At 72.0% G+C, this 57,046-nt stretch carries 51 protein-coding genes and 1 riboswitch (2 of these 52 only partly in view); of the genes, 25 read left to right on the forward strand and 26 right to left on the reverse strand.

The genetic code is table 11. The features are described from left to right. A protein-coding gene (locus RM446_RS18880; RefSeq protein ID WP_311546679.1) for a GNAT family N-acetyltransferase crosses the window boundary here: on the reverse strand, positions 1-109 show its 5' end (the start). It extends 269 nt beyond the left edge of the window; only the first 109 of its 378 coding nucleotides appear in the window; the start codon lies at positions 107-109; the stop codon falls past the left edge of the window. Between the two features lie 232 nt (positions 110-341). Here RM446_RS18880 and RM446_RS18885 point away from each other — a divergent pair, with 232 nt between their 5' ends. Both RM446_RS18885 and RM446_RS18890 read left to right on the forward strand, forming a co-directional pair. After that, positions 342-833 (forward strand): hypothetical protein, encoded by a 492-nt coding sequence (locus RM446_RS18885; protein ID WP_311546680.1) that lies wholly within the window; start codon positions 342-344, stop codon positions 831-833. Positions 834-1,104: 271 nt separating this feature from the next. After that, positions 1,105-2,751, forward strand: a complete 1,647-nt coding sequence (locus tag RM446_RS18890) for a DNA repair helicase XPB (protein WP_311546681.1) — start codon at positions 1,105-1,107, stop codon at positions 2,749-2,751. Between the two features lie 113 nt (positions 2,752-2,864). On the opposite strand, the gene RM446_RS18895 is transcribed toward RM446_RS18890, so the two are convergent. Further along, a complete protein-coding gene (locus RM446_RS18895) occupies positions 2,865-3,101 on the reverse strand; it encodes a hypothetical protein (protein ID WP_311546682.1) in 237 nt (78 codons plus the stop codon). Positions 3,102-3,335: 234 nt separating this feature from the next. Between RM446_RS18895 and RM446_RS18900 the strand changes: the two genes are divergently transcribed. After that, complete coding sequence (locus tag RM446_RS18900) at positions 3,336-4,322, forward strand: R2-like ligand-binding oxidase (protein ID WP_311546683.1); 987 nt, start codon at positions 3,336-3,338, stop codon at positions 4,320-4,322. A 138-nt stretch (positions 4,323-4,460) separates the two neighbouring features. Here RM446_RS18900 and RM446_RS18905 read toward each other — a convergent pair whose 3' ends face one another. Then, complete coding sequence (locus RM446_RS18905) at positions 4,461-5,948, reverse strand: FG-GAP and VCBS repeat-containing protein (RefSeq protein ID WP_311546684.1); 1,488 nt, start codon at positions 5,946-5,948, stop codon at positions 4,461-4,463. Between the two features lie 113 nt (positions 5,949-6,061). On the opposite strand from RM446_RS18905, the gene RM446_RS18910 reads away from it, so the two are divergent. Further along, positions 6,062-6,490 carry an NUDIX hydrolase gene (locus tag RM446_RS18910; protein WP_311546685.1) on the forward strand — a complete coding sequence of 143 codons (429 nt, stop codon included), beginning with the start codon at positions 6,062-6,064 and terminating at the stop codon, positions 6,488-6,490. 162 nt (positions 6,491-6,652) lie between these two features. On the opposite strand, the gene RM446_RS18915 is transcribed toward RM446_RS18910, so the two are convergent. Then, positions 6,653-7,141, reverse strand: a complete 489-nt coding sequence (locus tag RM446_RS18915) for a DoxX family protein (RefSeq protein ID WP_311546686.1) — start codon at positions 7,139-7,141, stop codon at positions 6,653-6,655. A 93-nt stretch (positions 7,142-7,234) separates the two neighbouring features. Between RM446_RS18915 and RM446_RS18920 the strand changes: the two genes are divergently transcribed. After that, positions 7,235-8,167: a LysR family transcriptional regulator gene (locus RM446_RS18920; protein ID WP_311546687.1), complete on the forward strand. Its 933-nt coding sequence runs from the start codon at positions 7,235-7,237 to the stop codon at positions 8,165-8,167. Positions 8,168-8,411: 244 nt separating this feature from the next. Here the strand turns inward: RM446_RS18920 and RM446_RS18925 are convergent, their stop codons facing one another. After that, positions 8,412-9,263: a helix-turn-helix domain-containing protein gene (locus RM446_RS18925; protein WP_311546688.1), complete on the reverse strand. Its 852-nt coding sequence runs from the start codon at positions 9,261-9,263 to the stop codon at positions 8,412-8,414. A gap of 161 nt (positions 9,264-9,424) precedes the next feature. On the opposite strand from RM446_RS18925, the gene RM446_RS18930 reads away from it, so the two are divergent. Then, positions 9,425-9,850: a PPOX class F420-dependent oxidoreductase gene (locus tag RM446_RS18930; RefSeq protein WP_311546689.1), complete on the forward strand. Its 426-nt coding sequence runs from the start codon at positions 9,425-9,427 to the stop codon at positions 9,848-9,850. 327 nt (positions 9,851-10,177) lie between these two features. Here the strand turns inward: RM446_RS18930 and RM446_RS18935 are convergent, their stop codons facing one another. From RM446_RS18935 to thrC, 4 genes are all read right to left on the reverse strand, one after another. Then, a complete protein-coding gene (locus RM446_RS18935) occupies positions 10,178-10,942 on the reverse strand; it encodes a maleylpyruvate isomerase family mycothiol-dependent enzyme (protein WP_311546690.1) in 765 nt (254 codons plus the stop codon). A gap of 269 nt (positions 10,943-11,211) precedes the next feature. Further along, entirely contained in the window at positions 11,212-12,849 is a 1,638-nt protein-coding gene (gene groL / locus RM446_RS18940) for a chaperonin GroEL (protein WP_311546691.1), read from the reverse strand. A 352-nt stretch (positions 12,850-13,201) separates the two neighbouring features. After that, positions 13,202-13,480: a MoaD/ThiS family protein gene (locus tag RM446_RS18945; protein ID WP_311546692.1), complete on the reverse strand. Its 279-nt coding sequence runs from the start codon at positions 13,478-13,480 to the stop codon at positions 13,202-13,204. 60 nt (positions 13,481-13,540) lie between these two features. Beyond that, entirely contained in the window at positions 13,541-14,806 is a 1,266-nt protein-coding gene (gene thrC / locus RM446_RS18950; protein WP_311546693.1) for a threonine synthase, read from the reverse strand. A gap of 12 nt (positions 14,807-14,818) precedes the next feature. Further along, a riboswitch (SAM riboswitch) is annotated at positions 14,819-14,961 on the reverse strand. Positions 14,962-15,301: 340 nt separating this feature from the next. On the opposite strand from thrC, the gene RM446_RS18955 reads away from it, so the two are divergent. Beyond that, entirely contained in the window at positions 15,302-16,741 is a 1,440-nt protein-coding gene (locus tag RM446_RS18955; RefSeq protein WP_311546740.1) for an alpha,alpha-trehalose-phosphate synthase (UDP-forming), read from the forward strand. 148 nt (positions 16,742-16,889) lie between these two features. On the opposite strand, the gene RM446_RS18960 is transcribed toward RM446_RS18955, so the two are convergent. Further along, positions 16,890-17,543: a GrpB family protein gene (locus RM446_RS18960; protein ID WP_311546694.1), complete on the reverse strand. Its 654-nt coding sequence runs from the start codon at positions 17,541-17,543 to the stop codon at positions 16,890-16,892. A gap of 181 nt (positions 17,544-17,724) precedes the next feature. Beyond that, positions 17,725-19,029 (reverse strand): S8 family serine peptidase, encoded by a 1,305-nt coding sequence (locus tag RM446_RS18965; protein WP_311546695.1) that lies wholly within the window; start codon positions 19,027-19,029, stop codon positions 17,725-17,727. 244 nt (positions 19,030-19,273) lie between these two features. On the opposite strand from RM446_RS18965, the gene RM446_RS18970 reads away from it, so the two are divergent. Continuing rightward, positions 19,274-19,609 carry a DUF3263 domain-containing protein gene (locus RM446_RS18970; protein WP_311546696.1) on the forward strand — a complete coding sequence of 112 codons (336 nt, stop codon included), beginning with the start codon at positions 19,274-19,276 and terminating at the stop codon, positions 19,607-19,609. Positions 19,610-19,759: 150 nt separating this feature from the next. Continuing rightward, positions 19,760-20,584 carry a trehalose-phosphatase gene (gene otsB, locus RM446_RS18975; RefSeq protein ID WP_311546697.1) on the forward strand — a complete coding sequence of 275 codons (825 nt, stop codon included), beginning with the start codon at positions 19,760-19,762 and terminating at the stop codon, positions 20,582-20,584. A 113-nt stretch (positions 20,585-20,697) separates the two neighbouring features. Here otsB and RM446_RS18980 read toward each other — a convergent pair whose 3' ends face one another. From RM446_RS18980 to RM446_RS19005, 6 genes are all read right to left on the reverse strand, one after another. Then, positions 20,698-21,153, reverse strand: a complete 456-nt coding sequence (locus RM446_RS18980) for a nuclear transport factor 2 family protein (RefSeq protein WP_311546698.1) — start codon at positions 21,151-21,153, stop codon at positions 20,698-20,700. 173 nt (positions 21,154-21,326) lie between these two features. Next, positions 21,327-22,772, reverse strand: coding sequence for a DUF6177 family protein (locus RM446_RS18985; protein ID WP_311546699.1), 1,446 nt, complete (start codon positions 22,770-22,772; stop codon positions 21,327-21,329). Positions 22,773-22,893: 121 nt separating this feature from the next. After that, a complete protein-coding gene (locus tag RM446_RS18990; protein WP_311546701.1) occupies positions 22,894-23,406 on the reverse strand; it encodes a hypothetical protein in 513 nt (170 codons plus the stop codon). Then, positions 23,403-26,066: a hypothetical protein gene (locus tag RM446_RS18995; RefSeq protein WP_311546702.1), complete on the reverse strand. Its 2,664-nt coding sequence runs from the start codon at positions 26,064-26,066 to the stop codon at positions 23,403-23,405. The genes RM446_RS18990 and RM446_RS18995 overlap by 4 nt, the downstream gene beginning before the upstream one ends. 92 nt (positions 26,067-26,158) lie before the next feature. Continuing rightward, a complete protein-coding gene (locus RM446_RS19000) occupies positions 26,159-26,530 on the reverse strand; it encodes a DUF6507 family protein (RefSeq protein WP_311546703.1) in 372 nt (123 codons plus the stop codon). 361 nt (positions 26,531-26,891) lie between these two features. Then, complete coding sequence (locus tag RM446_RS19005; protein WP_311546704.1) at positions 26,892-27,830, reverse strand: GlxA family transcriptional regulator; 939 nt, start codon at positions 27,828-27,830, stop codon at positions 26,892-26,894. Between the two features lie 208 nt (positions 27,831-28,038). Here RM446_RS19005 and RM446_RS19010 point away from each other — a divergent pair, with 208 nt between their 5' ends. From RM446_RS19010 to RM446_RS19025, 4 genes are all read left to right on the forward strand, one after another. Continuing rightward, positions 28,039-28,776: a DJ-1/PfpI family protein gene (locus tag RM446_RS19010; RefSeq protein WP_311546705.1), complete on the forward strand. Its 738-nt coding sequence runs from the start codon at positions 28,039-28,041 to the stop codon at positions 28,774-28,776. 158 nt (positions 28,777-28,934) lie between these two features. Next, positions 28,935-29,261: a hypothetical protein gene (locus tag RM446_RS19015; protein ID WP_311546706.1), complete on the forward strand. Its 327-nt coding sequence runs from the start codon at positions 28,935-28,937 to the stop codon at positions 29,259-29,261. Positions 29,262-29,266: 5 nt separating this feature from the next. Further along, positions 29,267-29,734 (forward strand): DUF2269 family protein, encoded by a 468-nt coding sequence (locus tag RM446_RS19020; protein WP_311546707.1) that lies wholly within the window; start codon positions 29,267-29,269, stop codon positions 29,732-29,734. Then, positions 29,731-29,994 carry a hypothetical protein gene (locus tag RM446_RS19025; RefSeq protein ID WP_311546708.1) on the forward strand — a complete coding sequence of 88 codons (264 nt, stop codon included), beginning with the start codon at positions 29,731-29,733 and terminating at the stop codon, positions 29,992-29,994. The genes RM446_RS19020 and RM446_RS19025 overlap by 4 nt, the downstream gene beginning before the upstream one ends. 47 nt (positions 29,995-30,041) lie before the next feature. On the opposite strand, the gene RM446_RS19030 is transcribed toward RM446_RS19025, so the two are convergent. Both RM446_RS19030 and RM446_RS19035 read right to left on the reverse strand, forming a co-directional pair. Then, entirely contained in the window at positions 30,042-31,067 is a 1,026-nt protein-coding gene (locus RM446_RS19030) for a serine hydrolase domain-containing protein (protein WP_311546709.1), read from the reverse strand. Between the two features lie 360 nt (positions 31,068-31,427). After that, complete coding sequence (locus tag RM446_RS19035) at positions 31,428-32,339, reverse strand: hypothetical protein (protein ID WP_311546710.1); 912 nt, start codon at positions 32,337-32,339, stop codon at positions 31,428-31,430. Positions 32,340-32,506: 167 nt separating this feature from the next. On the opposite strand from RM446_RS19035, the gene eccCa reads away from it, so the two are divergent. The 4 genes from eccCa to RM446_RS19055 all read left to right on the forward strand — a co-directional run bounded on the left by eccCa (position 32,507) and on the right by RM446_RS19055 (position 39,121). Further along, positions 32,507-36,526: a type VII secretion protein EccCa gene (gene eccCa, locus RM446_RS19040; RefSeq protein ID WP_311546711.1), complete on the forward strand. Its 4,020-nt coding sequence runs from the start codon at positions 32,507-32,509 to the stop codon at positions 36,524-36,526. After that, complete coding sequence (locus tag RM446_RS19045; protein WP_311546712.1) at positions 36,523-36,939, forward strand: hypothetical protein; 417 nt, start codon at positions 36,523-36,525, stop codon at positions 36,937-36,939. The genes eccCa and RM446_RS19045 overlap by 4 nt, the downstream gene beginning before the upstream one ends. Before the next feature lie 2 nt (positions 36,940-36,941). After that, the gene (locus tag RM446_RS19050; RefSeq protein WP_311546713.1) at positions 36,942-37,967 is read left to right on the forward strand and encodes a DUF6177 family protein; all 1,026 of its coding nucleotides are present in this window, start codon (positions 36,942-36,944) and stop codon (positions 37,965-37,967) included. Positions 37,968-38,041: 74 nt separating this feature from the next. Continuing rightward, positions 38,042-39,121: an ADP-ribosylglycohydrolase family protein gene (locus RM446_RS19055; RefSeq protein ID WP_311546714.1), complete on the forward strand. Its 1,080-nt coding sequence runs from the start codon at positions 38,042-38,044 to the stop codon at positions 39,119-39,121. A gap of 35 nt (positions 39,122-39,156) precedes the next feature. On the opposite strand, the gene RM446_RS19060 is transcribed toward RM446_RS19055, so the two are convergent. From RM446_RS19060 to RM446_RS19070, 3 genes are all read right to left on the reverse strand, one after another. Continuing rightward, positions 39,157-39,351, reverse strand: a complete 195-nt coding sequence (locus tag RM446_RS19060; protein ID WP_311546715.1) for a hypothetical protein — start codon at positions 39,349-39,351, stop codon at positions 39,157-39,159. 173 nt (positions 39,352-39,524) lie between these two features. Continuing rightward, positions 39,525-39,917, reverse strand: a complete 393-nt coding sequence (locus RM446_RS19065; protein ID WP_311546716.1) for a hypothetical protein — start codon at positions 39,915-39,917, stop codon at positions 39,525-39,527. Between the two features lie 27 nt (positions 39,918-39,944). Beyond that, a complete protein-coding gene (locus RM446_RS19070; protein WP_311546717.1) occupies positions 39,945-41,981 on the reverse strand; it encodes an ADP-ribosyltransferase in 2,037 nt (678 codons plus the stop codon). 482 nt (positions 41,982-42,463) lie between these two features. On the opposite strand from RM446_RS19070, the gene RM446_RS19075 reads away from it, so the two are divergent. Continuing rightward, positions 42,464-44,725, forward strand: a complete 2,262-nt coding sequence (locus RM446_RS19075; RefSeq protein ID WP_311546718.1) for a terpene synthase family protein — start codon at positions 42,464-42,466, stop codon at positions 44,723-44,725. 55 nt (positions 44,726-44,780) lie between these two features. On the opposite strand, the gene RM446_RS19080 is transcribed toward RM446_RS19075, so the two are convergent. Continuing rightward, positions 44,781-45,122 (reverse strand): DUF6507 family protein, encoded by a 342-nt coding sequence (locus tag RM446_RS19080; RefSeq protein ID WP_311546719.1) that lies wholly within the window; start codon positions 45,120-45,122, stop codon positions 44,781-44,783. Positions 45,123-45,144: 22 nt separating this feature from the next. After that, on the reverse strand, positions 45,145-45,651 hold the full coding sequence (locus RM446_RS19085) for a hypothetical protein (protein ID WP_311546720.1): 507 nt from the start codon (positions 45,649-45,651) through the stop codon (positions 45,145-45,147). A gap of 187 nt (positions 45,652-45,838) precedes the next feature. Between RM446_RS19085 and RM446_RS19090 the strand changes: the two genes are divergently transcribed. From RM446_RS19090 to RM446_RS19115, 6 genes are all read left to right on the forward strand, one after another. Then, a complete protein-coding gene (locus RM446_RS19090; protein ID WP_311546721.1) occupies positions 45,839-46,174 on the forward strand; it encodes a hypothetical protein in 336 nt (111 codons plus the stop codon). A gap of 33 nt (positions 46,175-46,207) precedes the next feature. Further along, positions 46,208-46,504 carry a pore-forming ESAT-6 family protein gene (locus tag RM446_RS19095; RefSeq protein ID WP_398695492.1) on the forward strand — a complete coding sequence of 99 codons (297 nt, stop codon included), beginning with the start codon at positions 46,208-46,210 and terminating at the stop codon, positions 46,502-46,504. A gap of 342 nt (positions 46,505-46,846) precedes the next feature. Further along, positions 46,847-47,944, forward strand: coding sequence for a TNT domain-containing protein (locus RM446_RS19100; protein ID WP_311546723.1), 1,098 nt, complete (start codon positions 46,847-46,849; stop codon positions 47,942-47,944). Positions 47,945-48,048: 104 nt separating this feature from the next. Continuing rightward, entirely contained in the window at positions 48,049-49,356 is a 1,308-nt protein-coding gene (gene eccD, locus RM446_RS19105; protein WP_311546724.1) for a type VII secretion integral membrane protein EccD, read from the forward strand. A gap of 43 nt (positions 49,357-49,399) precedes the next feature. Then, a complete protein-coding gene (locus RM446_RS19110) occupies positions 49,400-50,308 on the forward strand; it encodes a MinD/ParA family ATP-binding protein (RefSeq protein WP_311546725.1) in 909 nt (302 codons plus the stop codon). A 3,718-nt stretch (positions 50,309-54,026) separates the two neighbouring features. Then, positions 54,027-54,854 (forward strand): SAM-dependent methyltransferase, encoded by an 828-nt coding sequence (locus RM446_RS19115; protein WP_311546727.1) that lies wholly within the window; start codon positions 54,027-54,029, stop codon positions 54,852-54,854. Between the two features lie 647 nt (positions 54,855-55,501). On the opposite strand, the gene RM446_RS19120 is transcribed toward RM446_RS19115, so the two are convergent. Together RM446_RS19120 and RM446_RS19125 are read right to left on the reverse strand one after the other, a co-directional pair. Beyond that, positions 55,502-56,101 (reverse strand): hypothetical protein, encoded by a 600-nt coding sequence (locus tag RM446_RS19120; protein ID WP_311546728.1) that lies wholly within the window; start codon positions 56,099-56,101, stop codon positions 55,502-55,504. Positions 56,102-56,190: 89 nt separating this feature from the next. Next, a complete protein-coding gene (locus RM446_RS19125) occupies positions 56,191-56,652 on the reverse strand; it encodes an ATP-binding protein (RefSeq protein WP_311546729.1) in 462 nt (153 codons plus the stop codon). A gap of 156 nt (positions 56,653-56,808) precedes the next feature. Here RM446_RS19125 and RM446_RS19130 point away from each other — a divergent pair, with 156 nt between their 5' ends. After that, positions 56,809-57,046: the 5' portion of a putative quinol monooxygenase gene (locus RM446_RS19130; protein WP_311546730.1), read on the forward strand. The gene runs 71 nt beyond the window's last position; the window shows 238 of its 309 coding nt (coding positions 1-238); it begins with the start codon at positions 56,809-56,811; its stop codon lies beyond the right edge, outside the window.

A 57,046-nucleotide genomic window follows, 5' to 3' on the forward strand; every position in this document is an offset into this window, starting at 1 on the left:
CCGCCACGGCGTGGCACGCGGCCCACGAGCCGGGCAGCGCCGCGACCGCCTGTTCCCGGGTCACCGGTGACAGGTCCGCCTCGGTCCGCAGCCGCCGGTAGTCCTCCACCGAAGGGACTCCAGATCGGAGTCGGTAGTCCGTATGCACGAGGCAGCAGCTTAGTCGTCCGGCGCCCGGCGCACCGCCCCGAGGGGGCAGGCGCACGGCGGCCTTGGCGCATGCGGGGCCCGGCGCATTACGCTTGGAGGGCAGACCGGGCCCGCCCCACCGCACCGCGGTAGCCCGGCCGGCCCGGCGGGCGCGGGCCCAACGCCGGGGCGACCACGAAAGGCGGCAGCCGATGACCGACTTCTGGACCCGGCCCAGCTCCCACGGGGACCTCGGGCGGCAGGCGTCGGGCGGACACCCGCCGACGCACGGCGCGGCCTCCTACGCCGACCCCCTCGCACGCGACCCGTTCACCCCCGCGCCGACCGCCGCCTACGCGCGACAGCACAACGTAGCGGGCGCGATGGGCGGCATGCCCGCTCCGCAGCCGCGCTTCGCACCGCCCTCGGAGCCTCCCGCCCGCGTCGGCAGCGCCGTGGCCGCGCTGGTGTGCGCGATGCTCACGCTGCTCTGCCCGGTGCTGTTCCTCGCGCTGGGGTTCCCGGTGCTGGCCCTGCTGGTCAACGTGCCCGCGATCGCGTTCGGCATCGCTGCGCTCGCCCGGTTGAACGACCCGATGGAGGTCGAGCGCTACATCCGCTATACGTGGGCGTGCATCCTCGTCTACCTGGGGCTGATGGCGGTGATCCTGATCGCGGCGATCATGGTGGTCCTCTCCCTGTAGCCGGCGCCACCGCGCGGTCGTCCGGCGCCGCGGGCACGCCGCCCGACGGCTCGGCGCGACCGCTCCCTCTGGCCGCGCGCCTCACCTGCCTCCGCCCGCCCCTGCCCGCCCTGGTCAGCGGCATTCCACCGTTCCCATACCGCCGCCGCCGGGCTGCGCATAAGGTTGTGTCGGCGGTGCCAGCGGGCATATCGCCGACCGCCTCGGCGTTGCACGCCGTGGCCCGCCTCCCGGAGGCGGCCGCCGCCGAGACCCCTGCTGCGAGGTACGTGTGTCCTGCCTGATCGTCCAGTCCGACAAGACCCTGCTGCTGGAAGTCGACCACGAGCTGGCCGACGAGTGCCGACGCGCCATCGCACCCTTCGCCGAGCTGGAGCGGGCGCCCGAGCACGTGCACACCTACCGCGTGACCCCGCTGGCGCTGTGGAACGCACGCGCCGCCGGCCACGACGCCGAGCAGGTCGTCGACGCTTTCATCAACTACTCGCGCTTCCCGGTCCCGCACTCACTGCTGGTCGACATCGCCGAGACGATGGACCGCTACGGACGCCTGCGCCTGCAGACCCACGCCGTCCACGGGCTGGTGCTGCACGCGCTGGACCGTGCCGTGCTGGAGGAGGTCGTCCGCGCCAAGAAGATCAAGGGCATGCTCGGCGAGCGGGTCGACGAGGACACCGTCGCGGTGCATCCCAGTGAGCGCGGCAACCTCAAGCAGGCACTGCTCAAGCTCGGCTGGCCCGCCGAGGACCATGCGGGCTACGTCGACGGCGAGGCCCACGCCGTGGACCTCGCCGAGGACGGCTGGGAGCTGCGCGGCTACCAGCGCGAGGCCGCAGAGGGCTTCTACGCCGGCGGATCGGGAGTCGTGGTGCTGCCGTGCGGCGCCGGCAAGACCATCGTGGGGGCGGCGGCGATGTCCCTCGCCAAGTCCACGACGCTCATCCTGGTCACCAACACCGTCTCGGTCCACCAGTGGCGCACCGAGCTGCTGCGCCGCACCACGCTCACTGAGGACGAGATCGGCGAGTACACCGGCACCCGCAAGGACATCCGCCCCGTCACCATCGCGACGTACCAGGTCATGGCGGCGCGCAAGAAGGGCGTCCACAGCCACCTGGAGCTGTTCGAGGCGCGCGACTGGGGCCTGATCGTCTACGACGAGGTGCACCTGCTGCCGGCCCCCATCTTCCGGATGACCGCCGACCTGCAGGCCCGGCGGCGGCTGGGGCTCACCGCGACCCTGGTGCGCGAGGACGGCCGCGAAGGCGACGTCTTCTCCCTCATCGGACCCAAGCGCTACGACGCGCCCTGGAAGGAGATGGAGAACCAGGGCTGGATCGCCCCCGCAGACTGCGTCGAGGTGCGGGTGAACCTCTCCGAGTCCGAGCGGCTGGCCTATGCCACCGCCGAACCCGAGGACCGGTACCGCTTCTGCTCCTCGTCGGCCGCCAAGACCGAGGTGGTGCGCGAGCTGGTGCGCAGGCACCACGACGAGCAGACGCTGGTCATCGGCTCCTACATCGACCAACTCGACGAACTGGGCGAGTCGCTGGAGGCGCCGGTGATCAAGGGCGAGACCCGGATCAAGGAGCGGGAGCGGCTGTTCGAGGCGTTTCGCTCGGGCGAACTGCGCACGCTCGTGGTGTCCAAGGTCGCCAACTTCTCCATCGACCTGCCCGAGGCCGGTGTGGCCATCCAGGTATCGGGGTCGTTCGGGTCCCGCCAGGAGGAGGCCCAGCGGCTCGGCCGCCTGCTGCGCCCCAAGTCCGACTCCCGCAGCGCCCGCTTCTACGCGGTGACCGCCCGCGACACGGTCGACCAGGACTTCGCCGCCCACCGGCAGCGCTTCCTCGCCGAGCAGGGCTACGCCTACCGCATCGCCGACGCCGACGACGTCCTGGCCGGCGACGAGATCTGAAGGACCGTCCCGCCCCCGCCGATCTTGTAGCTATCGTGAGGGAAAACGATTTCCAGTGACGATAGCTACAAGATCGACGGCGCTGAGCGGGTCGCCGGCCGCGTGGCCGCGACCTAAAGCGGCGGCAGCGCGCCCAGGACGATGGTGAACCCCGCCAGGCACCAGGCGATCAGCGAGTAGCCGAGCGTCTGCGTGCGCAGGGTAGGATTCCTGCGCACCGCGGGCGTGGCGAACGCGGCGACCATGAGCACCAGCGCGAGCATCGCCGGAATCAGCGACGCGACCGCGAACAGGCCCTCCTGCTCGGCGCAGGACGCGTAGCCGGAGCTCTCCGGATCGCCGCAGAACACGTTCTCTCCCGTTCTCCCGGTATGAGCAGGCACTGCACGGTTGGAATGCGCGGCGCCCGTTGCGGACCGAAGGCGTGCCGCTGGAGTGCCCCGGGACCGCAGAGGACGAACGGGGCGCTGCCGCGGGGCGCACGTCCGACCGTATCGCGGTCCGCGGCGGCTCGGTGCCACGCCTTTACACGCGCGTGACCCGCGTCCAATGATGGGGGCGACCCGACTCGGAGGTGCCCCCCAATGATCGATCCTGCCGACACCGCTCCCACGCTTCCCCCCGAACAGCGCCAGGGCTTCCACTCACTGCGCGCCAAGGGCCTCAACTGGGACTCCTTCCCGCTGCGGCTGTTCGCCAAGGGCAACGCCAAGTTCTGGAACCCCGCCGACATCGACATGCGCCGCGACGCACAGGACTGGGCGGAGCTGTCCGAAGGGGTGCGCGTGCGGATCATGCGGTTGTGCGCGCTCTTCGTCGCCGGCGAAGAGGCGGTCACCGAGGACATCCAGCCGTTCATCCGCGCGATGGCCGCCGAAGGCCGCCTCGGCGACGAGATGTACCTGACGCAGTTCGCCTTTGAAGAGGCCAAGCACGTCCAGGTGTTCCGGATGTGGATGGACGCGGTCGGCATCACCGAGGACCTGCACTCCTTCGTCGAGAGCAATGCCGGCTACCGCGCGCTGTTCTACTCCGAGCTGCCCGCCGCCCTGAACGCACTGGCCGACGACCCCAGCCCGGCCAACCAGGTGCGCGCCTCGGTCACCTACAACCACATCATCGAGGGCTCTCTGGCCCTGACCGGCTACCACTCCTGGAACCACATCTGCACGGCCCGCGGGATCTTCCCCGGCATGCGCGAGATCATCAAGCGCATCGGCGACGACGAGCGGCGGCACATGGCCTGGGGAACCTTCACCTGCCGCCGCCACGTCGCCGCCGACGCCCGCACCTGGGACGTGGTGACCGAGCGCCTCAACGAACTGCTCCCGCACGTCACCGCGGTCGTCGAGCGCAGCAACGAGCCCGAGCCCGACGAAGAGGAGAAGCGCTACATGCTCTCCGACAAGGAGCTGATGGACTACGCGGCCGACCGAGCGCTGCGCCGCCTCGGCGCCATCGAGACCGCCCGCGGCATGCCGGTGGAGCGCATCGACGTCGACGCCTCGCCGGAGGAGCTCGAAGAGCGCTTCGGCGACGAGGACCGCGCCCAGATGGACAAGCTCAGGTAGGGGCGAACGGCCCGGCACGGCGGGCGCCCGGGGCCGGCGGCACCGTCCGCTGCCCCGAACCCCGCCGATCTTGTAGCTATCGTGAAGGAAAACGATTTCCAGTGACGATAGCTACAAGATCAACGGCGCTGAGCTTCACTACGATCGCGCGAACGCCCCGCCCAGCTTCGGCTCGCTCTCGGAGACGCCGAGCACGTCCGGACCGTAGGCGCCGGTGGCGGCCGCACCGTCCCGGGTGTAGCGCAGCGCCCACACGGCGCCCTGCTCCTCGTTCTCCCCGGGAGCTCCGACGGCGAGGTCCATCCGGTCGTCGCCGTCGAAGTCCGCCAGGCGCATCGCCCATCCGAAGCCGTCGCCGTCCTCCCCGTCGCCGGGCACGCCCGCGCTGTCCTGGTCGACCATCGACGACCCCGCCGTCGTCAGCCCGTCCGGGCCTCCCTTGAGGACGACCACGCCGCCCGGTTCGCCCATCGGTTCGCCGCCCAGGGGCTCGACACCGGTCGTCGCGAGCACGTCGGCGCAGCCGTCGCCGTCCACGTCGCCCGCGGCGAGCCTGAACCCGAACCCGGCGCTGTCGTTGCTCTCCCCCGGGATCGAGCCGCTGTCCCGGGTGAACGCGGTCCCCTTGCCGGCGAGGCCGTCCGGGCCGCCGTAGATCACCCTGAGCGTGCCGGGGTCGCCTGCCAGGTCCTCGACGACGCCCCCGGGAACCTCACGCATGACGAGGTCCCCGTAGCCGTCGCCGTTCATGTCGCCGATCGCGCCGGTACTCGCCGAAGCCAGGTTCTGGTCGGCCTTTTGCAGACCGGCGGGGGTCGAGAGCAGCACCCCAGTGGGTTCGCCCATCTCCTCGAACGAGCTCATGACGACCAGATCGGTCCCGCCGTCGCCGTCGACGTCCCCCGGAACCAGCTCCTGCAGGTCCAGACTGCCCAGTGCCAGGGGCTGCTTCCCGGCGACGCCGCCCTCCCGGATGAACGGGCCCCTCAGCACAGCGGACTCCCCGCCCGCCCGATAGGCGAGCAGGTCGCGTTCGCCGTCCGCGTCGAAGTCTCCGCTCACGACCTCCTCGACTCCGGCGGGAAGCGCGGAGCCATCCAGCGCCGTCCCGCCGCCGAGCCCGGACTCGCCGCCCCACAGCATCGTCAGATCGGGGTCCTCGGGCTCGGCGTAGTCCTCCCAAGCACTCATCACCGCGACGTCGGCGTAGCCGTCGCCGTCGAAGTCGCCGACGGCGGCTGCGTCGCCGAACCGGTCGTGCGCGTCGGGCGTCCCCGGCACGCCCTCGGAGCCCTGGTCGATCACCTGCCGCGTGCCGGGATCGGGGCCGTCGGCCGATCCGTAGACGACGACCACCTTTCCTGCGCCCTCGGCGCCGCCGGCGTCGGCATCGCCGACCAGGACGGCGAGGTCGGCGTAGCCGTCGCCGTTGAAGTCGTCGCGGTACTCGGCGTCCCGCGGCCGCTCGCCCGAGGGTTCGGGCCGCCCGCTCGGTGCGCCTCCCCCGGCTTCCGGAACCGGCCCGCATCCCGCCGCCGCGACCGCGAGCGCCGCTGCGAGGAGCGACCGGACACCGGCCAGGGTGCATCGACGCACGGATTCCCCCGAGTCAGGCGATTCGGACATGCCGGAAGAGGCTACACCTCACAGGGCGCGCACCGGGCGGCCAAAGCCCGCTACGGCGCCGCTTCCCTGCGAGACGACGGCGACGACCGGACATCGCGTCTAGAGTCGGACCCATGCCACCACCCGAGACAGGCGCCGTCCCGGCTCCCGTGATCGACGCGCTCGCCTGGGTGCACGTCAGCCGCAGGCGGCTGCTGTGCGTCCGCACGCGCGGCCGCAGCCTCTACTACCTTCCGGGCGGAAAGCGCGAGCCCGGCGAGAGCGACGAGGACGCCGTCGCGCGCGAGACGCGCGAGGAGGTGGGCGTGGCGCTGCGTCCCGCAACTCTGGCACCGTTCGCCGTGGTGGAGGAGGCCGCCGACGGCTATCCGGAGGGCACGAAGGTGCGCCTGTCCTGCTACACCGCCGAGCACGCGGGCGAACCCGCGCCCGCGGCCGAGATCGCCGACCTCGCCTGGCTCGCACACGCCGATCGGGACCGCTGTGCGCCGGCGGTGCGCCGCGTCCTCGACGAGCTGGACGGGCGCGGCGAGATCGACTGAGGATTCGAGGGCGGCGGACCGTGCCGCCGCCGCGGTCGAACGCCTGCGCCCTTCCGCCCGCGGGCGCAGGCGCCCGCGGGCGGAGGACCGAGGAAGGGCGCCGCGCCCGGCCGCTCCGCCCGACACGACGGCGGAGCCGGTGCCCGGGCGGAGCGGATGCGGCTACCCGGCCGCTTCGGCCCGGTCTTCGGCGGTGCGGTCAGCGCGCGGCCCTCGCCCGCCGCCGCCGAAGGCAGCCGCCAGCACGGAGTCGACGCTGAACCTCCCCGGCCCGTGGGCAAGGATCATCAGGCTGACGGCGGCGAGCACCATCACGTACTCGAAGCCGCCGCCGTCCATCATGAGCCCGTTGCCGCTGTGCACGAACACCCAGGCGCCGATCATGATCACGGTCAGCGCGGCCGCTCCCGCGCGGGTGGCGAAGCCGAGGACGAGCAGCGCGCCGCCGATCAGCTCGCCGTAGGCCAGGAAGGCCCCGCTCAGCTCGGGAAGAGGGATCCCCAGCTCGCGGTTGCTCTCCACGATCGTGCCGACACCCTGACCGGCGACCTTGTCCCAGCCGTGGGCGACGAAGACGGCGCCGACGCAGAGCCGCACCAGCAGGACCACCGCGTCGGTCAGCACCGCGTCCGAGCGGACCAGGAATTTCATCGGTTCTCCTTTGTCAGGGGGATCGTTCCATTCGACCAGGACGATCCGCTCCGCGGGAAATACCGATTGTGGAGGATAGGCTACCCTAAAGGTATGCAGGAGTTCGATCTACGGGAATTGCGCTACTTCCTCGCGGCGGCCGAGGAGCTGAATCTCTCCCGCGCCGCCGAGCGCCTCGGTATCTCCCAGCCGCCCCTTTCTCGCGCAATCCGGCAGATGGAGCGCCGCCTCGGCGCGCCGCTGTTCCACCGCCGCCACAACACGATCCGGCTGACACCCGCGGGCGACACTCTGTTCAGCGAGGCGCGCAAGGTGCTGGACGCCGCCGCCGCGGCCTCGCGGCGAACCCGGCGGGCGGGCCGGACCACCCCGGCGCTGACCGTCACCGCGGCGCCCGGCCGCAGCACCGGGCTGCTGCGGAGCATCGTCGCCTCCTACGCACGCCTGCCGGACGCCGCGCGCACCGACATCGCCGTCACCGGCTACCGCGCCCAGGAGGCGACCCTGCGCAGGGGCGAAGCCGACCTCGCCCTTCTCGGCACTCCCTTCGGCACCGAGGGCCTGTGCGTTCGGCCGCTGTGCTCGGAGGAGCGGGTGGCCGCGGTACCCGCCGACCACAGGTTGGCCGGGCGCGCCGCGCTGCAGTGCGCCGACCTGGCCGGTGAACCGTTTCCGCGCTGGCCCGGGGACACCGAGGCGAGCCGGCGGTACTGGTCGGGCCAGGACCGGGCCGCCGCCGTGGGAGCCGACGGGGCCCAAGGCCCGCTTGTCCACGACATCTCCCAGGTCATCGAGGTCGTCGGACTGGGTCAGGCACTCGCTCTGGTGCCGCGCCACGTCGCCGCTGCCAACCCCCGCCCCGACGTCGTGTACGTCCCGGTGGCCGACGCCAGCGCCTACCGCACCGTGCTCGCCTGGCCCGAAGGGGCGACGGGGCCCGCTGTCGAGCTGTTCGTGCGCACGGCGGCGGACCTGTTCGCGACCGACCCGCCGCCCGACACCGGCCCGCTGCCCGAATCTGTTTAGAAAGGCGGTATTCACGGCGCTTACCTGGAAACACCCGGATGCGCTTCGTCGGAGTTCGATCCGACCGTTTCCCGAAAGTTGCGGAAACCGTGGATGCCGAATACCGGTGTGCGGCCGAACCGCGTTCTGCTATCGACTACTGAACCGGTTAATAAGCTGACCTGGGATTTCACCGCACAGGCCGGAACCGTGAGTCGGTAAATCCGTGATTTCACCGGTGACGGCCCGCGGCGCGCTCGGCTTTCTAACCCGACACCGCGCGCAGGGCTCCGGGACGGCGGCCGGTGAGGCGGCTCAGGGCGGCGGAGGCGGCCTCGTCGGCGGGCAGGTAGGCGATCAGGCGCAGGACGTCGGTATCGTTAAGGTCCAGCGTCTCGTAGGACAGGCGCAGCTCGCCCGCCTCCGGGTGGGCGATCCGGCGCACCCCCGCGCGTACCGGCAGCGACGTGGGTGAGGACCAGCGCCGGGCGAACGCCGCCCCTCCGGTGACCGACAACTCCTCCGCGACGTGCGCCACGTGCGGGTCGGCCGGCATCGTGGCGAGCCGGAGGTCGGCGACCAGCTCGTCGGCGACCCGCTCCCACTCGGGGAACGCGTCGGCCGCGCGCGGATCGGTGAACACGTAGCGGACGAGGTTCGGCTGATCGCCGTCGAGAAGGCCGAGGGGGCGGGCGACCCGATCGAAACCGCGGGTGGTGGCGAGCACGTCGCCGACGCGGTCGACCAGCAGCGCGGGGTCGGGGTCGAACCTGTCGAGCAGCGCGCGCACGGTGGGCCGCACTGACGGTGCGGACGGCCGCTGGCCCGCGCACTGCGCGCCGCCGCCCTCCTTGGCCAGGCGGTGCAGGTGCAGCCGCTCCGCCGCAGACAGCCGTAGCGCGTCGGCAAGGGCGCCGAGCACCTGCCCGGAAGGGTGGCGGTCACGCCCCTGCTCCAACCGCGTGACGTACTCGACGCTCACATCCGCGAGGGTCGCCACCTCGGATCGGCGCAGCCCGGGGGTGCGGCGCCTCCCGCCGTCCGCAAGCCCGACCTCGCCGGGCGTGACGGCTTCGCGGCGGGCCCGCAGAAACTCCCCCAGATCGTTGTCGCCCATGGCCCGAGTCTAGGGCCGCCCCCTCGCGGCAGCATGTCCCTGCCGCTACCAGTCCCGCGGCGGCCTTCCTGCCCGCCCGTGGCGCGCCCACAGTGGTGTCGACCCGTGTCCGGTCCGGACGCGGTGCCACACCACCTCAGACCACGGGAGCACAGCCGACGATGAGCGCATTCACCGAGACGGAGATCGCCTACCTGATCGAGCAGCCCCTGGGCCGCCTGGCCACAGTGGGCCCCGACGGCCTACCGCAGGTCAAACCGGTCGGCGTCTTCTACGACCCCGAGAACGACGGACTCGTCGTCGGCGGGATCGACATGGCGCCGAGCAAGAAGTTCCGCGACGCGACCGCCAACCCCGAGGTCGCCGTCGTCGTCGACGACCTGGCCTCGGTCGACCCGTGGAGCCCGCGCGGCATCGAGGTCCGCGGCCGCGCCGAGACCCGGACCGAGGGCGGCGAGGCGACGGGCGAGCGCTTGGGCGCGGGCTTCCCGTTCAGCCCCGCCTGGATCCTGATCCACCCGCGCCGCGTCGTCTGCTGGGGTATCGGCTCCGGACCGTTCGAGTTCGCCGCCCGCACCGTCGCCTGAACACCGCCTCCGTCCCCGACCGCCGGACCGGGTGCGGCGGATCGGCCATGGCCCGATCAGCTTGTGAGTCCGGCCCCGGCCGCCGAAAGGAATCCATGCGCCACCGACCGCTCGGCCGAACCGGACTCCGCGCCTCAGAGCTGTTCCTGGGCGCGATGGCCTTGGCCGGCGACGGCGAAGGGCCCCTCCCGCCGAGGACCGCAGCATGCTGGACGCCTATGCCGAGACACGGGCAGCAACGCCCCGCGGGGTTCGGCAGCGCCTTCAACGGGGTGGACGCCCGCGGCCGAGCCGGGGCCGCAGCCGGTCGGCGGCCGCCGGAGCGGGTCAGAGCATGGGCGGAACCGGAGGGAGCACGGAGGCGGGGTACTCGACGGGCGTGCCGCCGCGGTGGACGGTGAGGCGAGAGCCGTCGGCGCGGCCGGAGAGCCAGGCCAGGATCTCGCCGGCCGGCCCCTGGGCGGTCACCGCCGGGCCCGCGGCGGCGCCGATGCGGTACTCGGCCCCGCTCGCGCCGTCGCGCAGCAGGACGGGCGGCAGCTCCTCCTCGACCGCGAACCGCGAGGTCAGGCTCTCCAGCTCGGGGCCGGTGAAGAAGGCGGGCCAGTCGCCGGGCGTGTAGCCGAGGTCGAGGTCGACGTGGTGGTACTCCACCTCCGCCAACCGCATCCATACGACCCGCGCGGCCGGGAAGACGCGGCCGCTGCGGTGCCGGATCTCGAACGTCCACGCCTGCTCGGGCATGGTGCGCACGACCTCCGCCAGCCGCTCGGCGGTGGCTTCGAGGTCGGCCGCCTGCTCCTCGGGAGCCCGCCCGGCGCCGTCCTCGATATCGCGCTCGCGCGCCTCGGCGCCGGCGTACATGTCGGCCTGGACGCCCTCGCGTGCGCCCTCCAGGACGCGGACCATCGCCTCGGCGCTGCGGGAGACGTGGGCCAGGACGTGGCCGCGCGTCCATCCGGGAAGCAGCGAGGGTTCGGCGACCTGCTCGGGGCGCACGGCGGCGGCGGTGCGCAGCAGGCGGCCGGTGCCCTCCTCGATCGCGCCGAGCACCGCAGTGGGCTCCTCGGGGCGGACGCTTGGTGCGGTCATCATGGCCTCCTGTGCTGGTCTGCCCGCCTGCTCCGCGGCGGCGCGGCGTGCTCGGGGCACCGGCGTGCGGACCCGCGCGGGGCTGCGCCGCGCACCGCGGAGGCGGGAATGACGCTACCACCGGCAGACCGGGGCGACACGGTGCAGCGGCCGACATGGCGCGATCGATCCGCGAACGCGAATCGGGCGGTCCCCCCAGCGGGGACCGCCCGATCGTCGCAGGTGGCTGAGCTCGCGTACCGGACTCGCCGACCTCTGGCCGAGAGGCCTTAGAAGTCCATGCCGCCCATACCGCCCGTGGGGTCGCCCCCGCCGGCAGCCGACGCCTTCTCCGGCTTCTCGGCGATGACGGCCTCGGTCGTCAGGAACAGCCCGGCGATGGAGGCCGCGTTCTGCAGAGCGGAGCGGGTGACCTTGGTCGGGTCGATGACGCCGTCCTTGAACAGGTCGGTGTACTCGCCCGTGGCGGCGTTCAGGCCGACGCCGGCCTCCATGTTCTTCACCTTCTCCGCGACGACCCCGCCCTCAAGGCCGGAGTTGATCGCGATCTGCTTCAGCGGCTCCTCGATCGCACGGCGGACGATGTCGGCGCCGATGGACTCGTCGCCCTGCAGGTCCAGCTTCTCGAAGACCGGGACGCCGGCCTGCAGCAGGGCCACACCACCGCCGGGCAGGATGCCCTCCTCGACAGCGGCCTTGGCGTTGCGCACCGCGTCCTCGATGCGGTGCTTGCGCTCCTTGAGCTCCACCTCGGTGGCGGCACCGGCCTTGATGACCGCGACGCCGCCGGCCAGGCGGGCCAGGCGCTCCTGCAGCTTCTCGCGGTCGTAGTCGGAATCGGTGCGCTCGATCTCGTTGCGGATCTCGTTGACCCGGCCGGAGATGTTGGAGGCGTCGCCGGAGCCGTCCACGATGGTGGTCTCGTCCTTGGTGACGACGACCTTGCGGGCGCGGCCGAGCATGTCCAGCTCGGTGTTCTCCAGCTTCAGGCCCACCTCTTCGGTGATGACCTGGCCGCCGGTCAGGACCGCGATGTCCTCCAGCTGCGCCTTGCGGCGGTCGCCGAAGCCCGGGGCCTTGACGGCGACGGACTTGAAGTTGCCGCGGATCTTGTTGACGATCAGCGTCTGCAGCGCGCCGCCCTCAAGGTCCTCCGCGATGATCATCAGCGGACGGCCGGCCTGCAGGACCTTCTCGACGACCGGCAGGAACTCGTTGTTGTTGGAGATCTTCTGGTTGGCGATGAGGATGTAGGGGTCCTCAAGCACCGTCTCCATGCGCTCCAGGTCGGTGGCGAAGTAGGGCGAGATGTAGCCCTTGTCGAAGCGCATGCCCTCGGCGAGCTCCAGCTCCAGCCCGAAGGTCTGCCCCTCCTCGACGGTGATGACGCCTTCCTTGCCGACCTTGTCCATGGCCTCGGCGATGGCGTCGCCGATCTGGACGTCGCCGCCCGCCGAGATCGAGGCGGTGGAGGCGATCTGCTCCTTGGTCTCGACCTCCTTGGACAGGTTGGCCAGCTCCTCGCTGATGCGGGAGACGGCGGACTCGATGCCGCGCTTCAGGCCGACCGGGCTGGCGCCCGCCGCGACGTTGCGCAGGCCCTCGCGCACCATGGCCTGAGCGAGCACGGTGGCGGTGGTGGTGCCGTCACCGGCGACGTCGTCGGTCTTCTTGGCGACCTCCTTGACGAGCTCGGCGCCGATCTTCTCCCACGGGTCCTCGAGCTCGATCTCCTTGGCGATGGAGACGCCGTCGTTGGTGATGGTGGGGGCGCCCCACTTCTTTTCCAGCACGACATTGCGGCCCTTGGGGCCGAGCGTCACCTTCACGGCGTCAGCGAGCTGGTTCATGCCGCGCTCAAGGCCGCGGCGGGCCTCTTCGTCGAACGCGATCAGTTTGGCTGCCATAGACTTCTTGTCCTCCCGAGACCGGGCTGATACGCGAAGGTACGAGCCGATGCCCGCGACGGACGACCGTGGTACTTCCGGCAACCCCGCTGCCGGGGACCTCGGCCTCATCGCCTCGAACCAGGGTTTAGCACTCAGGATGCCAGAGTGCCAGCGACCCCATTATTAGCACTCCCCCTATGCGAGTGCAAATGCCCTAACCAGACTTCGCTGCGGCGTTACCCGCAGGTCAATGACGCCTCGTGGCCGCAAGTGGAAAAGCCCGCGCCCCGCCCTCGGGGGCGGCGGGGCGCGGGCTGGGCCGACTGCGCGGCCTGGCGCGTCGGGGGTCGGGACCGTCGGGGGCCGGGGGTCAGCAGCCTCCGGCCACGGCCGGGATGATCGAGACCTGGGTGCCCGACGCGGTCGGGGTGTCCAGTCCCTGGGCGAACCGCACGTCCTCGTCGCCGACGTAGACGTTGACGAAGCGGCGGATCTTCCCGGCGTCGTCGACGATGCGCGCCTTGATTCCGGGGTACTTGGCCTCCAGGTCGGACAGCACGGCCTGCACGGTCTCGCCTTCGGCGCTGACCTCGGCCTCGTCCTTGGTGTAGGTGCGCAGGATGGTCGGGACGCGGACACTGACGCTCATGACTGCGGTATCTCCTTGACTCGCTCGCCGGCCGGCGGTTGCGGGGGTTGTCCGGGCGCTCTAGAGAAGCCCGGCCTCCTTGAACACGTCCAGGGAGGGCTTGATGGTCGCGGTGACCCCGGCCTCGACGGCGTTCAGGGTCTTCAGGCCGTCGCCGGTGTTGAGCACGACGGTCTCGGCACGGGGGTCGAGGGTGCCCTCGTCCAGCAGCTTGCGCAGCACCCCGGTGGTGACGCCGCCGGCGGTCTCGGCGAAGACGCCCTCGGTACGGGCGAGCAGCGAGATGGAGTCGACCACCGCCGCGTCGTCGACGCGGGCGACCGCGCCGCCGGTGCGGCGGCAGACGTCGAGGACGTAGGGGCCGTCGGCGGGGTTGCCGATCGCCAGCGACTTGGCGATGGTGTCGGGCTTGACCGGCTGGATGACGTCGTGGCCCTGCTCGTAGGCGGCGGCCACCGGGGAGCAGCCCGCGGCCTGGGCGCCGAAGACCTTGTAGGGGCGGTCCTGCACCAGCCCCAGCTCGATCAGCTCGCGGAAACCCTTGTCGATCTTGGTGAGCTGGGAGCCCGAGGCGATGGGGACGATGATCTGCTCGGGCAGCCGCCAGCCCAGCTGCTCGGCGATCTCATAGGCCAGGGTCTTGGAGCCCTCGGCGTAGTAGGGCCGCAGGTTGACGTTGACGAAGCCCCAGTCCTCGCCGGCCGGGTCGCCGATCAGCTCCGAGCAGAAGCGGTTCACGTCGTCGTAGGTGCCGTCGATGGCCACGACCTTGCCGCCGTAGACGGCCGCCATGACGATCTTTCCCTCTTCCAGGCCCGCCGGGATGAACACGCACGAGCGGAACCCGGCGCGGGCCGAGGCGGCGCCGACCGCGCCGGCCAGGTTGCCGGTGGAGGAGCAGGAGAGGGTGCGGAATCCGAAGGTGCGTGCGGCCTCGACGGCCATGGCCACCACCCGGTCCTTGAAGGAGTGGGTGGGGTTGGCGGAGTCGTCCTTGACGTGCAGCGAGCGCATACCCAGCTCAGCGGCCAGCCGGTCGGCGCGCACCAGCGGCGTCAGGCCGGGGTTCATGTTGGGCAGCTCGGCGACGTTGCCCGGAACCGGAAGGAGGTCGGCGTAGCGCCAGATGTTGTTCGGACCGCGCGCGATGGCCTCGCGGGTGACCTCGCCGAACTCGTAGGCCACCTCAAGAGGCCCGAAACAGAACTCGCAGGCGAAGCTGGGGGCGAGGTCGTAGCGTTGGCCGCATTCGCGACAGGACAGCGCGGCGGCGGGGCCGAAGGCGCGGGCGGAGGGCGTGTCCGTTTCCGTGGCGGTAATCGCCATGCGAGGCGTCTCCCCTCATCTTTCCTGGCTGACCGATCTGGCCCCAGGCCGGAGTTGGCACCTGCCTCGGCCGCCTCGCAGGATCGCGAGTCGCGCAAACCGAGATGGTTGCCGGGGCTTCGCAGGGCCGGTCCCTCCACCCCTCTGGATGAGCAATATGAAGTTGTCGGATCCGCAGTTGGGCGCCCGGGGCGCAGCGGAATCCGCATGCCACTGTAGCTCACGTTTCGCCCGAATTTCCATGGAGAGTGATCCGGGTAACACGCCTGACGCCGGAGCGCCGGGGTAGCGGCGCCCGTACCTGCGGCGCCGCGCGCGCCGGCGCCGGTTTCGGCGCGCTATCCCTCCGGAGCCCCGAACCGGCGGGTTTGCGCGGGGCCCGGGAAGGCGAGACCTATGACACCTTCGCGCAGCGGGCCCTGTTGTCAGCGGTACCGGTGTAGTGCAATGAGACGTCGGCGCGATTCCGGTGACAGGTGAGAGGTGGACGATCAGGTGGACAAGGCGCAGCTCCTCGTGGCTTCCAACAGGGGACCGGTGTCCTTCTCGATCGGCGAAGACGGCTCCCTCGACTACCGGCGCGGCGGGGGCGGCCTGGTGTCAGGGCTGAGTTCGGTCGCCGAGACGACCGACACCCTGTGGGTGTGCGCGGCCCTGACGGAGGCCGACCGCACGGCCGCGGCCCGGGCCCCCGAAGGGCGGCTCGACCTGGCCGGTTTCGACCTCGGCAGCATGCGCGTGCGGATGCTCGACATCCCGCCGGACACCTTCACCGACGCCTACACCCGCGTGGCCAACTCGACGCTGTGGTTCGTGCACCACATGCTCTACGACACCCCCAACAAGCCGCGCTTCGACGCCGCGTTCCGCACCCAGTGGGAGGGCTTCCGCTCCTACAACGCCGCCTTCGCCGAGGCGCTGCTGACCGGCTCGGCCGACAACGCGCGCGTGGCCGTGCAGGACTACCACCTGGCCCTGGTGCCCCGTATGCTCCGCCAGCGCCGCCCCGACCTGCGCATCGCCCACTTCTCGCACACCCCGTGGGCGCCCCCGGAGTACTTCGGAATGCTGCCCGGCGAGGTCGGCCGCGAGCTTCTGGAGGGCATGCTCGGCGCCGACCACCTCGGCTTCCTCAGCCGCCGCTGGGCCGACGCGTTCCTGCGCTGCTGCGAGACGTTCCTACGGGTCGACGTCGACTGGAGCCGGCGCACCGTGGAGTTCGGCGGGCGTGTGGTCCACGTCGGCGTGCACGCGCTGGGCGCCGACGCCGACAGCCTGCGCCGGCGGGCGGCGGCGGCCGACGTCGAGGAGTGGCGGACGGCGCTGCGCGAGCGGGTCGGCGACACCAGGCTCATCGTTCGGGTCGACCGCACCGAGCTGTCCAAGAACATCGTTCGCGGCATGGAGGCCTACCGCGAACTGCTGCGCGAGCACCCCGAATGGCAGGGCCGGGTCACGCACCTGGCTTTCGCCTACCCCAGCCGCGGAGACGTCCCGGAGTACCGCGAGTACACCGAGCAGGTGCAGCGGGTGGCCAAGGAGATCAACCAGGAGTTCGCCACGGCCGACTGGAGCCCGCTGATCATGGAGGTCACCGACGACTTCCCACGCTCGCTGGCCGCCTACCGCATGGCCGACGTGCTGCTGATCAACCCGATCCGAGACGGGATGAACCTGGTGGCCAAGGAGGCTCCGGCGCTCTCCGACGACGGGTGCGCCCTGGTGCTCTCCACCGAAGCCGGTGCGGCCGACGAGCTCGGCACCGACTCGATCCTGGTCAACCCCTACGACGTCACCCAGACCGCGGCTGCGCTGCGCAAGGCGCTGGAGATGCCCGAGGACGAGCGCCGCGAGCGCTGCGAACGCCTGGTCGAGAGCGCTACCGCGCTGCCGCCCAAGCGCTGGTTCGCGGAACAGCTGAGCGCACTGAAGTAGCGGCATCGTCCGGGCTATCACCGTTGATCTTGTAGCCATCGTCACTGGAAATCGTTTTTCATCACGATGGCTACAAGATCAACGAAGCTCGGGGGAGCCGGAAGCCGGAAGCGACGGCCGGGGCGCGGGCCGCCGGCGCCCGCTCCCGTCACTCGGCGCGCGCGGCCGCCGACTCGCGGGCGCGCCCGATGATCTCCTCGACCAAGGCGGCCTTGGCGTCGGTGTAGTCGTCCAGGCGGCCCCAGGTGCGCTGAGCCAGCTCGCGCTTGGTGCGGTCGTAGCGCTCCCGGTCTCCGGCGTCGGCGCGCAGGCGGTCGCGGAACAGCCGCAGCCGCTCGGCCTCGTCGGCGCCGGGCCCGTAGACGTGCACGTTGGTGTTCACGTCCGGGCCGCGCAGCACGCGGTGGCCGTCCGCTTCGGGCTCGCGGTGCCACAGCGCGTAGCCCGCGGCCTCCAGCGGAGGCAGGTAGGCGGCCTCGTCACCGGAGTCGGGCACGGTGAGCAGCACGTCGACGCAGGGCTTGGCGCTTAGGCCGGGGACCGCCGTGGATCCCACGTGCTCGACCTCCAGCGCGGCGGCGCCCAGCGCCTCGCGGATCCGGTCGGCTTCGCGCTGGAACAGGTAGGGCCACTTCGGGTCGGCCTCGACGACCACCACCCGGCCGTCGACGAAGTGCGGCGGCGGGGCGAGCGCTCCTGCGACCGCCTGCGCGCCTTCGCCTCCCCGCCGCGAGGGGAGGGGCGCAGGGACGTCGGGTGTGCGGGATCGGGGCGACCAGTCGATCGACTCGTTGGGGGACATTCCGCCAGACTTCTATGCCCGCCGTCCTCCGTCAAGGCGCCAATTGGGGAAAACGCCTGTTCAGCGGCCACGTACAGCTTGCTCGCGGTCACTGAACGGCACGGCTCGCACGGACCGCGAGGGCACCGGACAACCGGAACCGGACCGGGCCCCGGAACCGCGCCGACCCGCGGCACGGGTTTCAGCGCCGCCGGCGCCCGCCGCGGCGGCGTCCCGCCGGAGCGCGCCGGCCGCCGGAGCGGGCCTCGGCGCCGGCCGGCTCGCGGTCGTCGCGCTCCTCCCGGTTTTCCCGGCCCTCGGCGCCGCCGCGCCCGCGCTCGCGCCCGGACCGGCGGGACGGCAGGTCGTAGGGGTTGGCACCGGCGCGCCGGAACAGCAGCACGACCACGAGGCCCGCGAGCACTGCCAGAAGCACGCCCGCGGTCCACAGCGCCCAGACCGGCGGCCCGGGTGCCTCCTCACGGGGCTGGTCGGCCAGGCTCTCGTCGAACAGCGGCTGGCCCTCGGCGGAGGAGGCGGCCCGCTCCATGGCGGCGGGGGCGTCGAGCACGCCCGCGCCGTAGCCGGGGGCCTGCGCGCCCGCAGCGCCCTCCCGGGTTCCCGCGGTGAGCGCGTCGGCGACCTCGGCGGGCCGCAACTGCGGGTGCTCGGCGCGCACCAGCACAGCGGCACCGGCGACGAACGCGGCGGCCGCCGCGGTGCCGCCGACGGTGGTGTAACCGCCGCCCGCTTCCGGGGCGCGGATCCCGGTACCCGGGGCGACCAGGTCGACGCCGGACGCGGGCGAGTCGGCGGTGAGCGCGAGGTCCTCGCCTACGGCGCCGACGGCCGTGGCGCCCTCGTAGGCGCCGGGGTAGGCGGAGCCGCCCTTGCCGGCGGGGGCGACGACGAGGGCGCCGCTGCGGTTCGCGTAGCCGAGGGCGGCGGCCACCGCCTCGTCCGGTTCGGCGCTCGCGGCCCCCGCCGACAGCAGGAGCACCTGGGCCCCCTCGTCGACGGCGTAGCGGATGCCCTCGTTGAGCGCGTCGGGTGCGGCCTCGCCGCCGTCGGCCACGCGCACGGACAGCAGGTCCGCGCCGGGTGCCACGCCGACGACGCCGCCGGTGTACTCCCGGCCGTGGCCGCGTCCGGCGATGATCCCGGCGAGGGGCGTCGCGCCGCCTGCCGATCCCGAGCCGGCGGCAAAGGCGTCTCCCTCGGTGAAGCCGTCGCCGAGGTCGGGGTGGGAAGCGTCGACTCCGCCGCCCAGCAGGGCGACGAGCACGCCGCCGCCGTCGTTGCGGTCGGCCGCCTCAGCGGCGCCGACGGCGTCCATGCCCCACTGCTCGGGCCGCAACTCCCCGCCGCCACCGCTGTCGGCGGCCGCGGCCGCGGCGGCCGGAGGCGCTTGCGGAACCAGCAGCGCGACCGCGCACGCGGCCGCCCCGGCCATGCGCGCCGCGGCGCGCTTGCGGCCGATCACAGATACGCCGGCAACGCCCAACACTCAACTCCCAGCCCCGACTCCCGTGGCCCGTCCTCGGCGGGTGTCCGCGACATTGTTCCACGTACGCGCAGATGGGATGGCTCGCCTCCCGTGCGGGCCGGAGCCCGCCACGGCGCGCCCGACCGCGGAGGGCTCCGAGGACAGGGAACACTTACCCCGCGGCCCCATCCTGATTGTTCGCCTCCTCACCTTCCACGGGGAGTCGCTACCATGAGTCGCGCCAATCCGGACGAGGAGGCGCCCAATGTCAGATCCAGGGCTATTCGATCAGCAACCCGCCACCCAGACCGGCGGCGCGGAGAGACCCGCGGCTTCTTTCGGCGAGGAGCGCGAGCTCGACGAGAGGGAACAGCGCATCCTGGCCTTCGAGCGCCAGTGGTGGAAGCTGGAGGGCTCCAAGGAACAGGCCATCCGCGAGGAGTTCGGGTTCTCTCCCACGCGCTACTACCAGCTCCTCAACGGGCTGGTCGACCGCCCCGAGGCCCTCGCCTTCGACCCTATGACCGTCAAGCGGCTCCGCCGGCTGCGGGCCAACCGCCGCCGCCAGCGCACGGCCCGCCAACTGGGCATCCAGCTCTAGCGACGCACCTTCAGCGACGCACGGCGACGCACGACGACCGCCGAGCAATCCGAGGGCATACTCCTGCTGAGGGGCGTGTCAGGGCGCGACCCGCACGACACCGCCCACTCCCTTCGCCCGCAACCCCGAACGGGAACGAGACGACCGCTCATGCCTCTGCCCACACCCGATTCCGAGCAGGGTGCGGCCGCGCTGGACCGGATCGTCCAGCGCCCCGCCGAAGCCGTACTGTCGTTCGACTTCGACGGCACGCTGGCACCGATCGTCTCCGATCCCGCCGACGCACGCGCCTATCCGGGCGTCACCGCCGAACTCTCCCGCCTAGCGCCGCTGGTCGGCCGCCTGGTGATCATCACCGGGCGGCCGGCCGCGGTGGCGGTGGAGTACGGCGGGCTCGCTGACGTCGACGGAATCCTGGTCCTGGGCCACTACGGCCTGGAGCGCTGGGAGGACGGCCGCGTCACCGCACCCGAGCCGCCCGCCGGTGTCGGCCTGGTCCGCGAGGAACTGCCCGAGCTGCTCCGCAAGACCGGGGCCCACGAGGGCACCGCGATCGAGGACAAGGGCCGTTCGCTGGCGGTGCACACCCGCCGGACCGCCGACCCCGACGCGGCCCTGGAGACTCTGCGCATCCCGCTGGCCGCGCTGGCCCAGCGCGCCGGGCTCACCGTCGAACCCGGCCGCCGCGTGATCGAGCTGCGGCCCGCCGGCATGGACAAGGGCACCGCACTGGCCGGCGTCGCGGCCGGCGCCGGCGACGGCGCAGCCGTGCTCTACGTCGGCGACGACCTCGGCGACCTGGCCGCGTTCGAGACCGTTGAGCGCCTGCGCGAGAAGGGTCAGCCGGGCATCACCGTGTGCAGCGGCTCCGACGAGGTCGCCGAGCTGGCCGCACGGGCCGACCTGGTCGTCGACGGGCCACCGGGCGTCGCCGACCTGCTCGCCGCGCTGCGCGAGGCGATCGACGGCCGGTAGCCGCAGCCCGGCCGCCCGCGCCGCGGCCCGCCTCACAGGTACCGAACCCCGTTGATCTTGTAGCTATCGTGAAGGAAAACGATTTCCAGTGACGATAGCTACAAGATCGCCGGTCATGCGGGCGGCGGGATCGGGGTCTGCTGGTAAAGGGCGAGCCGCCAGGCCCCGTCGCGGCGGGTGTAGCAGCTGGCCATCAGCGCGGTGAACGCGGACTCGGCCCCGTCGCGGTAGGCGCGGGCCCGATAGATCAGCGCTGCACTGTCGGGGCCGAGGACGACGAGGCGCTCGTCGGTGATCGCGTAGCCGGACCACGGGGGCGCGTGCTTGAGCGAAGCGACGACGGTCGGGCGGTCGAACGCCTCGCCGTGGGCAAGGACCATCACACCGTCCTCGGTCATCAGCGCGCCGTAGAAGTCGGAGCCGGTTCCGTCGCACAGGGAGCGCCAGCCCTGGTGCTCCAGGTCCAGGAGTTCGGCTTTCAGGGCGTCGGGGTCGCGGGGCGGGTTCGGGCCGGGGGGCGGGCTCGCGGACCCGTGTTCGTCGTTCGCGGCATCGTGCCCGGACATCATGGCTGCCTCCAAGGTTCGGAGCGGGCAGTGTCGGCTGGAAACTGCGTCGACCATGCCCCTGCGGTCATTCTCGCCGCTGACTGCACTCAGGTGACACGTCCGGCGTTCACGGTGGCGATTCGCTGCTGCACTCGGCCGGGTGCGAGGGGCTCTGACCCTTGCCCGGATCGTGTTCAGGCCCGGGCGGTGGCGGTCTCGCCGGGCCGCAGATGAGCCATCAGCTCGTCCAGACGTTCGCGGTCCTCGGGTACGGTGCCGTCGCCGAGCGGGTACCAGAGCGCGGGTGCGAACCGCGGGCCGAGCTCAATCGGCTCCACCGGGGCCGATCGGGCGTGCGGCAGGCCGATCGTGCGCACGGTGTCGGGGCCGAGCCCCAGACCCACCGGTAGGCACGGGCCGCCGTCATGCGGCGCGCGTGTGAGGTCGCCGAGGCCGCGTCGGCGCTGCACGCGCACCGCCTTCAGCTCGCCCTCGACGGCCAGCTCCTCGACCAGGCCGGTCACCGCATCCAGGTCCGGGAGGACGCCCGGCGGGTGCGCGACGGCGAGCGTGATCGACTCCTTCACACCCTCGTCGACCCGGCTGACGCTCAACGTGCCGGAGATCGGGCGCGCGGCATCGGGCGGGCCGAGGACCACGAACCGCGAGTTGTCAGGGGCGCGCCGCCGCGCGAGGGCCGTGACGTCGTCGCGGTTCCACACCATGGGGGCGGGCTCGGCGGTGCCCCACAGGGCGGGGGCCGATCCCGCGCAGGTCCGGGTGAGGAGTTCGACCTCAGCGCCAAGGCGGAGGTCGTGGTCGGCGGCGTGCAGCACGTCGAGGTCGACCAGCAGATGCTCGGCCGGATGGTCCGCAGCGTCCTGGCCGGCCTCCGCGCCGTCGCCGAGGTAGTGCGGGTGGGGCGCGAGGTCGGCGGGCTTCGACGCGTCGACGATGAAGCCGGCCTTCTCGTGCCAGGTCAGCGGGAGACCGACGTGCCCGTCGTAGTAGTCGCCCTCGTGCGCCCGTACGACCCACCGGGCCATCGGGTTCTCCAGGAGCGCGGCCAGCTCGTTGGTGAGGCGGGTCTGGGCAGGTGTGAGGAGCTGGAAGCCGCGGCCGGCGCGACCGTGCGCGGCGACGGCGTCGGCCAGCCAGGTGGACAGCGGGACGACCGGGCGGTCCTGGACGGCGATCGCGACGCGGTCGGTGGCGCGCGTGACGGCGGGGTGGTCGGTGGTCCCGGTCAGCAGCGGTTCGTCACGGTCGAGCCGAGGTTCGGCCTGCCAGACGCGGCCCCCGAACTCGGCGGCGAGCGAGTCGGCGAACCGCCGCACCATCCCGGCGGTATCGGGCACACCGGCCTCGGTCTCGGCGCCGCGCGCCTCGACCCACCAGGGTTGGGCGGGCAGGGAGTCACCGACACCCGAGCCGAGCAGCCGCTCGGCCTCATGCGATGTAGCCAACCGCTGCCCGGCCTGCGCGGCGGCGACCGGCCGTCCGGAGTCGTCCCGCAGCTCGACGACGGCGCCGTCCGCCACCGTGCGCACGCGGAGCGCCCGCCCGGCCTGCACAAGCGCACGCGTCATCCCGCGCATAGTCGGCCGCCGGTCCAGCAGGGCGACCACGTCGTGTGTCATGGCGAGCCTCTTTCTGAGCCGGCGATCGGAGAGAGCCGGGACGAGCGTTCGTCGGACGCCGCCGACATCGATTCCACCGGAAGCTCCGTGAAGTCAACCGCCATAACCTGACCACGAAAACTCAGAGAGTTTCCCCCCGATCGATCGCAGCCAAGGTTTCGGCATCGAGGGGGACAATTGGGTCGGCCGCACGAAAATCCCGCGGTCGACCCTTTTTTATACCCGAAGTACCGACCTCGAAGTACCCCTGAGATATCTTAAACCCATGCCCTCGTTCATACATGAGCAAAAGTGGATCGTAGGGACAGGGAAGATTCGCGGTTACTTGCCCAGCAGACCTCAGTGCCTCGAAGTGCAGAGCGTTCAAACACGTCTCCTCCACCACCGGCGGCTCATATACCGGAATCGCGTCTTTGATTTTGGCGACCAACTCGGGCGCAGCCCGCACACCCGGATTCACCATTGCGGCAGCATCCCCCGCGGGCCAGTCAAGGTCCGAATAGGCGCCAACCCAAAAAGAGAACCGCCGGAGATACTCATGCAGAAGACTGAGTTGGGATTTTTGCCTGCTTTTCTCTTCAGGGAAATTGAACGTCGCGATACGCTCGGCGAGCAGGGCGACAGAGTCGTTCATCGATCAAGCTCCCGCAGTACGTGGTCTACCACTTCATCCAAGTTGGAGAGGTCCTCCCTGACCTCGAAGCCAGGGCGACTCAACCCTATGTCATCCATAGATGCGAAGATATTCGGCCCGTGATCAGCCAGCGCGAGATCATGCGCACCAAAGTGGCGAGGACTCGCATTCGGGCGCCCAATATTATCGTAATAATCGGGGTGCGTCGAGCGGTACCGATAGCCGTGCTCCATATAGGCACTCTCTGTTCCCTCATGCATAAGAAGCCGCCGGAATGCTTCGGCATCTTTGGGATCGGAATCCAACGTTCCGTTGGCTGCAGCCTTCCACTGGCGACCGATATCAATTAGCGGACTAAACTTGGCTACCTTGTGGGAGTTCGGATCGGTGGCAATGACATGCTCCCGATAGAAGAGATGCTGTTTAACACGGTCGAGGAGATCTCTAGGGTACCCCGTATTTTGGGCGATCGCTTCAGTGTCCCCCTCCCATTCTTGGATCTCATGATAGTCAATCAACGCTTTCCTGGAATCCGGTGGCTCCGCGTAAACATTCCCCTTGTCATCGTAGAAGTATCCTTCGGCGTCGACAAATGTTCGAATACCCTTGATCGGCCGCCCCTGATAATCCTCTCCCATAAAGCGTTCGTCGCCCCGCGGCATGAGAGTGTCCTCCAGCGGAGGATCGTCCAGTGGTTCCGGCGCGTTGTCGTGCCCCCGGATCGAGATATCGTCGCCTGCCCCTTCCGGGACCGGGTCCGGACGGGTCCCCTCGCTACCACCGAGACGCGGCCGCGAATGAAGGCCCGCATCCTCGGAGGGGTTTCCATCGGCGACCTCCACCTCGGCGGGAGTTGCGTCTCCCTCGGGTCCGTCACCGCCCTCGCCCGGCTCGTGGTGGCGCAACTCCATTCCGTCGGGCGTGACCGGCACCCGTGAACCCTCGTCGGGGCTCTCCGGGCCACCGCGGGCGCCGTCGCCTTCCGCGTTCTCCAGGGCCTCGATGCTCCACGGGTCGTCGCCGTCGAGTTCGGCCATACGGCCGTCGTCGACCGCGTCCATGTCGTCGCCGAGATCCTCGTTGCGCCGCGCCACCTGGGCGAACTCGTCGTCGACCTCCTCCGTCGTGGGGTCGAGGCGCGACGGGTCCTGCTGCTCGGTCGGCTGCTCGGCGCCGGCGGGGCGCTGCGCTTCCGGTGGCTCCTGCTGCTCCGGCGCCGACGACGAGGGCCGGTCCCCCTCCTGCGCGTCCGGCTCCGCGGGGCGCTCCGGCTCCGGCTCCGGCTCCGGCGCATCGGGCCGCTCCGATGCCGGATCCGATCCGTAATCCGGTGCGGGGTCGGGCTGCGGGGTCCAGCGCGGCGACGACGGGCGCTGGGCGTTCTCCAGCCCTTCCAGCGACTCGTTCATGTCGCCGATGCGGGAGAGGCCCAGGTCGCCGTCGGGACCGATCTCCGGTGAGGGCTCCGGGCTCCCGCCGGACCCGTCCGAATTCAGTCCCGGCACGCGGCCGTCGCCGTGCTGCCTGGAGCCGCCCGCGTCGGCATCGGCGTCGGCATGGACGTGCGGACCTCCGCCCGAGTCGAACGACCCGCCGCCGCGCCCCGCACCGCCGAGGATCTTCGCGACGCGCGAGAGAGTCATCGGCACACCGGCGACGGCGCCCACGCCGGTCATGCTCAGCGCCACGCCGCCGGCCACGTGGCTGGCGTTGGTGTAGAGCGTCCCGAACGCGTAGCCCGGCCGCTCGCCCAACTCCGTCCACGGGAAGATCCCGTGCGCCGTGCTCTTCCAGGCCTCCGCGGCCACCCCGAGGCGGCGGCCGTCCCGGGTCCAAGTGCCGGCCTGCGGGTTCCAGACGCCGATCAGGGCGCCGGTTCCGGCGGCGGCGTCGGTCCAGTAGGAGGCGGCGTTATCGCCCCAGCCGCCGGTGAACCACCCCTGGTCGCCGTGCGCGCCGACCATGCCGCCCGCGTCCTCGACCGCGCCCAATGTCACGTCGGCGCCCGCATACCCCCAGTCCGTCCAGAAGTAGTGGTCCGATCCCTGCGGATTCCCCCACGGAGTCGGGCCGTCCGTGAGCGCCTCCGACGTGCCGTAGACCTCCTGGTTGCGGCCCGGCTCGGTGCCGCCTTGCGGGTCCGCACCGATGAAGGTGGTGCCGCCCTTGAACAGGCCGGTGATCTTGTTGGCGCACTCGCGCTCGGCCTCCTGGTACTGGTGCGTCCACGTGGCGACCCGGTCGAGCAGGGCGTTGTGTTCGGCGACCTTGTCGCTGGGGCGGCCGAGGATGTCGCCGTCGTCCCAGGAGTCGTCGCCCTCGACTGAGTCGACGAAGTTCTGCGCGTCCTGCTTGGCGACTTCGAGTTTCGCCTTCAGGTCGCGGGCCGTCTCTGCGAAGGTCTCCAGTGCCGTGGCGACCTCTCCCAGGTCGCCGTCGACCTCGTCGCCCTTCTCGGCGACCGGGTCGACCACGGACAGCAGCGTGTCGTCCTCCGGCGCGGTGTAGCAGGACTCCAGCCCTGCCCACGAGCCCTTGATGTCCTGGCCGGTCTGGGCGATCTTGCCGCCCTGCTTGCGGATGTCGGAGGCGGCTGTCTCCAGAGCCTCGGGGTCGACCTCGGGAATCGAGATGCTGGACGGGTCGATCAGGTCGGTCACTCGGCTGTCCTCGCGGGGGCTTCGGGGACGGGGTGCGCGCCGGCGCGGGGGCGCCGCCGGGCGCGGGGCATGTCGGGGCGGGTGTCAGCCGGTCAGGGGTCCTCGACGGTTCCCGCGTTGGACTGGGCTTCGGCGGCCATGTCCAGGTTCCCGTTGACGTAGTGCATGGCGGCGTCACCGGCGCCTTTCACCGCACTGGATCCCAGGCCGACCATGTCTTTGACCAGGCCGAAGCAGTGCGTGGAGAACTCCTGCAGCGCCGTGCCGATGGGGGCGCTCTTCGCCGCGGCGCCGGCGTCGTCGAGCGCGGTTCCCAGCGACTTCGAGTGCAGGCTCAATCCTTCGGTCTGCTCCTCGTCACCGATGTGGCCGGCCACCGTGGTGAGCACACCGGATATCTCCTCCGGTTTCAGATCCCATCCCGGCACGTCAGCACCACTCCCTTCGTGTCGCCGCCCGTGCACGGCCGACCGGCACGGCGCGGGGGGCACCGCGGCGGCCGGACCGGCGCCGTCTACTCGTAAGGCGGGCGCGTCCGGCGGGGCGGGGCACATGGGGCACTGCACCGTATGTCCGAGTCGCCGCCGGTTCACGACTTTCCTCCGTAACCGAATCATGCCGCACCGTCAGCGAACGGGGCGAACGGGTTCCGATGCCCACGGAGGCGGGGCAGAACGGCGAACGCGCAGGTCCCGGCTGGAGGCGACCGAGTTTCGGGCTGCGATCTCCGCATGTCAAGTGATGTCCATTACTGTCCGAAACCGGACAGGCCTCGCCCGGTGATCGCTGCCCGCCGCTGCGCCCATGGCCGCAGGGCCACGCCGCTCAGCCGAAGCTGCGCCGATAGGTGTGCGGGCTGACACCGGTCGTCCGCTTGAAGCGGTCGCGAAAGGCCGTCGGGGAGCCGAAGCCGACCTGGCCGCCGATGCGCTCGACGGAGTGCCGCGTGGTCTCCAGCAGGTGCTGGGCCTGGCGGATGCGGGCGCGGTGCAGCCACTGCAGCGGGGTGGTGCCGGTCTGCTCGCGGAAGCGGCGGATCAGCGTCCGGGTGCTGGTTCCGGCGCGGGCGGCGATGTCGGCCAGAGTCAGGTCGGCGGCCAGGTTCTCCTGCAGCCAGGCGAGCAGCGGTTCGAGGGCCGACCCCTGGGGAGCGGGCGCGTGGTCGTGCACGATGAACTGCGACTGCCCGCCCTCGCGCTCCAGAGGCATGACGGACAGCCGCGCGGCGTCGGCCGCGACCGCCGAGCCGTAGTCGCGGCGGATCATGTGCAGGCACAGGTCGAGACCGGCCGCGGCGCCGGCCGAGGTCAGGATCTGCCCGTTGTCGACGTAGAGGACGCCGGGGTCGACGTCGATGTCGGGGTGAGCGGCTGCCAGGGCGTCGGCCGCTGCCCAATGGGTGGTGGCGCGCAGGCCGCCGAGGAGGCCGCTCGCCGCCAGGGGGAAGGTGCCCGAACAGATGGAGGCGATACGCGTACCCTGTGCGGCCGCCGCCCGCAGCGCGTCGCGCACCGCGGACGGCAGGGGGGTGGCGGGTGCGGCGGTCCCGGGCACGATGACCGTGTCGGCGCCTTCGAGCCCGTCCAGCCCCCAGGGTGCGCGCAGGGTGAAGGCACCCGCGTCGACCTCCGGCCGCTCGGCGCACACGCGGATCTGATAGCCGGGCCGCCCGTCGGGGAGCCGGGTACGGGTGAACGTCTCGATCGGCGTGGCCAGGTCGAACGGGATCACTCGGTCCAGCGCGAGAACGGCGACAGTGTGCATGGCAAGAAGATACTCGGACACCGGGGCTCTCTGATCGGACATGCGGCGCTGAGGTGATCTTCCGACCAGTTCACAGCACATAAGACGCTTCTGGCGTTATTCCGTTGGAACCTGTCGTTCGCGCCACTGTGTGGCGGCTGCGCCGACCGCTAGCGTCAGTCGCGACATCGGCTCAGGCCGCACCCGCAGCATGCGAGGGACCCGGTTCATGCACACCCAGATCGTCCTCTTCGACGGCTTCGACCCACTCGACGTCATCGCCCCGTTCGAGGTGTTCCAAGCAGGCGGCACCGCCTCGGGCGGCCGAGTGAGCGTCGAGCTGGTCAGCGCCGAAGGGCCGCGCGAGGTGGTCGGCGGTTCCGGGGCCCTGGCGCTGCGCGCCGCGGCGGCGCTCGACCCCGCCCGCCCCGGACTGGTTCTGGTGCCGGGTGCCGCCGGGCGCGTCGGAGAGCCGGGCGAGGTCCCCGACGCCGACCCCCTCCCCGCCTCCGCCCTCCGCTCGGACGCGGCGGAGCGGCGTCAGGAGGGGCGCCGGGACGCGCCTCGGGACGAGCCCGTCCCGGCGCTGCTGGCCCGCACGCTGGCCACGGAGCTACCCGACATGCTCGCCGAGGCAATGCGGAATCCGCGGGTGACCGTCTGCGGTGTGTGCGGCGGCTCGCTCATCCCGGCGATGGCCGGGCTGCTGGAAGGACGCCACGCCACCACCCACCACCTGGGCCTGGACATGCTCGACGCCACAGGCGCCCACGCGGTGCCGGCCCGCGTCGTGGACGACGGCGACCTGGTGACCGGCGGCGGCGTCACCTCCGGCCTCGACCTGGCCCTGTACATGCTGGAGCGCGAGGTCGGCCCGCAGATCGCGCACGCCGTCGAGGACCTCTTCGAGCACGAGCGCCGCGGCACCGTGTGGCGGGACCGGGGCCCGTCCCCCGCCGCCCTCTGACGCCGAGCGCGCCTGCACGCTCCGCGCCCTCGCGCCCGTCCCCTCGCCGTGCGCCCTCTCACCCCGCATGCCGCATACCGCATCCGCCCGCCGCTACGCGCGGGAGCGCGCCGCTTCGCACCGCGCCGCGCCCGCCCCTTGTCAGAAAGAGCAGCAGCATGCCCGTCGAAGGAACCTGGGACCTGTCCGTCTCCACGCCTGTCGGCACGATCCGCGGCGTCCTGGAACTCCGGCGCGCGCACGGCGTCCTGACCGGCGCCGCCCACGGGGCGGGAGAGGAGGTCCCGCTGACCGACGTCGTCCTGGACGGCGACCGCCTCACCTGGACGCAGGCCGTCACCAAGCCCGTGCGGCTCAACCTCGCCTTCGCGGCGGAGGTCGACGGCGGCACGCTGACCGGCACCGCCGCCGGCCGCCTCCCGGCCTCCAAGGTCACCGGGCAGCGCCGCACCGGCCGCGACGGCCACGCCGCCGCGGAGCGCTGACCACCATGACGAAGCTCTTCCTGTCCCTGCACGTCGTCGCCGCCGTACTGGCGGTCGGACCGGTCGCCGTCGCCGCGAGCATGTTCCCCGCCGCCCTGCGCCGCGCCTACAGCGCGCCGGGCGACGGCGCCGCGGTCGCGGGCCTGCGGATCCTGCACCGCATCTGCCGCGTCTACGCGGCGGTCGGGATCGCGGTCCCCGTCTTCGGCTTCGCCACGGCGAGCAGCCTCGGCGTGCTCACGAGCCCGTGGCTGGTCGCCTCGATCGTGCTGACGGCGGCGGCCGCCGCCGTCCTGGCCCTTCGGATCCTGCCCGACCAGGGTGCCGCGCTCGCCGAAGCACAGGTCCGGGAGTCCGCCGCCGCTCCGCGGGCACCGGCCCGCCTGGCCATGCTCACCGGCGTGTTCAATCTGCTGTGGGTGATCGTCACCGTGCTGATGATCGTCCGCCCCGGCTCGACCACGAGCGCATGACCGTGCGTCCGGGCCGTCTGCGCATCGCGGCGCACGCCGAACTCGTCTCGCTGGTCGCGATGCTGGCCAACCTGGCGACCGTCCACCTCGAAGCGGTGTCCGCGGTACTGGGCCCCGCCCACGGCTGCGCCTACCTGTTCGTGGTCGCCGCAGCCTGGCGTGACAAGCGCGCCGACGCCGCGGCCGGGTTCCTGGCGCTCGTCCCCGGAATCGGCGGCCTGCTCGCCTGGCGGCGGATCGCCCGCGAACGGACCTGTTGACGCCGCGGCCGCGGGGACGGCCGGGACGGCCGCGACCGCGGGCCGCCTCAGTCGGCGAAGGAGGCCCGCACCGCCGCCCTCAGATCGAACAGGCCGGTCCTCCGGCGGCCGTGGTGGACGGCGTTGGTGAGCAGGCCGACGTAGCGGCCGGTGGCGGGGTGCAGGAACAGGCTGACCCCCGTGTACCCGTGGTGGTAGACCAGTCCGTCATCGGTGACCAGCCATGCCAGGCCGCGGGAGAAGTGCTCGTCCGCCGGCACCTGCGGACGCCAGCTCTGGCGGAGGTACTCGGAGAACGCGTCCCGGCGCCCCCGCGAGCGGTCGTGCACCCGCAGCAGGTCGCGGGCGAACACGCCCAGGTCGATGGCGGTGGTGAAGACTCCGGCGTGGCCGCCGACGCCGCCCATCAGCGCGGCGGCCTCATCGTGCACGACGCCCCAGGTCGGAGCCGTGCCGGGGATACGGCGCTCGGTGGGCGCCACCGCCGGTGAGCGCGGCAGCGGGCCGTAGGTGGTCGAGGGCATGCCGGCCACCGACCACAGCTCGCCCGCCAGCCGGTCCAACGGGTCGCCCAGCAGCCGTTCCAGCAGCAGCCCGAGCAGGATGAACCCGCGGTCGATGTAGCGGTAGCCCTCCTCGTCCAGCGGCTCGGCGAGGATCGCCTCGGCGAGGTCCTCCTCGGTGCCGACGTAGCGCTCCAGCCAGGTGACCGGGTTCAGCCGCGAGGTGTGGGTGAGGATCTGGCGCGCGGTGACCCGCCCTCCCGGGTACGGGCCGCCGGAGAAGTAGGCGCCCAGCGGCGCGTCGAGCCCGACGAGCCCTTCGGCCACCACGCGCCCCATCAGCGGCCAGGTGGCCATGACCTTGGTCAGGCTCGCGACGTCGTAGCGGACGTCGGGCGCCGCGGGGTGGTCGCCGACGGTCTCGCCGATCCCGCCGACGGAGACGAACTCCCACATGCTGTCGGTTCCGACCACGGCGGTTCCGCCCGGAAGCCACCCGGCGTCCACCATCACTTTCAGGACGCCGCGGATCTCCGCCCCGGTCTCTGCGAGCCAATCGCCGTCCAGCACGCGCCCCTCCCCTCCGAGCCCTGCCACGCCGGATACCCCGGCGGATACCCAAAGGAGAGCCGATCGTCCCGCCGCGGGTCCAGTGTCCCCACCCGAATGGCGCGGCACGTCGTGACCGAAACCCGTGCCCATTGACCTGCTCGGAAGTCGATCGGAGGTGAAACGTGCGCCCGGAACCCGGTACCCCGGCCCAGCAGTGCTGTTCGGGCTCCGATTGCGGTGCCGCGAACCCGAATAGGGGTGCGGGCCGATATTGCGGGGGCTGCAGGGGCGGCAGGGAAAGACGGACCGCGAGAGGCCACACGCGCGATCCGCGGCCCATTGCGGCCGACAGGCCCGGCGCCGTAAGCGCTCTGCCCGCTACCCCTCCCGGTCGCCGCCCGCGCCGGCCCCGCCCCGGGAACCCTCGGCCCTGCGGCGGCGCAGCCTCCCGGTCTCCCGCAGGGCCGCCTTCACCTGCGCACGCGCCCGCCGCGGCCGCGGGTCGACGGCCGCCAGCTCTCCTCCGCGCCACAGATACACGCAACGCGAGCACGGCTCCTCCGCCTTCCCGTGCAGCGCGGCGGCCTCCGCGGCGAACGCGGGCAGGGCCTTCAGCGCCCCCCGCGAGGCGAGCGGGTAGGCCAGCAGCGTGTCGTAGCGCGGCACCGCCACGAGCGCGGCGTCGCCCTCATCCTCGGCGAGCAGCTCGTCCAGCTCGCTGAGCAGCACCGTCACATAGGCGCTTCCCGGCTTGGTGACCACGCGCACCTCGCCCCCGGAGGCCAGCGGGCGCGTGAAGTCGACGACGTCGGCCAGCTCGCGCTCGCGCGTCTGGCGCAGCGCGTAGCCCAGCCGCCGCAGCTGCAGCAGCCCGGCCCGGTGCCGGGTCAGCGGTGCGCCGTATTCGGGGTGCTCCACCACCACCAGGGCGTCGAAGTGCTCGCCTGCCGGGGTCCACACCAGTTCGCGGCGCCGCTCCTCGGACATGGCCGGCACCAGCCGGATGCGCAGCAGCTCGCGCACATCGCCCAGCAGCTCGATCTCGGCGACGGCCATCGCGGCACGGTCGGCGGTCTCGCGCAGCCAGGAATCGACCACTCCCGGCCACTCCGCCCGCTCGGCCGTCGCGCAGCGCTCCAGCAGCCCCCAGGTCGACGCGCTCAGCTCGGTCCAACCGAACCCGAGCACCACCGCCGAGGTCTCCCGGTCGAAGCCGGCGCCGGGCAGCGAGACCGGCAGCAGGCCTTCAAGCAGCGCGTGGACGTCGCCGGCGATCTCCAGCTCGTGCACGAACCGTCCCCTCCCTCCTGCTCCGACGCGCGGCGCCCTTCCGCGGCTCCCTCCCGTCCGCCTCCGGCGGACCGCGGCCCGCACCTCGGGGCCGCTCGGGATTACCGTATGGGAGGAGCCCACTGCGCCGAATAGGATCGTCCCCGTCCAGGCGGAAAGGAGCGCTGGTGACCACCCGCGTAGTGCATCGGCCGGCACGAACCGTCCACCCCTCGCCCCAGCGCGAGCCCTACGACGTCGAGGCGCCGCCGACGCTGCCCGATGGCAATGCGCAGGGCAACCAGCTCATGTCCATTCTGCCGATGATCGCCATGATGGGCTCGCTGACGGTCATGATGGTCCTGCGCAACCCCGCCTTCATGGCGCTGGGCGCCCTGGTGCTGGTGATCGCGCTGTGCGCCGCACTCGGCATGCTGCTCTCCCGGCGGGGCCAGGCCGCGCGCCAGCGCCGCAACCAGCGCGAGCTCTACCTGGAGTACCTGGAGGAGCTGCGCGAGGACCTCAGCGGCCGCGAGGACGAGGCCCGCGACTACGCGCAGTTGCTCGACCCTCCCCCGGCAGCCCTCTATGACATCGTGCGCGACCCCACGCGGCTGTGGGAGCGCCGCCGCAGGGACCGCGACTTCCTGCGGGTGCGGCTGGGCACGGGGGCGATGCCGGGCCAGGCGCTGCGGCTGGGCGAGCGCGGGTCGGCGCTGACCCCGACCGACCCCTTCATGCTGTCGGAGGCCCAAGCCGCCATCCGGCGCTTCGAGCACGTGCCCGAGATGCCGCTGACCCTGCCGCTGGACATGACCGGCAACATCAGCGTCATCGGCGAGCGCGCCGACGTGCTGCGGGTCATGCGCTCCCTGATCGCGCAGTTCGCCGTGTTCCACGCGCCCGAGGACGCCTCGCTCGCGGTGGCCCACCCGTCGTCGGCGGCGGCCGACTGGGAATGGGTGAAGTGGCTGCCGCAGGCGCTCGACCACGAGCGCCGCGAGCACGGCGCCTACGCGCGGCTGATCGCGCCCACCCCCGCCAAGCTCGGCACGCTGCTCGCCGACGACCTGCGCGCCCGCACCGACTTCGCGGCCGAACTCCGGCGCGGCATGGGAAAGCGCGAGGCCTACCAGACGATGCGCCGCCTGATCGTCGTGCACGACACCCACGGCTCGGTCGCCGAGGAGCTGGTGCGCCCCGACGAGGCGGTCCCGCCCGCGGCGCTCGGCGCCACCGTCATGCACCTTGCCGCCACGCAGATCCACGAGCCCGGCGACGTGAGCGTGCGCATCACCGTCGACGGCGACCGGGTCCGCATCGAGGACCTGCGCAGGGACGACCCCGCGAGCGCCGTCGGCACCGTCGACGGCGTCGGGGTCGGCGACATCACCGGCCTGGCGCGCATGCTGGCGCCGCTGCGGCTCTCACGCGAGTCCGTCGAGGAGGCCGCTGCGGAGAGCGGCAGCTCCGACTTCACCGCGATGCTGGGCGTGGACGACCCCGGCGACATGGACGTGGCCCGGCTCTGGGCGCCACGCAGCGAGCGCGGGTTCCTGCGGGTGCCCATCGGCGCCGACGATCTCGGGCAGCCGATCATCCTCGACCTCAAGGAGTCCGCGCAGCTGGGCATGGGGCCGCACGGGCTGTGCGTGGGCGCCACCGGCTCCGGCAAGAGCGAGATGCTGCGGACCCTGGTGATCGCGCTGGCGGCCTCGCACCCGCCCGAGCGGGTCAGCATGGTGCTGGTCGACTACAAGGGCGGCGCGACCTTCGCCCCGTTCGAGGAGATGCCGCACGTCGCCGGGGTCATCACCAACCTGGAGGACGACGCCGCGCTGATCGAGCGCGCCTACTCCAGCCTCTCCGGCGAGGTGCAGCGGCGGCAGCAGGTGCTGCGCGACGCCGGCAACGTCGCCAACATCGGCGACTACCACTACAAGCGCGCCCACGACCCCAGCCTGCCGCCGCTGCCCCATCTGCTGGTCATCATCGACGAGTTCGGCGAGCTGCTGACCGCGCGCCCCGACTTCATCCAGCTGTTCCTGTCGATCGGCCGCATCGGGCGCAGCATCGGCGTGCACCTGCTGCTGTCCAGCCAGCGCATCGAGAGCGGCAAGCTGCGCGGCCTGGACACCTACCTGTCCTACCGATTGGGCCTGCGCACGTTCTCCGAGGAGGAGAGCCGCACGGTCCTGGACACACCCGACGCCTTCCACCTGCCCGCGCTGCCGGGGTTCGGCTACCTCAAGGTCGACACCAGCGTCTACCAGCGGTTCAAGGCGGGCTACGTGTCCGGCGCGTACCGCGGCCAGGTGGCCGCCGAGGAGGCCGACGAGCGGGAGGGCCCGCCGCCGGTGTATCCCTACACGGCCTACAACGGCGCCGGAGGCGCCCAGCAGGGCGTCCAGGCCGAGGCCTCCGAGGACGAGGAGTCGGCGCTGCCCGACCGCACCGTGGGCCCGACCCTGCTGGACGTGATGGTCGACCAGCTGACCCGGGTCGGACGGCCCACCCGCAGCGTGTGGCTGCCTCCGCTGCCGTCGGCAACCACGCTGGACGCGGTGACCGGGCCGGTGCGCATCGCCGACGAGGCCATGCGGCTGCCCGAGCCGCCCGGACCGATGCAGGTCCCCGTCGGGCTGCTGGACGACGCCGCCCGCCAGTGGCAGGGCACCTGGAGCATCGACCTGTCGGCCTCGGGCGGGCACTTCGCGATCATCGGCGGCCCGCAGACCGGAAAGACCACGCTGCTACGCACCATGGTGCTCTCGCTGGCGCTGACGCACACCCCCGACCAGGTGTCCTGCTACGCGCTCGACCTTGTCGGCGGCGGCCTGCAGGCTCTCGCCGACCTGCCGCACGTGGGCGGGGTGGCCGCGCGCACCGACGCCGAGCGCGTGCGCCGCACCGTCGAGGAGGTGCGCGGCATGCTGGAGCGGCGCCAGGAGGTGTTCCGCGACCGCGGCATCGACTCCATCCAGCAGCTGCGCCGCAGGCACGCCCGCGGCGAGGTGCCGGAGCTGACCAGCGCCGACGTCGTGCTGCTCATCGACGGCTACGGCGCGATCCGCAGCGACTTCGAGGAGATCGATGACACGGTCAAGGACCTGCTGCAGCGCGGCGGCGGCTACGGCGTCCACGTCGTTGCGGCCATGCTGCGCTGGAACGACGTCCGCATCGCGATGCAGTCCAACTTCGGGCAGAAGATGGAGCTGCACCTCAACGACCCTTCCGACTCCTCGGTGGACCGCAAGCTCGCCGAGACCCTGGGCGCCGACACGCCGGGCCGGGCGCTCACCGACCAGAAGCTCTTCGGCCAGGTCGCACTGCCGCGCGTGGACTCGCTGGCCGAAGACGACAACCTCGGCGAGGTCGTGGAGAAGACCTGCCGCGCCATCGGCACCGCGTGGAAGGGGACGACGGCTCCGCCCGTCCGGATCCTGCCGCACCAGCTGCCCGCGGCCACGCTGCCGGGTCCCGAGACCGAGCGCACCCAGGTGCCGATCGGCGTCGACGAGCAGGGCCTCGAACCCGTGCTGCTGGACCTGTTCGACCGCGACCAGAACCTGCTGGTGCTGGGCGACGGCGAATGCGGCAAGACCAACCTCCTGCGGCTGGTGGCCGAAGGGCTCATCGCCCGCTATCCCTCCGACCAGGTCGTATTCGCGGTCATGGACCCGCGCCGCACGCTGCGCAACGTCATCCCCGAGGAGTACCTGGGCGGCTACGCCAGTAACGCGCGGGTGTGCCAGGGCCTGGCCGGGGGGGTGGCCAAGGAGCTGGAAGGGCGCATGCCCGACGACGCCGACCCCGACTCGGCGGACACCGGGACGCTCGGCGGGCCGCGCATCGTCGTCCTCGTAGACGACTACGACCTGCTCACCACCGCCGGCCAGAAGCCGCTCACCCCGTTCGTGCCGTTCGTGTCCAACGGGCGCGACATCGGCCTGCACTTCGTCCTCGGCCGCCGGGTGGCGGGCGCCGGGCGCGGGCTGTACGACCCGCTCGTGCAGGCCATGCGCGAGACCGGTGCCAGCTCCCTGCTGATGTCGGGCGACCGCAGCGAAGGACAACTCTTCCCCAAGATCTACGCCAACTACCAGCCCCCCGGGCGAGGACGGTGGATCCGCCGGGGCCGGTCCCCGCGTCTCATGCAGACGGCGATTCTGGACGCGGATGCCGGGACGGGAGACGAGAGCCGGTGACATACGACGTTGTCGCGCTGGTGCGCGGGGCGCCCGACGTGCGGGCCCTGGTGGACTCCATGGTCGACGCGGGGCCCGAGCTGAAGGTCGCGAGCGCGGGTGAGGGCGCCGTCGTCCGGCTCACCGACGATTCCGGACGCTCGCTGCTGGCGATTGAGGCGGCCCAGAAAGTCGAAGTGCCCGACGAGGTCGTTCGGCTGCTCGGAGCCCGGGCGGCCGCGGACATGCCCGACCCGTGCTGGTGGGTGGAGGCGCGCGCGCCGGGGGCGGGCGACGACGCGGCGGACCTTGCGCACCGGTTCGCCGACTCCCTGTGCGGACGGCTGGGCGGCACGGTCTGGCCGCAGCGTGCGGCAGCGACCCCGGCGCCGTCGGCGCCCGCAGCCGGCGAGGCCGACGGGGGGAGGGGTTGACCATGGTCGCCGACCACCCCGCCGTCGACACCGACACCGAGCAGGCCGCCGTCGTGGTGCAGGACCGCGCCGTCGTTCCGCTGTCGTCGTGGCTGACCGACGCGCTGGCGGCCTGCGGCGCAGCGGACAGGTCGCTGCAGGTGCTCACCTCCCCCGATACGCGCCTCACCCTGCCGCTGCGCACCGTCCTGCAGAACCCGAAGGCGCGGTGGGTCGTCGAGGAGTCCGACGGCAGCGGCTACTTCGACGGGTTCTCCGGCGTGCCGCTGGCCTGGGACCGGCGGGCCGGGTTCGTGGTGGGCAAGAGCCACCGGGTGCAGCACGGCCCCACGCCGACGTTCATGCGCCCCGTCGCGGAGCCCGGTAGCCAGCTCTGGATCGACCTGCGGCTGCGGCACAAGGCCCGCGAGGGCCTGGTCCTGGGCACGGGGGTCGAACTGCTGGCTCAGGCGTTCGGCGGTGCGGACCCGGCCGGCTGGGGCACCAGCGAGCCGGCGCTGTCGCCGTGGGACACCGCGCGGCTGACGGCGCTGTGCCGGCGCCGGTCGCCGCAGTCGACGTGGACGGTATTCACCGGTCCGGGGGCCGCAGAGCGCCCGTTCATCGGCACCCACCGGTCGACGCGCGTCGTCGAAGGGGTCAAGGAGGTCGTCACCTTCGCCGTGGGCCACCCGGAGGGGGTGGAGCCCCCGCTGGAGCGGCTGCGCGGGGTGGTCCGGGAGCTCAGCGAGCGCAAAGCGCTGACGAGCATGACCGTCCAGCGGTTCGCCGGCCGGGCGGACCTGACCTACCCGCCGGTGTGGTCGGGCGTTCCCGTACCGGTGGGCATGGCGATCGGGGCGGAGACTGTGGCCGAGATCGGGATCACCCATGCCGAAGGCGCCCCCGCCGCGGGGGAGCGTGTGGGCCCCTCACGCGCTCCAGCGATGTGGTATCCGCTCGGCGACGGCACCGATCCCGAGACCTGGAACGAGTTCCGCGTGCTGATGAGCCATCTCCAGCCGGAAGGCGCCGGGCGGCCGGGCTGAGCACGCGCCGACCACCCCGGCGCGCCCGGCTGCGCCGCGCCGGCCCGAACCTCCGCGACCAGGAAGGACCTCCCGTGAGCGACACCCGCAGCCCGGAACCGACCGAGACGGAGCGGCGCGACCGAGCGGCGGGCGTGCTGCTCGGCGCTGCCTGCGGGGACGCGCTGGGCGTGCCCTACGAGTTCGCTGCGCGGCTCGGGCCCGAAACGCGCCCCGAGATGGTCGGCGGCGGGCTGGGGCCCTACCGGCCCGGCGAGTACAGCGACGACACGCAGATGGCGGCCTGCATCGCCCGCGCGTTCGCCGGGGCGCCGCACGCGGGCGCGGACGGAGCGAGCGGAGCGGAAGGAGCGGGTGCCCGGGCGGCGAACGCTCCGGGCGGGGCCGAAGGCGGCGGCGCTGTCGGCGGCGCGGCGCTCGACGCCGTCGCCGACAACTTCCTGACCTGGATGTCCGAGGGTGCCAGCGACATCGGCAACCAGACCCGCGCGGTGCTGGGCGCGGCCGTGTCGAAGCGCGGTGCGCCCGGCGTGGCCGAGGCGATGCTCGCGGCGGCGCGCGACCGCTACGAGGCGGGCGTCCCCAGCGCCGGCAACGGCTCGCTGATGCGCACCGGGCCGGTCGGGCTGTGCTTCCCGGACGACCCGCAGCGCACCGCCGACGCGGCGCGCCTGATCAGCCGCCTGACCCACGCCGACCCGCTCGCCGAGGAGGCGTGCGTGCTGTGGTGCGAGGGCGTCCGCCGCGCTGTGCTCGGCGGCGGCTTCGAGGGGGTGCACGCCGGCCTGGACCTGCTTCCCGCCGACCGTCGCGACCACTGGGCGGCGCGGCTGGCCGAGGCGGAGCAGGCGCCGCCGCACGCGTTCAACCCGAACGGGTTCGTGGTGACGGCGCTCCAGGCCGCCTGGTCGGCGATCACCGCCGCGCAGGGTGAAGGCGCGGACCACCTCGTCGCCGCCCTGGAGAACGCCGTCCGGGCGGGCGACGACACCGACACCGTCGCCGCGATCGCCGGGGCCCTCCTCGGCGCCCGCTGGGGCGCCTCGGCGGTCCCCGCCCGCTGGCGCGCTTCGGTCCACGGCTGGCCCGGCCTGTCGGCCGACGACCTGGAGGACCTGGGCCGAACCCTTGCTCCAGCACCGTTGATCTTGTAGCTATCGTCACTGGAAATCGTTTTCCATCACGATAGCTACAAGATCGGCGGGGTTCGGGCGGACCACACCTTGGCGGCCTTGAATCCCTCCTTGACGCCCTGGGCGCTAAACCGGCGCAGGAAGGACGCGCCGTTCGTGCGGACCCCCGTGTAGAGGTAGCCGATCACCACACCGCCCAGTTCCACGGAGAGGTAGCGCACCGGCCCCGATACCTTCGTCGCGTAGCCCACTCCGAGGCCCCCGTTCCCAGTGCTCTCCGGTGGGATGCGGCCGACATTCGAGGACGAAGCCGACCGCGCCGTCGCTCCCTGGACAAGCCGGAGCCCCCGCCCTCTCCTATGCGCCGCGCCTCCTCGGCGTGCCCCGGCGGCTGAGAGGGCTTTGCGGCCGGGGAGGCTCCTGCCTAAGCCTTGAGCTGGGCGACACCCTGCGCCTCGGCCTCGGAATCGGGGACGATCCATCCCGTGCTCTTGCCGCCGACATTCGCCTCCACGAGTTCCGCTACCGCCTGGGACGGCGTCAGCCCGCGCTGCCGGGCCGCCGCCAACCGGTCGTACCAGTAGGCCCCTGCGTTGAAGGCGTCGTCTCCCTCCGCTTCCCTCGCCACATACCCGGCGGCGTTCTCCGCATCGCTGTACCAGAGATAGCCGAGTACAGGGCCCTCGCCCTGCTGCCTGGCCACCTTCACGTAGCGCACCACACCCGACGAGCTCCCCGAAAAACCCAACGACTCGCCGACCTGAACAAAGTGCACGTCTTCGGTCGCTCTGCGGAAGTCCCGATCGTCAACACCCATGTGCCCAAGCCTTTCGATCTCTTGCCACTAGCCGGGGGGCACGACCTCACCGTAGATCTGCCACTGCCCGCCGGAGCGGATCGCGTCATGGACGCGGTAAGTCACGCCGCGGCCCAGGAGCAGCTCCCGCTCCGCTCCGCCGGCGGCAGCCTTCTCCACCCACAGGGCCGGGGTTCCCGCGGGGACCCGCAGATGCAGGACCGCTTCCTTCCAGCCGAACACGCCGCCCGGACGGCCCAACGACGTGGACAAGTATCCCGGGTCGGTGAAGCCGTCGGGATCGTTGCGCATGTTCTGCGGTTCAACGCTGAGGTGGCCGAGTCCCGTTCCGCGCGAGATCACGACGTCTTCCGGGATCGGGCGGCCTGCCAGCGCCTTGTCGATGTTCTCGATGTCGTGCTCGACCGCTGGGTCGAAGGGACCGCCCTGCCGCAGCTGCCCGTTGATCTCGCGGTAGGTGGGGTAATGCGGCTTGTCCCGAGTGTAGTCGGTGATCGCCGCACGCTGCTCATAGGGCAGGTTCTCCACGTAGTCGTTCCAGTAGCCCCGTCCGTACCGACTCGCCTCCGCATTGTTGCTGAACGTTCGGGCGCCATCCGACACGAGCGCTTCGGCACGGTCGATCCGCTGCTCGGGGGAGAGGCTCGTCAGGTTGTCCGGGGAAGCGGACTCCGCGGGGTCGGACGTGGCGCCGTCCTCCGGCGTCGGATCACCGTCGCCATCCGGAACCCCGTCCCCGTCCGGGGCCGTATGGCCGTCGCCGTCCGGCGTGCTGTCGCCGTCGGGGACGCCGTCGCTGTTCCCGTTGCCTCCGCCGCTCGGGGTGTTGTCGCCGGCGTCGATCGGGTCGCCGCCACCGACGGGGGTCGGCTGGGTTTCGAAGCCCTCGGCCTCGTCCAGCGAGTCCTGGATACCGTCGAGCTGCTGCTGGTCGATGTCGAGGTCGTCCAGCTGGTTCTGCAGGCCCTGGGTGGTCTGCCCAGGGTTGTCGCCCAGCCGGCTCGCGTCCTGGAGGTCGACGTCGGCGTCGGGGCGGTTGGCGTCCACATCCACGTCGCCGTTGCCCCCGACCTTGCGCGCCCCCTTGGCCAGCGCCTTGACCACACCGGCACCGCCCACGAACATGCTGCCCACGTTGCAGATCGTCTGCGTGATCACATATCCCGGCCGATCGCCCCATTCACGCCAGGGCACGATCGCGTGCGCGAACTCCGTCCAGCCGTTGCCGAGGTTGCTGCCCCACTCGCCCCAAGAACTGACACCCCACCCGTTCTCCCCGTACAGGCCGACCAGACTGCCCAGGCCGGCCAGGGTGTCGCCCCAGTTGTTCTTGAGATTGCTGCCCCACTCGCTCCACGAACCGACGCCCCAGCCGTCCTCGCCGTACAACCCGACCAGACTGCCCAGGTCCTCGGCGAAACCGACACCGAAGTCCTTCACACCGTTCCAGGCATCCTCATACCAGGGCGCGTCGTACTCCTGCGGCGTCGCCCACGGCGTCTCGATGCCCTTCAGCGCCTCGGTCGTGCCGTGCGCCTCCTCGTTGGGGCCCAGGTCGGTCTCGCCGCCAGGCTCCTGGGCCACGAACGTGGTGCCGCCGAACAGCGACGTGATCGCGTTGGCGCAGTCGCGCTCGGCGCTCTGGTACTCGAACACGGCTTGGAGGATGTCGTTGTTCAGGTCGTTGTGCTCGTTGACCTTGTCCTCGTCCTCGCGCCAGTCGTCGTCGCCCTCGACGTCGGACACGAACGACTCGGCGTCGGCCTTCAGCGCCTTGAGCCGCGCCTTGATCGGCCGCACTTCCCCCGCGAACGTGATCAGCGCGGTGCCGACCTTGGTGACGACCCCGTCGAAGTCGTCGCCTTTCGTGGCGACGGGGTCGATCGCCGCGAACAGCGTCTCCGCCTCCGGGGCGGCGTAGATCCCTTCGAGTCCCTTCCAGGAGGACTTGATGTCCTGCCCGGCCTGGGAGACGTCGGTGCCGTCGCTCTTGAGGTTCTCCCCCGCGGTCTCGACCGCGTCGCAGTCGACCTGGGGGACGGGCACCTCGTCTGGATTGATCACGCCACTCAAAGCTGCACCGCCGGAACTCGCCGAACCTCGTCACTCACGCGCGCACGACCGCAGGACAGGGGGTCGTCACCAGGAGACCACCCACTCCGGGGCTCCCGGTACTGGCCGTTCGTTTCCGGCCAGGAAACTCTGTAGGTCGCGGTCTGCCGATTCCTTCTCTCCACGCCCGCCCTGCCGGAACCGGCGCGCGGCCGACGATCCGTCGGCTCGGGCCCGCATCGGGTCGTCCACCGCGCTACCGCAGACACCGCTGCTCTCCGTTCCGTTCGCGCAAGGCAGCCGCTCCCCTTCGGACATGCACCGCCCGGGGAATGCCGCGAATCACCTGCACTACGCATATCAGGCTTCCTCCGCCGCCACGTCTGCCTCACCTTTCGCATCCGCGAACCAGCACCCCCGCATGCCACCGAACGCCACCAATAAGATCCGGAGGGTGAAATAGCACCAGCAGGTCGACGAGAGTAGGTACGCGGATGGACGCGTTCACACTGCCCGACTTCTACCTGTCGCACCCGGCCCGGATCAATCGGCACGTCGAGCGGTCCCGCCGGCACACGATGGAATGGGCGCGGCGGATGGGCATGCTCGACACCCCGGCGCCCCGAGGCGGACTGGTGTGGGACGAGCACGACCTCGCCGTCATGGACTACGCACTGCTGTGCGCCTACACCCATCCCGACTGCGACGGATCCACCCTCGACCTGGTCACCGACTGGTACGTCTGGGTGTTCTTCTTCGACGACCACTTCCTGGAGATGTTCAAGTACACCGGCGACCTCGCCGGCGGCCAGGACTACGTCGACGGCCTCGAACGCTTCATGACCGCCGACGGCGAGGACCCGCCCGAGCCCGCCAACGCCGCGGAGGCGGGGCTGCGCGACCTCTGGCAGCGCACGGTGCCGCACATGTCCGACGACTGGCGCCGGCGCTTCATCCTCAGCACGCACAACCTGATGGTCGAATCCATGTGGGAGCTCGACAACATCAACCGCAACCGGGTCGCCAACCCGATCGAGTACATCCAGATGCGCCGCCGGGTCGGCGGAGCGCCGTGGTCGGCCAACCTGGTCGAGGTCGCCGCGGGCGCCGAGGTCCCGCCGCAGCTCGCGGGCTCGCGGCCGATCTCCGTTCTCGTCGACACCTTCGCCGACGCCGTGCACCTGCGCAACGACCTGTTCTCCTACCAGCGCGAGGTCCGCGAGGAGGGCGAGAACTCCAACGCCGTACTCGTCCTGGAGCGGTTCTTCGACTGCTCCACACAGGAGGCCGCCGAGCTGGTCAACGACCTGCTCACCTCGCGGATGCTGCAGTTCGAGGACACCGCCCTGGTCGAGACCCCCGCGCTGATGGCCGAGCACGGCCTGCCGCCGGACCAGCAGGCGGCCGTCGCCGCGTTCGCCAAGGGACTGCAGGACTGGCAGGCGGGCGGCCACGAATGGCACGCCCGCTCCAGCCGGTACATGAACAACGGCGCAACCGCGCGCTCGGGCGGTCTCGCCGGACCGACCGGCCTGGGCACCTCGGCCGCGCGCCCGGCCCTGTCCTCCGTCGAGCCGGGCCTGCGCCGCAGGTCGCGTCAGCACGCCCAGCCGCTGCTCCCGCAGGTCGGCGAGCTGCAATGCGAACCGATGTACATGCCCTTCCCCCTCGTCCGCAGCCCGCACCTGGACGACGCCCGCGCCTACGCGGTGGGCTGGGCCCGCGACATGGGGATGCTGGAGCGCGTACCCGGCACCGACACCGGCGCGGTCTGGAGCGAGCAGGACTTCATCGACCTCGACCTCGCCTACTGCGCGTCGATGATCCACGCCGACGCCGCACGGGAGCAGCTCTACCTCTCCAGCGACTGGCTGGCCTGGGGCACCTACGGCGACGACGCCTATCCCAAGTGGTTCGGCGCCACCCGGAACCTCGAAGCCGCCAAGGTCCAGACCGAGCGGCTGCCGCTGTTCATGCCGCTGGAGACCGAGGAGGATCAAGCCCCCGAGCCGGCCAATCCGCTCGAACGGGGCCTGGCCGACCTGTGGCTGCGCACCGCGGGTCCGATGAAACCCGAGGCGCGCCGCAGCTTCCGAGCCGCGGTGCAGACCATGGTCGAAAGCTGGCTGTGGGAGCTGCACAATCAGGCGCTGAACCGCGTTCCCGATCCCGTCGACTACATCGAGATGCGCCGGCGCACCTTCGGCTCGGACATGACCATCGGACTCTCGCGCCTCGCGCACGACGAGGAGATCCCCGAGGGGATCTACGGGACTCGTACGCTGCGCGAGCTCGAAACCGCCGCGCAGGACTACGCGTGCTTCCTGAATGACCTGTACTCCTACCAGAAGGAGATCGAGTTCGAGGGCGAGGTCCACAACATGGTCCTGGTCACGGAGAACTTCCTCGACACCGGCCGCGAGACCGCGCGCGACATCGTCGTCGACCTCGCGCGCGCCCGCATGGAGCAGTTCGAGCACATCCTTGCCACCGGCCTCCCTGACCTCCTCGACGCCTGGAGGCTCGACGACCGCGCCCGCGCGATCATCACCGGCCACGCCGAGGGGCTCAAGTACTGGATGTCGGGGATCTTGGAGTGGCACCGCGCGTGCCTCCGCTACAAGGGCGACTACCTGCGGCGCAAGCACGCCCCGGATCCGAGGACGGGGTTCTCGTGGGGGCCGACCGGGCTGGGGACGTCGGCGGCCCGTCTGGGGCGGTCACCGTCGACCGCCGCGGGGGGTGTTCGGAGCTGACCCGGTGCGCGGGCGGGGCCGGGCCCCGCTGCCCAGGCGGGCGGCCGCCCGCCGGCTACAGGCCGAGTTCCTCGATGCTCCCGGCGTTGCTCTGGGCGTCGGACGCCATCGTCAGGTTGCCGTCGAGATAGGCGGAGGTGGCGTCGACGCAGCCCTTGATGCAACTGCCGCTCTTGAGCACCATCTCCTCCAGCGAAGGACCGTACTCGCCGACGAACTCCTCGAGCGCGGTGCCGATGGGGCCGCTGGCGGCAGCCGTCCCGGCGTCGCCCACGTGGCCGCCGAACGTCTCGATCTTGGCGACCAGGCCGCCTTCGCCGTCCCCGCCGTTGACATGTCCGCCGACGGTCTGCATGACGCCGCTGACCTCGGGGGCCTGGATATCCCAGCCGCTCATCAGCCTGTTCCCTCCCGTCCTCTCAGCGCCGGTCTCGGATGCTTGGGCGTTCGCCGTACGCGTTCGGTTCCACCGTTCGGCCGCTCGCGCTCCGGCCGGTCTCGGCCGACTCCGGCCGCGCGGACGGCGCAGAGCCCTCGGCACCCTCGCGGCTTCCGGTCCGACCTGCGGAGAAGCGGTCGGCACGGAAGACGGAGGGGTGCTGCACCGGGTGTTGGCCGATTTCGGCCATCCGCAGGTCCGCGACCTGGCGTGCGAGCTTGGTGAGGCTGTCGTCGATCTGCTCCGCCCCCAGCTTGACCTGGGACGCCAGCCTCCTGGTCGAGGCCTTCAGGCGCGCCTGCGGGTCCTGGTCGGCATCGCGGCCGGCCTCGGCCTCGTCGTCGGGGCCGGTGTTCTCGTCGTGCTCCGCCGCCTCGGGCGCGTCGTCGGCGACGGGCTCCGCGGACGGTTCCCCGCCCGGATGGGCGAAGGCCTCGGTACCGTCCTCAGCGGGCGGTTCGGCTGGATCGACGTGTCCGAACTTCATGCTGTCGCTCCCCCCGAGAAGGTGCTTCACCGACCCACGGCAGCCGACTGCCGATCGCCATTATGACCCATATAATTATCCGGCGGTTCCTCCCTCTTTACCGTCTACTCCGGATCGCCGGAACCGGCGACCCGGCGGAGGCGTCCAACCGCGGAAGACAGCAGGTAACCGAGGAGCAGGTGAACAGATGTCACGTTGGGACTTCGGCGATCAGACCCTGACCACCCTGACCCGCAACACGTCGGGCACGGGCGACGAGCTCAGCAGCCTGATCACCCAGCTGATCGACGCCGCCGAGCCCCTGGCCAACCGGTTCAACGGCGCCGGCAAGGCCGCGTTCGACTCGTTCAAGAGCCGCGCCGACACGATCACGGCCGAGCTCAACGCCGGCCTGACCAACATCAACACGGGCCAGGGCGGCATGCAGCAGGCCTTCATGTCCGGCAACCAGACCATGGCCGACGACGCCAACCAGAACATGGGCGCGGCGAACTTCGACGCCGCCAAGTTCCGCACGGCCTGACCCGGCAGCGGCTGAGGAGGACCCCACATGTCCATGGGACGCAACAGTTACGACCTGGGCGCCTCGGGCGAGGCGCAGACCAACATCCACGCGGTGATGACCCGCCTGGAGAGCCTGATCGGCGAGCACCAGGGCGACGTGACCTCCGCGATGGCGGACTTCATCGCCGACGGCGTCGACGAGGAGTACAACGCCAAGGAGCAGAAGTGGCACGACGCCGCCCAGGAGGTCCGTGAGATCATCCGGCTGGTGCGCACGACACTGGAGAACAACGACGAGACCGCCCAGACCTCGCTGTCTCGCGCGAGCACGGCCGTTCAGAGCATCTGACCGGGTCCGGCCCCGCAGGCACCCGCCTGCCCATCGGCGACCGCCGCGGCGCGCCAGCGCAGCCTCATCCGGCCCCTGCCCCTTCGGCCTTCCGGGGCGCCCGGCGCGCCGACGCCGTGTGCACCCCGTCCGGAACCGCGTCGACCGGCCGCCGCCGAGCACCGTTCGGCGCGGCCACCGCACCGCCTCTGCCGCGCGCACCCGCCCCAGGGGCGCGCGGCTCGGTATGCACCCCCTGCCCGTAACCTTGCGGGTGCCCTCTTCGTACGCCGTGCGACCGCCACGCGGGCCCCTCCCGCGACCACGGACCGTATCCGCAGCCCGCTCCGCAAAGGAGGCTTGATGGCCCGCGACTACGACAGCCAGTTGCTGGAGTCCGTCGCCGTGCGCCGCAAGCGGCTCCGGGAGGCGGTCCTGTTCGGTCCGCAGCGCACGCGCCGCAGGCTCGACGAGAACATCGCCAAGATCATCGCGGGGCTGGTGGTCTCCGCCGTCGCGTGCGCGGGCAGCGTGGGGTGGTCGTTCCTGCAGAACCAGCTCAGCAGCCAGGAGGAGGCCGCCCAGGCGCAGGAGAGGGTCCAGTCCCCGCCTCCGCCCGCACCGTCGGCGCCCGTGCCGGCCGACTGGGTGGGCGCCGAGGTCACCATGGACATGCTCGCCGCCCAACTCGACAGCGCGGGGGTGCCGCCCGAGCTCTACGTGCTGCCTGACGAGGCGCGGCCCGCGGCGGGCACCGCGACCAGCTACTTCCTTCTCACCGAGAGCGAACGTGGCTACTCTGCGGGCATCGTCGAATACGAGCAGGGCCGCACCGGGGCGGACTTCCCCACCGAGGACGAGGCCGCCCGCTGGCTCTACGGCGAGCTCGTCCTCGTCGACGCCGATCCCCGGCCCCTCGGCACCTCCGAGGAGGACAAGGCCGCGAAGCGGACCGCGAAGCTCGCAGACGACGCCCGTGCGAAGATCCGCCAGGGCAGCGGCGACAGCGTCAATACCCTGCTGAAACCGGGCATGCTCGTGGACACCTTCGGCCAAGAGGGCGGCTCGCTGCTCTTCCCCGACGGCCAGCCCTTCCGCGAGCGCGGCCTGCCCGACATCGCCCGCCCCTCGGCAGCGTCCGACACCAGTCCCGCGCCCGACACCTCGCCCTCCGGCGCACCCGCGCAGACTCCGTCCGCGCCCTCGGAGAGCGCGGACGCCGGTGCGGGTGCCGAAGCGGATGCGGACTCCGCCTCCGGCGGGTACCACCGATACCGTGTGACGCACCCCTTCAAGGTCGACGCTTCGCTGTCCCCCAGCGAGGGCGCCAACCCGGGCGGAGGCGTCAGGTTCACCATCGAGGCCGGCGGTTTCGTCCAGCCTCCGGCGCTATTGAGTATCCGCTGGCTGCTGGGCAACGGCTACCTCGAACGAGTCGAGGCGAGCGAGGTGCCCGCCTGACCGCTGCCGCGACCGCGGCGCCGCACCCCCAAGCTCCCGCGCCGGACGCGGGGCACCGCAGCGAAGTAGTGATGGGAAAGGGCTCGATGACGTCTTGGAGCCGCGTGACACTCGTCGGTGAGAACCGCCGTGTCGACGCCGTACTCCCAGCTCAGGAGCCGATCGGCGCACTGATGCCCGAGGTGCTCAAGCTGCTGGGCGACCAGGGGCGCAACCCCGCCCTGCCCCTGCACCTGGCCACGGCCTCCGGCGTGCACCTCGACGGCGACTCCACGCTCTCCGAGCGCCGCGTCTTTGACGGCGACGTGCTGCGGCTCGTGCGCGTCGACGAGCCCGTACCCGCGCCGGTCGTCCACGAGGTCCCCGACGCCGTCGGAGACGTACTCGACGGAAACCTCGGCCGGTGGAACGCCGCGGCGCGGCGGTGGAGCGCGACGGGCGCCGTCGCCGTGCTCGTCCTCGCCGTGGGCTCCCTGCTGTGGACGGGCACCGGCGGCGCGACAGGCGCCCTGGCGCTCGGCGGAGGTGCGGCGGTGCTGATGGCGCTGGGCTGGACGCTGGCCGCGACCTGGCGCGAACCGGCGGGCACCGCGCTGGCGATCGCGGGCGGGGCGCTGGCAGGCGAGGCGGTGTGGCTGGCCGCGGAGAACTTCGGCTGGCCGGGGTGGGTGCAGTGGTGCGGCTTGGCGGGCATCACCGGAGCCGCGGTGATCGGCCTGGGCCTGACGACACCGCTGGGGCGCGGCGGCACCATCGGCGGCGCCGTCACGCTCACGCTGACCGCGGTGTGGGCCGTCGGGTCGGCCGCCGGGCTGCAGTTGTCCCAGGTGGGCGCAGCGGTCGCGATCGTGTGCGTGGTGGTCCTCAGCCTCATCCTGCGCTTTGCCATGGGGATGTCGGGGCTGACGGCCCTGGACGACCAGCGCGGCTCGGGTTCGGCCGTGGCGCGCACCGACGTCATGACCGCGCTGGCGAGTGCGCACCGCACGATGACCATCGCCACTGTCGCGGCGGCGGTCTCGGCCGGGGTGGCCGGGATCGGGCTCGCCGCCGACCTCGACGGATGGACGGCGGCACTGGCCGGCCTGCTCGCGATCGTCGTGGGCAGCCGGTCGCGCCTGTACCCGCTCATCCTGCAGAAGGCGCCGCTGATGGCGGCGGCGCTGACGATCGTGGTCGCCCTGGCCGACGCCTGGGTCGACCGGTCGGTGTGGGCGCTGTGGCCGGCGATCGGGGTCCTGACGGCGGTGATGCTCATCCCGGCCGTCGTGCTGGCCTTCGATCAAGCCGAGCACACGCGGGCGCGGCTGAGGCGGATCGCCAACCGGTTCGAGGCGGTCGCGGTCGTCCTGCTGATCCCGGTGGCGATCGGCTCCTTCGGCACCTTCCAGCGCCTCATCGACACGTTCTGACCCTTGCGACCCAGCGTCGGCACACTCTCCCGGAGGCCAGACGATGCACGACAGCGCGGAACCGTCCGCCGGCAGGGCAGCGCCCCGCGTCGCCAGGCACGGTGACTCGCTGCTGCGCCGCGTCGGCCGAGGCGCGGCACGTCCGTTCCGGCCGCCCGAGGACATCCTGGCGCCCGTCCGGCTGGGCCGGGACCTGCAGCGCTCGGTGATCACGGGCCGCCGCGTCGTGGTGAGCCGGCCGCACGGCTGGGCGGCCGAGAGCACGGTGACCGCGCTTCTCGCTCTGGCCTTCGCGCACTACCGCTACGACCGCGTCCTGGCCCTGGATCTGGGCCCGGGAAACAGCGGGCTGGGTCCGCGGCTGGGTGCGGCCGATCCGGCGAGGCCGGGGCTGGCGGGGGGCACGATCGAGTCGGACTCCTTCGACGAGGTCGCGCAGTGCATGGAGCAGGTGGGCGAAGGGCTGTGGCTGCTGCCCAAGCTGCAGGAGGAGATCGCGCAGGGCACGCTGGACGCCAACCGCTACCAGAACGCCGTGCTGCCGCTGACGCGGTTCTTCGGCCTGACCGTGATCGACCGCGCCGCCGACGTGTCGGACGGCCTCAACCGCGCCGCGCAGGCGAGCGCGCACGCGCACGTGCTGGTCGTGCCCTCCACCCGGGAGGGCGCGGCGAGCATCGGGCGCGCCTTCGACTGGATGGCCGCCAACGGTGCCGAGTCGCTGCCGCGCCGCATCGTCGTCGTGTTCACCGAGCAGACGCGCGGGGATGACCGCGCGTTCGACTTCGGGGGCTCGGCAGCGATCCTGCGCGAGAGCGGGGCGGAGGTGTTCCGGCTCGGCTTCGACCGCCACCTCGCGGAGGGCACCCGCATCGACCCTTCGCGCATCTCCGCTGCGACGCACGCGACGGCGACCCGGATCGCCGCGGAGTGCCTGCGGCGGTCGCTTTGAGGCCGGCGCCGCGGGCGGGAGCCCGGCCGGCCCGATCCGTGTGACGATGTCCGACGGGGGGCGTTGACGGCGCCGCCTCGAACCGACACCCGGGAGTGCCCGACCATGCCCGACCGATCGCCGAACCGAGAGAACCCGGAGGACGGCGAGAACGGGGAACCGCAGGAGCGGTCCCCGGCTCCGAGCGCGCCCGATGCGCCGGACGGCGGCGCCTCCCCGTACGCGGACTTCGACGCGCCTCCACCGCCGTACGCCCGCTACTACGAGCCGCAGGACCCCTACGGCGGCGGCCTGCGTCCGGGGGCGCGGCCGCCTACGCACACGGAGGACGTCTCCGGCCCGGTCCGCGGCCGGCACACGGCGCGCCAGGACGCGGGGGACGCCAGCCCGTACCGGCTGCCGGGCAGCGGTGGGCCGCGGCCCACCGGGGCGCCGGGTAGGAGCGGCGCGGGCTCGGCGGCGACCGGCGACGGCACGGCGGGAGCCGGGCCGGCGGGCACCGGCCCGGACGGCGGCACCTCGGGCGCACCCGCGGGCGGCGCGCAACCGGGCGGACCGCGGGCGGCCGAGGGCTCGGATGGCCCCGGCAGTGCCGGTGGGTCCGCGGCGGCCGCGCCGGAGGACCAGACCCACCCGCTGCAGCGCCGAACGGCCCCTGCGGACTCCGGTCCCGCACGCCCCGCGACGGGGCCGCAGCACCTGAGCGGTGCCCGGGGGGCGGGCCCCGTGAACCCGGGGTCGGGCTTCCAGGACCCCCACACCGCGCACGGCCCGGCCACCGGACGCCCGGCCACCGGACCGCAGAACCCGGGCGGTCCAGCACAGACCACCGCGGCCACGAATCCTGCGCGGCCGGCGACGGGCGCCCAGGACCCCAGAAGCAGAAGCGCCCGAGCCCCCGGCTCCGTACCTTCGGCGACAGGGCCGCATGGCCCCGGCAGCGCCCGCCCCGGAACCGGGCCGCACCCGGCGACCGGTGCGCAGGGTCCCGGAGCCGGGTATCCCGCGCCGCTGCAGAACCCGCCGGGCGGCGCCCCCGCCGCCGGAGGGCCCCGGCCCGAGGACCAGACGGTCCAGTTGCGGCGCTCCGGCGCGGAAGGCGCTGAAGGCCCGGGAGGCCCGGCGGGCGAGGACCCCGAAGGTCCCGCCGGGCAGACGCATCCGCCTTCCCTGCGTCCGTCCGCAGCACCTCGGCAGGAGGGCGGCTCACCGGCGAGCGGCCAGAGCCCCGGGGGCGCGCCCTACGGGACGGGCCGCGAGGGACCGAGCGGGCCGCAGCAGCCCCGGTCGGCGCACCCGGCGACCGGTGGGCGACCCTCCCCCGGCCAACGGCGGGGCAGCGACGCCGCGGGCATCGGCCAGGGCGCACCCAATGACGGGCAGAGCACGCGTGCGGCCGACGGGCCGGAGTCGGCGCACTCGGCGACCGGCCGCGGTCAAGGCGGCGACGCGCCTCACGGCGGCGCCGACCGTGCCGCGCCCGCACCTGCGCCGGAACGCGGTTCTCCTCCTCCGGCCACCGGCGGGACCGGATCGCCGTACCGGCCGGGCGCCCAGGCGCCGGGAGGCCGCGAGAACGCCCCGACCGGCCCTCCGTCCAACGCGGCGCAGGCCGGAGGCACCGGAACGGCGAAGCCGGAGGACCAGACCCACCCGCTGCACCGCCGCGGCACGTCCGCCACCGCCCCCGGCCCCGGCCCCGGCCCGGAAGCCTCCACCGGGGCTGCCCAGGCACCGGCCGAACCCCCGACGACCGGCTCCCGGCGCCCCGGCGATCCGCCGTCGGCCGACCGGGCCGCGCAGTCCGGTCACCAGCATCCGAGCGGGCCGCACGGAACGTACGCGGCGCAGCCCGGGACCGGGTCCCACTGGTCCGGCGGCTCCGCGGCGGCCGACCGCGACCCGGGCGCCGCGCCCTACCGCCCTCAACAGCAGCCCCAACCCCAGTCCCAGCCCCGGCAACCGAGCGGACCACAGCAGCCCTACCCCACCACCGGACCGCAGCGGCCGGACGGCTCCACGCGGACCCCCGCCAGACGCCCGGGCTCGGGCGCCGACAGGTCCGGCCGGGTCCAGCCGGCGGCCGGACCCGGTAGCGGCGGCACCGGCACCGGCCCCGGAACGGACGGGAAGCCGCCCTCCCCGAACACCCCGCAGGCTCCGCACCCCGCGGCGACCGGCAGCCAGGAGGCGGGCGCGCCGGGCGCATCGCAGGCCCGTCCCGGAGCAGAAGCGGAAGGCCCTACCGGTCCGGCCACAGGTCCCCACCGGACCGGCGGCTCCGCGGCGGCCGACCGCGACCCGGGCGCCGCGCCCTACCGCCCTCAACAGCAGCCCCAACCCCAGTCCCAGCCCCAGCCCCGGCAACCGAGCGGACCGCAGCAGCCCTACCCCACCACCGGACCGCAGCAGCCCGGCCGTTCCGGCGGACCGAAGGAGCCGCGGCCGGAGGAGCAGACGATCCGGCTCCGTCCCGTCGACGACTCGGTACCGGACGATCCGGCCGGTCCCGCGAGTGAGCCTCCGCGGATCGCGGGCCGGGCACAGCGGGAAACCGGTCGGCCCGAGGACGAGGGGACGGCTCAGGGCCCCGGCTCCGGGCGGGCGCCCGGCCCGGATCGCAGTGGCGGCGCGCAGCCGGCGGACCTCCCGAGCGGATCGCAGCCCCAGGCTCCGCACCCGTCGTGGGGGCAGCCTGGTCGGCCCCGCGCCGACCGCACGCCGAGCGGGCCGCAGCCGTCCCGTGCAGCCTGGCGGCCGGACCCGCCCGCCGTCGGGGAGCGCCCGGGGACCGGTCCGCAGCAGGCGGGCGCAATGACCTACGGCGCTCACGGACCGAGCGGGGCGGCGGACACGGCGGCCTATCCCGGTGCCGGGGCGCCGTCCGCCGGATCCGCGGGCCGGGAACCGGGCTCCGGGCCGCAGCAGGCGTTCCGGCACCAGGCTCCGTCCGCCGGCGCTCCGGGGCCGCAACAGCAGCAGTGGAAGCCGACGCCTTCGGGGGGATTCCCCTCCGGCGGCGCTGTACCGACGTCGGCCGGAGGGTCGGAGACGGCGTGGACTCCCCCGCCGCCGCATGCCCCGGCGGAGCACCCGTCGGGCCCGCAGGCGGGACATGCCGACAGCGCGCCGGTTTCGGCGATCCCCGGCTCCGCGGAGGCAAGGGCCTTCATCGAGGGGTCGGGGCCGGCATCGTCCGCGCCCGGGTCCGCTCCGCGTGCCACCGCTCGGGACGGCTCCTACGAGCGCCGCCTGCGCGATCTGCCCGGTGTTCCGGTATCGCTGCTGCCGAGGGCTCTCTACAAGGCCACCGGCGGAAGGATGCGCCTGGGCTCGCGCGACGGCGCCCGGTAGGCGGCCGCCCGGCGACCGGTCGGCTCGGACCGGCCGCCGTCCGGTACAACACAGCGACGGGCAGCGCCCAGCGGGCGGCGCGGCCACAACCGGCCCCGCGGCGGCGCCGGTAGGCGGCCTCCGCCGTCGGCGCGGCGGCTCCGGCCGACTGCCCGTCCCGATCGCGACCACTGTCCTGCGGCGTCGCCCGTGCCAGTCCGTGACGGGGTGCCCGCGCCCGCGCCGCGTCGTCGGCGGCCGCGCCACCGGCTGTGAGGAGCGCCACCGCATCAGCGCCCGCTACCCCTTAGAAAGCGCTTACCGGAGCCGCGGCGTCGTGCACAATGTGCACTTCCACGACCGCTTCGCCCCTCAGGAGGGACCGATGAGCACCGATCCAAGCGCGGAGGGGGGCCACGGCCTCCCGACAGTGGCGAGCGCGGCCCGCCTCTACGACTACTACCTCGGAGGGAAGAACAACTTCGCCGTGGACCGCGAGCTCGGCGAGCGGATCGAGCAGCAGATCCCCGAGATACGGCAGATGGCGCGCGCGAACCGGCGGTTCCTCGCCCGCGCGGTGGACTACATGGCACGGCAGGGGGTCGACCAATTCCTGGACATCGGGTCCGGCCTCCCGGCGGAGGACCCGGTGCACGAGGTCGTGCGCCGGCGCGTCCCCGAGGCCCGGGTGGTCTACGTCGACCACGACCCGGTCGTACGGGTGCACGCGGAGGCGCTGCTGGCCGACCGCGCCGAGATCACGGGCGTCGTCGAGGCCGACATGCGCGATCCGGAGGTCATCTTCGGGCGTCCCGACCTGACCGGCCGCCTGGACCTGAACCGCCCCGTCGGCCTGCTGCTGGTCGCGATGCTGCACTTCCTGCAGGACCACGAGGACCCGTACGGGCTGCTGCGCCGCTACGTGGAGCGGCTGCCGACAGACTCCTATGTCGCCATCAGCCACGTCGAGAACGAGACCGCTCCCGACCGAGCGGCCGCCCTGGAGCGGTTCTACGCCAGCACCAGCTCGCCCGGGCAAACCCGTTCCAGGGCCGGGATCGCGCGCTTCTTCGACGGACTGGAACTCGTCGACCCGCCCGGGCTGACCCACGTCGACGACTGGACCACCGAGCCCTCCCCCGTCGTCGACGCGGCCGGCTACATCCCTCCGGAGCGGGCCTGGGGGCTGGCCGGGGTCGCACGCATCCCCTGACACCGCTGCACCGCCACCCGCGGCATGAAAAGAGCCGACGAGGGGACTTGAACCCCTAACCCCTCGTTAGCCTGCGGGGGTGCTGCTGGGCTGCGGCCACTCCCCCCGAACCGCCGCTGAGCTGGGCGTCGGCCTGCGCGCCGGTTCGCACCGTTTCCCGGGCCTTCTCGATGCCGTGTGCATCTAATGTGCATCCGCTCGGAACTTCAGCCATCGCGGCCACCAGCGCCAATGGTCGGCTACGCGCGCACGCGCAACCACTCTCTCGGCGACCACAGTAGCGAGCAACCAGGGCCCCGGTCCGAGGTGCTCGGTCGCGCCGGTGCCGGCAACCCGAGATAGTCAGAGTCGCGCGACCGAGTGCCTCGGGCCCCAGAACGCCAGTGACCATAGGGCGGTTTCCGATGCGAACCTGTCGGCGCTCTGGCTAGCCATGTTCCGGCGACGGCGCGACCCCGATGGGGCGAATGTGGTTCAAGCGGCGCGCGGTGCTGCGATCCCCCGGCGGCCGTCCGCACGCTCGGGACCGGGCGCCAGCCCGCAGCCCGAGCGTGCGGACGGCAAGCCGGTAGCGACGGCGCGGAGCGCCGTCGCCTTGATCCCATACAGCCTAATTCGGCAACGCAATCAGAACCTCGAACGCGAAATCATGGAAGCGCAATTATAAACGAAACGATAAAGATTGCCAACATTGCGGAAACCATTAGCGCCATAAAAACACGCGATCGCCATCTCAAATTTAGTCGACGCACAACCCACTCTGGATGAAAATCGAGAGTGAAGTGACGACCAAGAGGCATAAGGATTGCCATCGACAAAGCAGCGCAGAACATTCCGGGAATAGCAAAGTTTGCCTGAATAGGCAACTTTATAAGACTTCCATGCACCCCCAACACAATAAGCTCCAGCACAATCAAAATCATGAAGATTAAGTAGAAAATCACTATCATGAGGCTGTCATAACGAGCCTGCGAGCGAACTTCCTCCATCTCCCGATCTTCGGCACAACGGAGTCTTTCTAGTTCCCGATCAAGTGATCTAAGTTGCACCCGAAGTTGCTTGTTAAGTTTTCTCTTAGAGTGTGTCGATAGCATCCTCGGCCGCGTTCGCTCTAATAGCAGAGCGATTGCAGCCCGCTTCCTCTCTACTAGAGAAATGCTATCGGGCGTTCCAATGTACTCCCGATTAAAAGGTTTTTCATGGAAGATTAAAACCCTATACTCAACAATAATGGCAATGATTGCCACGGGAATATTCTGAGCCAGAATTCCCGCGATTTCAGTGTCCATGGGGCGATGGCGGCATTCCAATTGTCTAAAACGTTGCCCGTAACAGGCTAGTCGTGCGTGCTGAACATTTCTACAGGAGCCCCTGACCTGTTGCGGCATTGCACAACGCACCAGGTCATACGCTCGGCCGGTCCGCCCTGGCTGCCCCAACTCTTGGCGATGGCGTTGACGAGGCTCAAGCCGCGGCCGTGCTCGGTGTTCGGGTTGGACTCGGCGAGGTAGGGCGTGCGGGCAGCGGTGCCGGCGTCGTGGACGGTGATCAAGGCTCCCTCGTCGGCGGTGTGTTCCAGCATCACAAGGAAGCCGGTCGTCCAGGTGCCCGACTCGGTGTGCTGGATGGCGTTGGTGGCGAGTTCGCTGGCGATGAGGACGGCGTCATCAGCGGCGGGGCAGTCCTGGAGGCGGTTGGTGATGAACCGGCGCACGTCCCGCACGGCGGAGGGGCTTCCAGGGAACCAGCGGCAGGCGGCGACTCGGGGGCGGTCGGCGTCGTTTGGGTGGAGGGTCATACGCCTCACCTCGGTGAGTTCGGCAGATCACAAGACAATGAGCTGCATGACTAGTACTATAAGTACGGCTACCGTACATTAGGTGCCTGGTACTTGCACTACGTTTGGAAGACAATTAGTGCGACTAGTGATGTCGACGTGAGGTGAGGAGACGCCATGTTCGGACTGGCGGTGCGGTTCACGCTGAAGGACGAGGAGAGCGCGTCAGGCTTCGATGCCCTGGTGGCGGAGACGCTGCCGCAGATCCGCGAGAGTGAACCGGGCACGCTCGTCTACGCGGTGCACACCGTGGAGGGCAAGCCGCTTGAGCGGTACTTCTACGAGCTCTACCGCGACCGGGCGGCCTTCGACGCTCACGAACAGCAGCCGCACGTGAAGCGCTTCCTCGATGCGC

Origin of the sequence: Streptomonospora wellingtoniae (assembly GCF_031845375.1) — a bacterium.
GTDB lineage: Bacteria > Actinomycetota > Actinomycetes > Streptosporangiales > Streptosporangiaceae > Streptomonospora > Streptomonospora wellingtoniae.

Bases quoted from the DNA above. Each gene is read 5' to 3' on its own strand.
- RM446_RS18885 (WP_311546680.1), top strand. From the start codon at position 342: ATGACCGACTTCTGGACCCGGCCCAGCTCCCACGGGGACCTCGGGCGG.
- RM446_RS18900 (WP_311546683.1), top strand. From the start codon at position 3,336: ATGATCGATCCTGCCGACACCGCTCCCACGCTTCCCCCCGAACAGCGC.
- RM446_RS18905 (WP_311546684.1), bottom strand. From the start codon at position 5,948: ATGTCCGAATCGCCTGACTCGGGGGAATCCGTGCGTCGATGCACCCTG.
- RM446_RS18910 (WP_311546685.1), top strand. From the start codon at position 6,062: ATGCCACCACCCGAGACAGGCGCCGTCCCGGCTCCCGTGATCGACGCG.
- RM446_RS18915 (WP_311546686.1), bottom strand. From the start codon at position 7,141: ATGAAATTCCTGGTCCGCTCGGACGCGGTGCTGACCGACGCGGTGGTC.
- RM446_RS18920 (WP_311546687.1), top strand. From the start codon at position 7,235: ATGCAGGAGTTCGATCTACGGGAATTGCGCTACTTCCTCGCGGCGGCC.
- RM446_RS18925 (WP_311546688.1), bottom strand. From the start codon at position 9,263: ATGGGCGACAACGATCTGGGGGAGTTTCTGCGGGCCCGCCGCGAAGCC.
- RM446_RS18930 (WP_311546689.1), top strand. From the start codon at position 9,425: ATGAGCGCATTCACCGAGACGGAGATCGCCTACCTGATCGAGCAGCCC.
- RM446_RS18935 (WP_311546690.1), bottom strand. From the start codon at position 10,942: ATGACCGCACCAAGCGTCCGCCCCGAGGAGCCCACTGCGGTGCTCGGC.
- groL (WP_311546691.1), bottom strand. From the start codon at position 12,849: ATGGCAGCCAAACTGATCGCGTTCGACGAAGAGGCCCGCCGCGGCCTT.
- RM446_RS18945 (WP_311546692.1), bottom strand. From the start codon at position 13,480: ATGAGCGTCAGTGTCCGCGTCCCGACCATCCTGCGCACCTACACCAAG.
- thrC (WP_311546693.1), bottom strand. From the start codon at position 14,806: ATGGCGATTACCGCCACGGAAACGGACACGCCCTCCGCCCGCGCCTTC.
- RM446_RS18960 (WP_311546694.1), bottom strand. From the start codon at position 17,543: ATGTCCCCCAACGAGTCGATCGACTGGTCGCCCCGATCCCGCACACCC.
- RM446_RS18970 (WP_311546696.1), top strand. From the start codon at position 19,274: ATGTCAGATCCAGGGCTATTCGATCAGCAACCCGCCACCCAGACCGGC.
- otsB (WP_311546697.1), top strand. From the start codon at position 19,760: ATGCCTCTGCCCACACCCGATTCCGAGCAGGGTGCGGCCGCGCTGGAC.
- RM446_RS18980 (WP_311546698.1), bottom strand. From the start codon at position 21,153: ATGATGTCCGGGCACGATGCCGCGAACGACGAACACGGGTCCGCGAGC.
- RM446_RS18985 (WP_311546699.1), bottom strand. From the start codon at position 22,772: ATGACACACGACGTGGTCGCCCTGCTGGACCGGCGGCCGACTATGCGC.
- RM446_RS18990 (WP_311546701.1), bottom strand. From the start codon at position 23,406: ATGAACGACTCTGTCGCCCTGCTCGCCGAGCGTATCGCGACGTTCAAT.
- RM446_RS19005 (WP_311546704.1), bottom strand. From the start codon at position 27,830: ATGCACACTGTCGCCGTTCTCGCGCTGGACCGAGTGATCCCGTTCGAC.
- RM446_RS19010 (WP_311546705.1), top strand. From the start codon at position 28,039: ATGCACACCCAGATCGTCCTCTTCGACGGCTTCGACCCACTCGACGTC.
- RM446_RS19015 (WP_311546706.1), top strand. From the start codon at position 28,935: ATGCCCGTCGAAGGAACCTGGGACCTGTCCGTCTCCACGCCTGTCGGC.
- RM446_RS19020 (WP_311546707.1), top strand. From the start codon at position 29,267: ATGACGAAGCTCTTCCTGTCCCTGCACGTCGTCGCCGCCGTACTGGCG.
- RM446_RS19025 (WP_311546708.1), top strand. From the start codon at position 29,731: ATGACCGTGCGTCCGGGCCGTCTGCGCATCGCGGCGCACGCCGAACTC.
- RM446_RS19050 (WP_311546713.1), top strand. From the start codon at position 36,942: ATGGTCGCCGACCACCCCGCCGTCGACACCGACACCGAGCAGGCCGCC.
- RM446_RS19065 (WP_311546716.1), bottom strand. From the start codon at position 39,917: ATGGGTGTTGACGATCGGGACTTCCGCAGAGCGACCGAAGACGTGCAC.
- RM446_RS19075 (WP_311546718.1), top strand. From the start codon at position 42,464: ATGGACGCGTTCACACTGCCCGACTTCTACCTGTCGCACCCGGCCCGG.
- RM446_RS19080 (WP_311546719.1), bottom strand. From the start codon at position 45,122: ATGAGCGGCTGGGATATCCAGGCCCCCGAGGTCAGCGGCGTCATGCAG.
- RM446_RS19085 (WP_311546720.1), bottom strand. From the start codon at position 45,651: ATGAAGTTCGGACACGTCGATCCAGCCGAACCGCCCGCTGAGGACGGT.
- RM446_RS19090 (WP_311546721.1), top strand. From the start codon at position 45,839: ATGTCACGTTGGGACTTCGGCGATCAGACCCTGACCACCCTGACCCGC.
- RM446_RS19095 (WP_398695492.1), top strand. From the start codon at position 46,208: ATGGGACGCAACAGTTACGACCTGGGCGCCTCGGGCGAGGCGCAGACC.
- RM446_RS19100 (WP_311546723.1), top strand. From the start codon at position 46,847: ATGGCCCGCGACTACGACAGCCAGTTGCTGGAGTCCGTCGCCGTGCGC.
- RM446_RS19110 (WP_311546725.1), top strand. From the start codon at position 49,400: ATGCACGACAGCGCGGAACCGTCCGCCGGCAGGGCAGCGCCCCGCGTC.
- RM446_RS19115 (WP_311546727.1), top strand. From the start codon at position 54,027: ATGAGCACCGATCCAAGCGCGGAGGGGGGCCACGGCCTCCCGACAGTG.
- RM446_RS19125 (WP_311546729.1), bottom strand. From the start codon at position 56,652: ATGACCCTCCACCCAAACGACGCCGACCGCCCCCGAGTCGCCGCCTGC.